Source organism: Capnocytophaga leadbetteri, from assembly GCF_003054025.1.
GTDB classification, from domain to species: domain Bacteria; phylum Bacteroidota; class Bacteroidia; order Flavobacteriales; family Flavobacteriaceae; genus Capnocytophaga; species Capnocytophaga leadbetteri.
Map to the genome: position 1 here is coordinate 459637 of NZ_QBKG01000001.1, position 57671 is coordinate 517307.

The following is a 57671-nucleotide window of genomic DNA, read 5'->3' on the forward strand; positions in this document are numbered from 1 at the left end:
GTTTTGAGCAGTTTCACATCAAAAGGTTTGGTGAGGTAGGCATCAGCACCTAACTCAATTCCTTCTATTTGCGACTCTATTTGCGATTTTGCGGTGAGCAATATCACAGGGATAAAGCAGGTTTGCAGGTTCTTTTTCAAGATAGCACAGAGCTCAAATCCGTCAACTTTAGGCATCATCACATCCGATATAACCAAATTAGGAAAATGCTGGTTGCACTTCTCAATCGCTTGTTCGCCGTCAGAGGCAAGAATGATGTTGTACTCTTTGATAAAGATGTTTTTGAGTATCATCAGTACCTCGTGATTGTCGTCTACTAAAAGCAAGGTAGGTTTATCTTCTTGGGGCAAATTTAACATTTCGTCCTCTTCTTCGCCTATGTGTTCATACTCAACCGCATAGTCCGATAAGTATTCTTTTAGATGAAAAGTACTGTCTTGCAATTTCTGTTCGGGCAATAAGTAACTATCGTTCATAGAAAAAGTGATGATGACTTCGGTACCTACATTGGGCTTACTGCTAATGATAATCCCGCCGCGATGTGCTTCAACTAATGATTTTACCAAAGAAAGTCCGATGCCCGAACCTACTCTTTTTTGTCCTAATCCCTCTACACGATGGAAGCGTTCAAAGATTTTGGGCAAAGCTTCTTTTTCAAGTCCTACCCCCTCATCTTGTACTTTCACGATGAGTTGTTTGCCCGCTAAGGTGCGTGTAGTGTTCTCAAAAACATTTCTGTATAGCGGAGAGACTTCGTTTAAGTTCCCTACTGATACTGATAGCCTTATAGTGCTTCCTGCATTGGAATACCTAATGGCGTTAGAGAGAATATTAGAAAGTATTTTGCTAAAATACTTCTCGTCTAACCACAACTTCACTTCTTGTTCAGGCAGTGTTAATTGCAGTCTTATAGTCACTTGCTTTGCCCACTCTTTAAACTCGTTGTAGATGGATTGTACGTAGCTATTTACTGAAATGTAATTAGCTCTTAATTGAGGGGTGTACACATCCATACGGTGCATTTCAAGGAGTTCGTTCACCATATTGCTGAGCTTGCCCGTATTGCGTTTAAGAGTATGCACATACTTATTGGTAGGCATTTCCTCTTCAATTTCAGTCACTGCGTGGCTCATTAGGGTAAGAGGTGTTCGGAACTCGTGAGAGACATCTGTAAAAAACTGCATTTTCATTTGCATAAGCTCTTCTTTATGGCGTTCTTTTTCCTCTTGTACAGCAATGGTATGCTTCATTTGCGTCCATCGCATAAAGTAACGAAACCCTATAAATAGCAGCAAGACTAAAATGATTGCATACAACAAATATGCCCACCACGTGAGCCAAAAAGGAGGTTTAGAAACTACTATAAGCTCGGTTTGCTCTCCGCTCCACTGTTGCCAATCGCCTACCTCTACTAACAGTTTATAGGTGCCATAAGGTAGTTTTTGATAGGTAGCGTGGGGTACTTCGGTATTCGCAGCGATATAGTGCCAATCGGTGTCGTAATCTTCAAGTTTATAACGATAGCGCAGGTGCTGAGGTGCTTTGTAAGAAAGCGTTGTGAAATAAACTGAAAAGTTGTTGTTAGGATAGCCTATAGTAAGAGTGTTAGTAAACTCTATAGCCGAATTGACAACCTTCCCATTATTCTCAAACCTACTAAAATGTGCTTTCAGTTTTGCCGATACAGGTATTTGCGCTTGAGGTTTGAAATAGTTAAAGCCGTGAGAGCCTCCAAAGTACAAATTCCCTTCAGCATCTTTGCAAGAGGAAGCTGTACCGAAACTATGTCCTTGCAATCCATCACTATTGTTGAAAGCTGCAAAACGCTTTAGCTTTGCGTCAAAGAAACTCAAATAGAAACCTCCACACCATACATTGCCAAAAGCATCTACCTCTACACTTTCGATATCATTAGAGGTAGCACCTTCATCTATGCCGTAATGTTCGGAAGTATAGGTGGGGGTTCCGTTAGCGTTATCAGTGAAGATAACCTTGTTAAGCCCGCTGCCCATAGTGCCTATCCAATAAGTATCTTTGTCTTTATCAATTGCCCAAAGATAATTGCTACTCAAGCTGTGAGGGGTTTGAGTATCGGCAGTGTATTTGAGCACGCGCACTACTTCACCTTTAGCATTAAGTTGCAATCGGTTTAAGCCCATTACCGAGGTTATCACCAATTCATTTTTAGCTTTATCCACATATATTTTGTGGAGCTTGTTAGTAGATAACCTACGAGGTTCGGGAGTTGCTTCGGTAAAGGCATAGATATTTTGCCATTGCCCGTTCCGCTCCTCAAAGCATTCCAAACCAGAATAGGTAGTAATCCACAAACGTTGAAAGGTATCAAACTTGATATCAAAAATATAATCTTTACACTGCGCTTGAAACGAACTGATGATGCGTCTATTCTGTTTATCAATTACAAACACACGTTCGCGAACCGATACGTACAAGAGTGCCTTATCGCTCTGAATACTCGTAACGTTAGGTGAAAGTTCGGGAGCATTGCAATAAGGTTCTTCTAATTGCTGTTTGCGGGCATCAAAACGAATAACTCCTCCAAACTTATTGCCTATATACACATAACCATCGGGGTCATAGTGCATTGTACTCACAAATTCCGACCCCACTTTACTTTGGGGTTTTATCCATACTGTTTTGAAGAACGCATCGCGCGTGCTGCTGTAGGATACGCCATTAGACCAAGCCGATACCCACAAATTACTGTCCTTGTCTAAGAACACACTATTGATATGATTGCTTGCTGAATACGGATTGGAAGGTGAATGGCTATGTGTTTTTAGCAAGTTGAGCGTGTTTTTATCTAACTGAAAGATACTCTCTTCATTCACAACCCATACGTATTGGTTACCTACATCCAGTGAAAGCAGATGTTCATTTAAAGCAAATTCTTTTTTAGCAACTATAGTATAGGTGTTGTTAGAATTACAAGCGTATTTCACCAAACTATCACGGTAAATCACCCATAAATAACCATCGGTATAGAGCATCTTTACGATACCCGAACCTATGTTGTTCACCTTTTCGGGTAGGGCTTTTAGTGTGCCTTTTTCAAGAACGTAAGCCGATAACCAAGGAAAACCTGAAAGCCAAACTTTTCCTTTCTCGCTCACCGCTATTTGCGGATTGAGTTGCAAAGTAGAGAGTTGTGAGGCAGTACCAATAGGCAATGTTTTCAGCGTAAGTGTCTTCTCGTGTTGATTCCACACTATCTTAGCACGCCTAATTTGGTTTTCACTCAAAAGCCAAAGTTCATTGTTTGTACCTTTTTGTAAGAGTTTTACTTTGGTATAGAAAGCCAAATCAAGAGGGTCGTCTATTTTGAAATTGACAAACTGTTTGAGGTGTATATCAAAGCAAGCTACTCCTGCTTCGGTAGCTACCCAAAGGTAACGCCCCATAGGTTGCAAACTGTACACACGGTTGTAGTACACCGAGTTGATAGGGTCTTTCTCATACTTATAAGCATCAAGCGAATAGCCATCAAAACGGTTCAGACCGCGATGCGTGCCCAGCCAAATAAAGCCCAACGAATCCTGAGCAATGCAAGTAACGTTGTCGTGCAACAAGCCTTCATTACGAGTAAGATGGTGGAAAAGGAAAGTTTCTTGCGCTTGTAGTCTCACCATCAAACTTTCTGTGAAAGAGAGAGAAAAGAAAAAATGCCACAATAGCAGGATTCGCAAGAGCTTTATCAATCTATTCATTTGTCAGTTTCATTTTTTATTTAGAGTGCAAAAATATTAAACAATTGACAATTAACGAAAATCATCATTCGCAACCCGTCATTTGTAATTATTACGGTGTTACAGTAATTTTAATAGTGCGATATTCGTTGTTGTATTTGTACTCGTTTGCACTTACAGCACCTACATCGGTTTTGTATCCATCGCCTTTATAGCTTTTGAAACCACTGCTGTTGCCTATTACTACCACTTCGTAAGTACCTGCTTGTGTATAGGTATGAGTGTAGTGGGCTATACCTGAATTATCGGTGATGGTGATGCCTTTTCCTGTATCAAACGGAAAGTAGTCTATGGCTCCAAAAGATGCTGATTGCACGTAGTAATCACCTATGTAGCCGATGCCTGCTCCTACAGTAGTAAAGAGTACTTGTATGTAAGATAGGGTAGCCATCTTCTTATTCACGGCGCTTTCCCACGCTTCTATGGTGCGACCGATGTCGAAAGTGTAGTCGGTATACTCGGTTTTAGGGGTAATGGTCAAATCCCAAACAGTATCGTCTTTAAAGGTAACAGCTGTTTCGCCTTGTGCTATACCTGCTACACGTATCACGATGGGGAATTTACTTTCCTCGGGGTGCTCGCTTTGGTCGTTAGCACTCTTTAGGATAGTGGTAGCATACTTCATACGTAGGGTCATCTTTTTATTGCTTCCTACTTTTGTATTGACGTTTAGGCGTAAGGCTTCGTACCACCAATTAGGGTGCTGGGCGTTTACCTTTAGCACTTTTTTGCCTATAGTAGCATCGGTTACTACTTCTGCTTGGCTACCTACTAAGTTGTCGCCGCTATTGGCGTTGCGCATTTCAAAAGTGCCGTTTGCTAAGGTGGTGCTTCCTATTTCGGTGGTGCTAAAGTCTACCTGATAGTGTTTCACTTCAGGGTCGGTAGGGCGATAGTTGTGCTCTTGTAGTTCGGCTGAGCTTTTTCCGCGTAGCACGTAGTCTATGCTCTTTTGGTAGTTGTGCCCTGCCTCGCCTGTGTAGATGCTAAGAGCGTTTACATTGTGCTGTATGCTAAAAGTAACTGGTTCGCCTATTCTTACTTGGGTTTTATTGGCACTAACTGATAGGTTTACCGTTTCGGGTTCGTCTTTAGAGCAAGCTATGAGTAGCAAGCTACTAATTAATAATATTTGTGTTTTCATTTTTACTAATATCCTGGGTTTTGTGTTAAGTTTTTATTAGCGTCTATTTCGCTAAGCGGTATGGGCAATAGCTGATGGTAAGGACGTATATTTTCGGGGGCAGCAGGGGCTGGTATGCGGCGTTCTTCGCTGCTGATAAAGGGGTTGTTGATACGCCAGTTTTGTAGAGCTTGTACTAAGATGCCTCGCCTTACTAAGTCGCACCAACGGTCGGTGGTTTCTCCTACTAATTCGCGTGCGCGCTCGTTGAGTATCTCGGTGCGGAAGGCTGTATAGTCGTTAGTGTAATGTTTGGCAGTATAAAGGTCGCTGCCAGCGTAATCATAACCATACGAAGCGGTTTTCCAATCGGGTACTACGTTGTCTATAGCGTTTATATGGCTTCTGTCTAAGTCGCGAGGAAGGGCATCGCGGTGCACTACACGTCCGCCTGCTTTGTTAGAAATTCGCGCCCGTTTGCGCACTAAGTTTACAGCATCGTAAGCACTTTGTACATTGGTGCCATTGAGTGTAAGGTTAGACGATGGTGTGTAGGCACCTGGTGAGTGGTTTACTTCGTTATAGGCTTCAGCATAGATAAGTAGTACATCGGCAAAGCGCAATAACGGTTCGTCCATACCAAAGTTTTTGTAGTTGTAAGATGAGGTATCGGCTAAGGGGAAGCGGCGGAATTTGCCAATGCTCCACATTACCCAGTTATTATTTTCGGTGGCTTCACTGAGTTTTTGGTCGGCACGTGTATCCCAATAGATACGGTAATCCCAGCCCCATATCTTGCCGTTGTCAAGCACTTGTGCACGGGGACAGTTCCACAGACGGCGTATAGAGTCAGAAGGTTCGTATATCATACGGTGATAGTCGGAGCTTGAGATGTTATCCCAAGAACCACCTAAGTTTTCATTACCTCTCATACCGTAGACCATACCTGTTAGGGTTCCTGTGTCGTCTCCGGTTAGTCCTTGCACACACCAGATGACTTCTTTTGGGGCTTCGCTTACTTTGGTTTTAGCGTTGAATACATCAGGATAGTATTCTACTAATTGATAGCGGCCGCTTTGTATTACTTCTTTAGCATAGTTCATTGCCTTGGTGTAGTTTTCGGCGGCACTGCCTACTATTTCTCTGCCATCGCGTGTGGCTACTGAGGCAAGCCAGAGATGTACTTTGGCTAAAAAACCGCGACAAGCGTCTTTGCTAATGCGCCCGTATTGGTAGCCGTTGTTAGTATCGCCTTTTTCGGCTACGTGTGCCATTGCATAGTTAAAGTCGGCTATGATTTGCTCGAACACTTGCTTCTGAGGGCTACGGGCTACCTTTAGGTCGTTGAGCGATTTGGTTTCTTTTAGTACTAAAGGTACATCGCCAAACCAACGTACCAAGTCGAAGTATAGGTAAGCACGCACACCACGAGCTTCAGCTACATAGCGTTCCCAGTTGTTTATGCGATCTTGGTGCTCGGTTACATTATCAATTACTGAATTACAGTTTTTGATAGCGGTATAGTGGTGTTGCCACATCTGAGTGATGTAGTCGTTATCTGCGCCAAACTTATAGTTTCGCAAGCCACCACCTTCGTCCCAGTCGGCACGTTTGGTTAGGTCGGTGCTAATCTGTTTGGTGCCGTGCCCTGTAACGTACTCGTCGGTTAGGTATCTATAGGTGCCGTTCATCGCTTGACGGGCATCTAATTCGTTTTCATAGAAATTCTGAGTGCTCAGAATGTCTTTAGGGTCTTCTTCTAAGAACTTGGCACAACTGCTAAGCCCTATACTTATCCCTATTGCTATAATAATGCTGATATGTGATTTCATAGTTTGTATTTTTGTTAAAAGCCAAGTTCTACAGAGAATAATACTGAGGTAGGGCGAGGATATGGGCTCATATCAAGGCCTGGTGCTAAGCGTGCTATAGTGCCGTAGCCTGTGTTAGCTTCGGGGTCAAACCCAGAGTAGCGCGTCCATATAGCCAAGTTAGTGCCTGTTACCCCTACGCGTAGTTTGCTTAGTTTGTAGGGGTCTATAACTGTTTTGGGTAGGTTGTAGCTAAGGGTTAGGGTTTGCAGACGCAAGAACGAGCTGTCTTCTACCAAATCGCTACGGAAGGCGTTCTCAGCCCAGAATCCACCTCCAAATAAAGGGAAGTTGCGCTCAGGGTGTTGTGCTGACCATACGTTGTTGTACACGCTTTGGGTAATGTTGTCAATATTCTTAGTACCGGTTAGGTAGTAGGCGTTACCGTTTACTACATCGTTGCCGTATGACCAACGCAGGAAGGCATAAAGCTCAAACCCTTTGTAAGAGAAGGTGTTGCCTATACCACCTGTGTGTAGCGGATTGACGTTAGCTACAGGTACGCGGTCGTTGGTGTCAATCACCCCATCAGCATTGATATCTTTTACACGCAAACCTCCTAACGTTACGTTAGGGCCTGGTTGTGCGTTATCAACTTCGTTTTGGTTGTGAAATACCCCATCGGCTACATAACCGTAGTAGATACCCACGGGCATACCCACACGCAAGAGTACATCGCTCTTTATCTTAGAGTTGATACCACGGTCGTAAAACTGCTGATATTGACCTTCGTCAAGCGAAAGGATTTTGTTTCGGTAGAAAGAAATGTTGAAGTCGGTAGTCCATTTGAAGTCGCCTTCGCGTAACCATTGTGCGTTGAGACTTACTTCTAAACCTTTGTTTTCCATTGAGCCAGCGTTTTTCCACGCTTTCTGGAAACCAGAAGTAGAAGGGATATTCACTTCCAAAAGCATATCGTCTATGCGTTTATAGTACAACTCAGTAGAAAGAGAATAACGGTTTTTAAACAAAGATAGGTCTACCCCTATATTGTATTGTTTTTGGCTTTCCCATTTTAGGTTATCATTGGCAATGTTGCTGGTATAACGCCCTATTTCTACTTTATTGCCGTCTAATACTACCTTATTTTTAGCTAATTGAGCTAATGATTGGTAAGATGGGATTTGGTTGTTACCTGTCATACCAAAACTACCGCGAAAACGCAAGTTGGAAATAGATTCTATTTTCTTGATAAAGGCTTCTTCGTGGGCATTCCAAGCCAAAGAAAGAGCAGGGAAGTAGCCATATTTGTTGTTTTTGCCGAATTTTGAAGAACCATCAGTACGGAGCGAGGCATTGGCTACATACTTGTTATTATAACTATAGGTAGCCCTGCTGATGTAGGATACTAATTGGTTGCCATCGTAGGTATACAGAGGGGCGTAGGTTACTAAACCTTGATTGATGCCCCAGATACCTTGTTTGGTGTCTTCAAAGTTGGTAGACTTGTTGTAAGTGTAGTCTGTACTATATTTGTTAGCCTCAAAAGCTCCCATAACCGAGAAGTAGTGCTTGTCGATACTCTTAGAGTACTGTAGGCGGGCTTCGTATACCCAGCTATTTTCGTTGCGGTTAGAAAGCTCCATACGTCCGCGCTCTGACTGTCCAAACCAAGTGTCAGGTCCCCAAAAACGATCTTGACCAATGGTGTGCAAACGGTAAGAAGCGCTAGTGTTAAAACTCAAATCTTTGAGTAGTTGATAGCTGAGGTATACATTGGCGTTGAGCTCGTTGTATTTGGTATTGATATCCACTTGGTCTACTGCTACCTTAGGGCTCATTGTGCGAATGTTAGGATAACTCATCAGGGTACCAAAGCCGGGGTAGTCTAAGAAAGGAGAAGTTTGCAAAGCCTTGAGAACTACTCCATTTTGAGACCAATCACTCACAGGATTTTTATCCTTAGAAACAGCATACGAAACATTTATACCTGCATCCATCTTGTCGTTAATCTTTTGTGAGAGATTGAGGCGTGAAGTGAAGCGGTTGAAAGCAGAACGTTTGATAAGTCCTTCTTGGTTGAGATATCCTACTGAAAGCATATAGCGGGTTTGCTGGGTGCCTCCCATAATACTACCATTAGCTTCGTTTTTAGTGCCTGTTTGTGTAACTTCTTTAAGCCAATCTTTCACTGCAGGATTCTGCCATTCTTTTTGGGCAATTATACGTTGCCAGAATTGGGTTACAGGTACATTGTCCCACGTAGCGTAGTTGAGCATCTTGTGGGCGTAGTCTTCAGCACTGAGTACTTTTAGCGGTATGCTGGGCATCATCTCTATAGAGCTGGCATAGCTGAAGTTAAACTTAGGTTTAGCGAGCTCTTTACCTTTCTTAGTAGTGATGAGCACTACCCCGTTAGAGCCGTTAGAACCGTAGATGGCAGCGGCGGCGGCATCTTTGAGTATCTCCATCGATTCAATATCGCTGGGGTTAAGCCCTAATAGAGGGTTCGTAGCTACATCCTGATTGGTGTTGGTTACCCTTTGGGTAGGCATTGGCACTCCGTCTATTACAAATAGAGGCTGTGTACCACCTGTGATAGAGTTTACCCCACGTATTCTGAAGGTAAGCCCACTAGTAGCCGACCCGTCAGACGAGATGATTTGCACCCCACTTACTTTGCCTTGTAGGGCTTGCAATACCTGCGAGGGACTACTCTGTGCAATGTCTGCCATTTTTACAGAAGCTACAGCGGTAGAAATGTCGCTCTTGCGCTGAGTACCGTAGCCCACCACTACAACTTCTTCCATTTGTGTTACCTCTGGATCGAGAGATACTTTAAAGGTACGGGTTTTGCCTACAGCTATGGTCTTGGCTTGGTATCCTATGTAGCTCACTACTATTTTATCAGTAGGAGTAACCTCTAAGGAGAAGCGTCCGTCCAAATCAGTAGCGGTACCTTTCTGAGCGTGCTCTATTGTTACACTCGCTCCTGGTAGGGGCTGTTGGTTTTCGTCTACCACTACCCCGCTGATGTTCACTTTTTGCGCCAGCATCGGTATGCTGAATAGCAAAATCAAAATGCTAATGATACTTTTCATTATGTTTCAGTTAAAGTTCTTTTTCGGCTCAAAATTAGTAACTCTTAACATTTCAAGCTTTACCTATTGTACATTTTTCTTTACTAATAGCGTGTGTTTGTAACGAAAATGCAATAAATCAATAAGTTACATAATAGTCTCTCATCTTTCGTCTTTTATCTTTCGTCTTTCGTCTTCACAAAAAAACTTTGCCAAAGCTTTATACTTTAGCAAAGTTTTAAAAATAACAATATTATCCCTTATTAAAAATCAAAATCTATGCCTGTTGGGTCGTCCTCTTTTTCTTTGCTACAGTCTATCTGTATTTGTTCGTTTTGAGGAGCTGCAAAAGGTTCTTTTGATATGGCTAAATCTTTATTAGCATAGCATTTTTTCATATAATACCCCCATACCGGAAGTGCCATTGTAGCTCCTTGTCCATAGGCGGTAGTGCGGAAGTGTATAGCACGATTTTCTCCTCCTACCCATACGCCTGTTACAAGGTTGGGTACCATACCTATAAACCACCCATCGCTGTTGTTTTGGGTAGTACCTGTCTTGCCTGCTATAGGGTTGGTGAATTGGTAAGGGTAGCCGGTCATTACATTCTTATAAATTGCGTTATAACTATCAGCCCCTTTGGTACGTAGGCGGGCACCAGACCCATAGCGGGTTACCCCTTCTAATAGATTTACTACCGCACGAGCTACTTCAGCATTTACTACATCGTGTGTTTCAGGAGTGTTCTCGAAGAGTACGGTACCATTTTTATCTTCAATGCGAGTTACCAATACCGGTTTTACATATATCCCTTCGTTAGCAAAAGTGCCATAGGCAGCTACCATTTGCAGTACTGTAGCATCGGCAGTACCTAAGGCTATAGAAGGCATTTCGGGCATCTCGGAGGTGATACCTAACTTCTTCACTAAGTTGATTACGGGTACAGGCCCTACCTTATCCATTAGATTTACCGTAATAGAGTTTATTGAGTTTGCCAAGGCAGCCTTTAGTGTCATCATCTTGCCGGAGAAGTTGCCGGTAGAGTTGCGCGGACACCACGCTTGTACATTGCCATATTTGCCAGCTTCTATACAAGTCTGAATGTCAGGAAGCTCTAAGCAAGGTGAGTAGTGTAATTGGTCTATAGCAGTAGCATATACGAAAGGCTTGAAAGAAGAGCCCGTTTGTCGTGCCCCTTGTGCTACTTGGTCGTATTGAAAATGCTTGTAGTTGATGCCGCCTACCCACGCTTTTATATGCCCTGTTTGAGGCTCCATTGACATCATACCGGTGCGCAAAAAGGCTTTGTAGTACAATATTGAGTCGCGCGGAGTCATTACAGTATCGCGCTCGCCTTTCCAGCTAAATACGCGCATTTCTACTTTCTTGTCAAAACTCTCGCGTATTTCTTTTTCTGAATAGCCTAAGTATTTTAGGTGTATCCAACGATTAGAGCTCTTCATTGCGCGCTCTATCAGGTTATTGTATTCGTCTTTGGTAACTTTTACAAAAGGATAAGTTGCATTTTTCTTTCGGTTGTTTTCAGTATCAAAAGCCTTTTGGAGCTGTTTCATATGTGCTTTTACTGCTGCTTCAGCATAAATCTGCATTTTAGAGTCTATAGTAGTATAAACCTTTAGTCCATCTAAGTAGAGATTGTACTTACTGCCATCGGGCTTGGGGTTTTCGTTTACCCATGTTTTCATATAGCTGCGGAGGTATTCTCTGAAGTAAGTAGCTATACCGTCATTATGGCTTTCGGGAGTGTATTTTATCTTCAGAGGTAATTGCTGTAGTGAGTCTTTTTGCTCTTGGGTTAAGTAGTTATTCTTTGCCATTTGAGCAAGCACTACATTGCGGCGATTGGTTACCCCTTCTTTGTTTTTCACAGGGTTGTAAAGAGCAGAGTTTTTGAACATTCCGACCAGCATCGCTCCTTCTTCTATCTTTAGTTGTTTAGGCTCTTTGTCGAAATATATCTTAGCTGCTGAACGTATTCCGTCGGCATTGTTGTTGAAGTCGTAGATGTTGAAATACATCGTTAGTATTTCCTCTTTGGTGTACTGCTTTTCTAAGCGGGTAGCAATAATCCACTCTTTTATCTTCTGGGTATAGCGGGCTATCCCTCTGGTTTTTTCTTTGTGGAAGAGCTGTTTGGCCAACTGTTGTGAAATGGTAGAAGCACCACCTTTGCTACCTAAGTATACCATAGCGCGTATTGTACCTCGTATATCAATACCAGAATGCTCGTAGAAACGCTCATCTTCGGTAGCGATAAGCGCATCAACTAAATGCTTGGGTAAATCTTTGAATTTTATAGGGGTACGGTTTTCGTCTAAGTAGAATTTACCTAACGATTTGCCATCGGCTGTTACTATTTCGGTAGCTAAGTTTGTTTCGGGATTTTCTAAGTGTTGAAAGTCGGGCATCTCACCCAACAAACCAACTGATGCTGCTACAAAAAGCAGTAAAACACCTACTATTGCAGCAGCAAATAAACCCCAAAACCATTTTATGACTGGATTGATTTTCTTTTTCATTGTTTTTCGCTTTTTTCTACTCGCAAGCCTACTTCTGTAATGCCTTTGAGCTGTTGTATGCCGTTGTTTTCACCTATTTTGCGCATTGCTTGTTCTATTTTGATGCTGTAGTTGCCCTTAGCAGGAAAAGTAAATTGCTCTTTATACCATAATTTACTTTCTTTTACCGCTGAATAGCCATCGCCTAACCATTTCCCCTCTGGAGTAGCCATTTCATACTCTAAGGTATCAACGATGACCTTATCGCTATGAGGAATTTCCATCTTAGTGATAATGAATAGGTTGCTGAATTCGTAATGAGCATCATTGCGAATCATAATAAAGAGATTTTTCTTAGTTACGGTGTCTTGCGTTTCTAAATGAAAAGCAATGGGCTGATGGGCTTGCCAGCCATCAGGTAGCGATACATATTCGCTGTATTCTACCCCGTTGCTACAGCCTAATAGCAAGCCTATAAATAACAAACTTATTAGTATTCTCATTCTGATTTCTCATTATTAGATTGTTTGGGCTTATTGACCTTATTAGCAAAAGGGTCGAGGTTGCGTCGCACATTAGGGTTTTGCTGTTTTTTTCCTGCCATCTTTTGCTTTTGTTGCATTCTCTTATTATTGTTACTTGCCTCAGGAGCAGGTATTTTTTTAGTCTGCTGAGGGGTAGCATTAGCCTGTGGTTGTGGTGGCTCTATAGGTAGTTTTACTTCTTTAGTAGCAGCATTAAGTACCCCTTCGCCCGTGCGTTTTAGCTCTGCTGCTTTATTCACATTTTTGGGCATTTTTTTAGGTTTTTTATTGCTGCGTTCTGCTTCAGCCTCAGCTTTTGGCTCATTTTTAGCTGTCTCTTCCTTAGGGAGAGCCTCTTTTTCTTTATTTCCTTTTTTGTTATTGCGTTTTTTCTTACGTTTAGGTGTGTCAAAACGAGTGATACTATCTTCTTCTATAGGAGTTAGCTCCATATCAGTGTAGCCTGAAGCGTTTTTGCGTGAAGAAAGGTCGCTTACTATTGCGTATTCTTCTAATTCCTCAATTTCTTCACCCTTTTTGTTGAGGTCAATAATTTCTTTTACACTATCTACTGATAATTTATGCCACGTAATAGGGTTTTCATCGTAGGTAAACCACATTAATCGTTTAAAGATGTCTATCTTCTGACAGCTGGCAGTACCGCGCTGGGTGCTTAGCTTGGTGTCGGTACGTGGGAAATCTTGTAGCGCATCGAGGTAGGTGTCTAACTCGAAGTTTAAACAACACTTCAGTTTGCCGCATTGTCCTGCTAATTTTTGAGGATTTAGCGATAATTGTTGATAACGTGCCGCTGAAGTAGATACGCTTCTAAAATCGGTTAGCCAAGTAGCACAACATAACTCGCGCCCGCAAGAACCTATCCCCCCTAAACGGGCAGCCTCTTGTCGGAAACCAATTTGTCGCATCTCTATACGCACAGAGAAAGCCCGTGCCATATCTTTGATAAGCTGGCGAAAGTCTACCCGCCCTTCGGCAGTGTAGTAAAAAGTAGCTTTAGAGCCATCGCCTTGAAACTCAACATCTGATATTTTCATCTCCAGACCTAAAGCGATAGCTAGTTCGCGCGATTGCTTTTGTACTTCTATCTCTTTATCTCGCGATTGCTGCCACACGTCTATATCGTGCTGATTAGCTTTGCGATACACTCTCGGAAGACCTTCGTTTTCCCAACTGATGCGCCTCTTTTTCATCTGCGAGCGCACCAACTCTCCGGTAAGGCTTACAACCCCTATGTCGTGCCCTGATGAGGCTTCAGTAGCTACTACATCGCCCATTTGCAGGGGAAGCTTTTCGGTGTTTCTGAAATACTCTTTTCGGCTATTCTTAAAACGGACTTCAACACAATCAAAAAACTCCTGACCACCAGGAAGTTGTGTGTTAGCCAGCCAGTCGAATACCGATAGCTTTACGCTCCCAAAACTCCTTGCCCCACAGTTGGTGCTACAGTTGTTATGAGAGTCTTTTGTATGATTAAAAGTGCAAGTATTGCAACTCATTGTTCGTTAGTATTAAAAAGTGATATAATCTCAATCGGCAAAGGTACAAAATAATTATTGATTAACCATTAACTATTGTCAAAAAAATAATTCAACTACCGATAAACTTATATTCTAAAACTTTCTATAATAGAAGATGTATTTTAATAATTTTATGTTTTATCCTTAAATTATTACCTAAATTGTTAAAATTATAATAAATAATATAGGTGAGACTAAAAAAAATAGCTAAATATGTTGTATTATTCGTAGAAAATAAAGAATTTTGTCCTCGAATAATTTAATACACGTACGAACAATGGAAGAAAAAGATTTTTTAGACAACGAGGAGATTTTCTCGAAAGTCTTAAGAGCTGGTAGGCGTACCTATTTTTTTGATGTAAGAGCTACGCGTGCCAATGATTACTATCTTACTATCACAGAAAGTAAGAAGTTCACACACGATGACGGCTCTTTTCATTACAAGAAACACAAAATCTATCTTTACAAAGAGGATTTTGAACTGTTTAAAGATATTTTGAATGAAATGACCAATTATGTGTTTGATGAACGAGGCGAAGAAGTTATTTCTGAGCGCCATCAACCCGACTTCAAAAGAGAATATTATGCTGAGGGATTGAATGAAGTAGAGGCTACACCTAACAGAAGCTATCGTTCTCTTGATTTTGAAGACCTTTAACCCAACTATTACCTCTACACTTGCGCAAAGATGAGGCTTCACTCAACAAATATAGATACTTTTTAGAGTGATGACGAAGCGGCTTATTGGGTAAGACTCATCTTTTGGCGAGGGTGAAATTTCTCTAACACTTCTCTTAAATAACTTTTTTCTACGTGTACATAAATTTCAGTAGTGGTAATATTCTCGTGACCTAACATCATTTGTATGGCTCTTAGGTTCGCACCATTTTCCAATAAATGTGTGGCAAACGAATGCCGAAACGTATGCGGGCTTATTTTCTTCTTCAGCCCTACATTCTCTGCCACCTGCCGTACTATCGTAAATATCATAGCTCGTGTGAGCTGTTTTCCCCTTCGATTTAAGAATACATAATCTTCATTCCCTTTAGCTATTTTTAGTGACTTTCGCTGATTGTCAATATAATGACTTATTTGCTTTTGGGTATAATGCTCTATAGGGATAAGTCGCTGTTTGCTGCCTTTACCCATCACCCTTATAAAATCTTCTTCAAAGAAAAGGTCTGACAGGCGTAGTGATACCAATTCCGACACACGCAGTCCGCAGGCGTACAGGGTTTCAATAATAGCTTTGTTTCTATGTCCCTCTTCGGTACTAAGGTCTATAGAAGCGAGCATGGCATCTATCTCTTGCAGGGAAAGCGTGTCGGGTAGCTTCATTCCTATCTTAGGACTCTCGATAATCTCCATAGGGAAATCTTCGCGGTTTTTCTCATACATCATATACTTGAAAAAGCCTTTTAAAGACGAGATAAGTCGCGCTTGCGACCGTGCATTGAGTCCTTTTCCTACTTCGTATACAAACTGTCGCAAGGTGTCTTCGCCTATATTGTTAGGCGTTTCGGTAATATTGTACTTTTCTAAATACTGAATCAGTTTCTCGATGTCTAACCCATAGGATACCGCCGTGTTTTCGGATAATCCACGTTGTAACCGCAAATAATGCTGAAAATCTTCGTTCGTTTTCTTCCAAATCATCTGCCCATCTACTAATTTCCTACTTTACTAAGTCTATATCAGTTGCATCGTTATAATGCTTCTTGTCTTTGATGACTCCTTTTGAAACCTTTACCAACCCAGGGTTTGAACGTATTATTGTTTTGAGCGTAGTGCCATCATTGTAGTAGAAATCAAAATTGAGTTCATACTTCTTAACTATATAAGGGGCTTTATCTAACTGCGAAGTTAACCCTATAACTGTATATCCCCCTTTGAGTGCCTCATCGGTCACGCGTTTTATTGTCTTAAAAGCTTCTTCGTTAGCACGATCTAAACGATAAGATACTACCAAAAGCAACTTGTCTTTCCAAATGTAATCGTCAAAATAGTTTTCACCTTCTTTATCCCAAATATAGAAATCGTGTATAGGCGCTTCGGGCACTTCTGTTTTTACATTCACCACTTCGGCATAGTTGCCATTCTTATCTTTAGGCACCTGTCCGTTATTAATTATTTTCTGCTCTTTGCCGTCTATTTTTACTGTCCAATAGTAAGTGATTTTTCCGCTTGGTATTTTCATTCCTTCTGGAATACTTGTGCCTATTTTATAAGGGCGAAAATCTTTGATAGGCAGGTGGTTATATACATAATATACAAAAATACTGCAGAAAATTACCGATAGTAGGGTGATATATAGAGGTAGTTTGCCTTTGCTGATGGGCTTTATATAGTCCTGTCCCCATAAAAAGATGATGAGGGCAGCTACTAATAACACTATGTCTTTGGCAAACGACTGCCAAGGGGTGAATTTGATAGCATCGCCGAAGCAACCGCAATCTGTTACTTTGTTGAAATAAGCTGAATAGAAAGTTAGGAAACCAAAGAAAATGAGCATAGCCAGCAGCGACCACAGCGTTAGTTTCTTTTGGTAGCCCACTAATAGCATTACCCCCAATACTACTTCTACTATGCAGACGAAGATAGCAAAGCTAAGTGCAAAGGGTATTAGGAATGGTAGCCCCAGCACGTTGGGCGCGAAATAATCTTCTAATTTGAAAGAGAACCCCATAGGGTCGTTTAGCTTTATCATACCACTGATGATAAAGGTAATGCCTAAAAATAGGCGTAAAAGGTGTGTTAAGTATTTCATATACAAGTATTAAGTCTTACTATTTTATTTTCTTTTTATAGGTCAATTCTCTGCAAATGTACGAAATAATTGTAAATTAGCAAATATCTGCTTTGTGATATTTTATAAAATTAAATAGGCAGACTGAAAAAAATCAGTCTGCCTATTTATATGGTATTATCAATAATTAGTTGCTAACTATTAATAATTAGTTATTCTTATGCTTGGAATGGAATAACAGAAACGAATGATTTGTCATTCTTTTTCTTTTCAAACTTCACGATACCGTCAATTTTAGCGTGTAGGGTATGGTCTTTACCGATATACACATTTTCTCCGGCATTGTGCTGAGTACCACGCTGACGAACGATGATGTTGCCTGCGATAGCTACTTGTCCACCATAAATTTTAACGCCTAAGCGTTTAGAGTGTGATTCTCTACCGTTCTTTGAACTACCGACACCTTTCTTGTGAGCCATTTTCTTACATTTTTAAGTTTAACAATTATTTTGCAACGATGTTTTCGATTACTATTTGAGTGAAAAGTTGGCGGTGACCATTTTTCACTTTGTAACCTTTACGTCTTTTCTTTTTAAACACGATTACTTTGTCTCCTTTCACGTGTTTTAAAACTTTTGCTTCAACTGAAGCTCCGTTTATAGCTGGGGCGCCTACGGTTATAGCTCCGTTATTGTCTATTAGAAGAACGCGGTCGAAACTTACGTTTGCACCTTCTTCATTAGCCAAGCGGTGTACATATACCTTTTGGTCTTTGCTTACTTTGAATTGTTGCCCTGCTATCTCTACAATTGCATACATAGCTTACTGTTTTTAAATTATGTTTTAAATCGGCGGCAAAGATACAACTATTTTTTTACTCAGCAAAATATTTGCTTAAAAAAGTTTTTGAGATTTATATAGATAAAGTGTTTGAACTTTCTTTTCTAAAGTCTTCTATAATTTCTTTTATAATGTTTATATCTACACTGTCGTATTCTGATTTGTCATAGATGCATACAAAAAGAATTGATTTAGCATCTTCCTCCTCAATAATAATATCCAATTCTTGGATTATTACTCTTGCTCCACCACTTTTTCCACTGCCTTTTGAAGTAATTTTTAAGCGAATTTTCTTTATTCCTTCTGCAATAGTAACCCCTATATTAGGGTCGTTTTCTATTTCAGTTCTTAGGTTTTGTATGTCCTTATCTAAACTTTTATACTTTTTAAAAAGAGCTTTAAATTCTTTTTTAAATGGCAATGATACTTCAAATTTGTAAATCATAATTCACTTAAAAAATCATCAAAACTTTGAAATTTTTTGGTACCTTCTCTGTGTTCTTTGGCTTCTTGTAGCCCTTCAATAAGCATTTTTTTAAATCTTTTTTGTTGTGCATTATAGATTGTTTCTGATTGCTTTATTTGAGTAGCTGAAGTCGCTTTTTTTTCTCTCTTTTTATGGGTTTTTACAGTGTTGAAATTAGAAGCAAATTCTACAAATGATAGAGGTTGCACATTGTTATCGGTAAGGGTATTGGTATAAGGCATAACTTTTCTTGTTTTAGAATTTCTGCAAAAGTACAAAATAAATTTCAATTAACCATAAGCAAAAACCGAGTCCTAAGCAAAAGGACTCGGCTTTTTATCAATTTTAGAATTCACATTAGAATTAGTAACTGTGTTCATCAATCGTTACTTTGCCCCAGAATACTTTGTAAGCAAAATAAGTGTAGATAAGTAGTAAAGGCGCTCCAATAGCTGCTATAGTAAGCATAATCTCTAATGATTTGGTGCTCGCTGCTGCGTTGTATACAGTTATATCGTGGCCTATAATCTCGGTATTGCGCAAGAAAACAGGGTGTAACTGTAGCGCTACTATCAACATAAAGAATACTATGGTGAGGATAGTGCCTACAAAAGCTTTTTTGTAATCGCCTTTTTTGATGAAAATAGCGATGCTTAAAATACTAATCAATAAAAGTACAGCAATAACGATGAGTGCAGGACTCTGTGCTGTATTAGCTGCTAAATGTGGGGTGAGCAAGCTGTAAACCGCTACCGCTACGAATAACACTAAAAAGCCTACATATGCCTTGTTGATGCGGCGAGCAATGCGCTCGTGTAGGCTGCCGTGCGTTTTTAGCAATAAGTAAAGTCCACCGTGTACCGCCATAAGCAATACCGTCATCAGTCCTACCAATAGAGCGTAAGGTGTTAGGAAAGTAAAGAGGGCGCCACCTGTGTATTCAAAATCGTTGTCCAAAGGTAGTCCTTGTAGCAGGTTGCCTATTACTACCCCTAATAAGAGAGGAAGCACGATGCTACAGATGCTGTAGACTAAATCCCAATTATCGCGCCATCTTTGGCTATCTTCTTTGCCGCGAAACTCTATAGATACGGCTCTAAAGATGATAAAGGTAAGAAAGAGCATAAAAGGGGTGTTCATAGCCGAAAAGAGCGATGCGTACATCAGCGGAAATCCGGCGAAGATAGAAGCCCCACCGATTACTAACCACGCCTCGTTACCGTCCCACACAGGACCGATAGCGTTTAGGGCTACACGGCGTTCTTGTTTTTTATCTAAGAATAGATGCCAAGCACCAGCTCCGAAATCAAAGCCGTCTAAAATGGCATAGCCTGTAATTAAAAAGCCTACTATGATAAACCACCACGTAGGGTAGTCGATACCTAAAAATGTTTCCATATCAGTATAATTTATGCAGTTATTGTAGCTTGTTCTTCGTGCTCATCGATGCCGTGAACAATCTTTTTCTTTAATAAGTAAATGAATAAGATGAAAAGGATGGTGTATACTATCGTGAAGAGAATGATAGCAAAGAGTATCTGATGCGCTGTTACTGCTTTGGAGAGCGCGTCGCTGGTGCGCAAAAGTTTATACACAATCCAAGGTTGGCGACCCATTTCGGCAGCGAACCAACCTACTTGGTTGCCTATTTGTGGCAAGATTACTGCCCACACGAATATACGTAGGAGCCAGCGTTTGTCGTACAACTTGCCGCGCCATAGCAAGAAAGAGGCAAAGACGGTTAGCGCAATGAGGAACATACCGATAGCCACCATTATATGATAGAATTGGAATACGGCATTCACCTGACCAGGACGGTCTTCCATAGGGTATTGGTCGAGCCCTATCACAGGGGTTTCGGTGTCGTAATGGAGCATATAGGTTAGTCCGTTAGGTATTTTTACCCCGTGAGTTACTTCGTTTTTCTTATCTACCCAACCAAAAAGGTAAAGGTCAGCAGGCTCGGTGCGGAAATGCCCTTCCATAGCTGCTAATTTTTCAGGTTGATTTTTAGCTACGCCTTCAGCAGAACTGTGACCAGAAGCTAACTGTAGTAATGAAAAAATAGTACCTACGATAAGTGTTACTTTGAAGGCTTTTTTAGATATTTCGACGTGTCGGCCTTTGAGTAGATACCAAGCGTGTACGCTGAGTACTAAGAAGATACCAGCCAAGAAAGCGCCTTGCCATACGTGCCAAATGCGGTCTACGCTTGAAGGGTTGAATACCATTGCCCAGAAGTCGGTGATAACGGCTTTAGCTTGCATACCTTCGCCTGCGACTACATAACCCGCAGGAGTTTGTTGCCAGCTGTTGGCAATAACAATCCATACGGCTGAACACATAGAGCCCAAAAATACCCCAAGGGTAGCCAAGAAGTGCCATACGGGTTTGATTTTGTTCCAGCCAAAGAGTACGATACCTAAGCAGGTACTTTCGAGAGCGAAAGCGAAAACACCTTCGGCAGCTAAGGCACTACCAAAAATGTCGCCCACATAGCGAGAATAGGTTGCCCAGTTGGTACCAAATTCGAATTCCATTACGATACCTGTAGCCACCCCAATACCGAAGGTAAGAGAGAAGATGCGCGTCCAGAAGCGGGCTAAGGTGTTGTACTCTACCTTTCCGGTGCGTAGGTAAATGCCTTTGAAAATGACCATCAGCAGTCCGAGACCGATGCTCAAAGGGGGATAAATGTAATGGAAAGCAATCGTAAGTGCGAACTGAATACGTGCTAAAATTTCTGTTTCCATACGTTGAGTAAATTAAAAATTAGTGATTATAATATGGCACAAAGTTATAAACTATTGTGAAAACACCCAAATAAAAAGTTAAAAACCTTTTGAATTTATATTGGTTCTAAATTGAGGAATGAGAGGGCTGGGAGGATTGGGAAGGCTGGGAGGATTGGGAAGGCTGGGAGGATTGGGAAGGCTGGGACAGGTGGGACTGGTGGGACAGGTGGGACTGGTGGGACAGGTGGGACTGGTGGGACAGGTGGGACGGGTGAGACAGGTGGGACAAGTGGGACGAGTGGGAGTAGTATGTTTTTCTGTGTTTGGGGCGGTTATTAGATGTTTATACTTCGCTAATTTTTCGTAGATTCTTCGCTCTTCCTGTATCCTTCCTATATCCAATGTAAAGAGTAGGTGTAGGGAGAAAAAATTTCTGCAATTTTCTCTTATTTTTGTTTGGAAAATTATCGAAACTTTTTATATCTTTGCGGTGTAATCCAAATAAAAAAAATGCCTTATGAGAAAAAATTTTCTTTTAGCAATGATGTTAGTAACATTAACATATTGCGATAAAAAAGTAGATTGTCAGATTCCACCGCCTGAATTTGCAATATTTATCAACAAAGCATCAGAAGTGCATAAAGAATTTGTTAATCAAGCCGGTGAGGTTGATAAAGCTAATATCAGCTTATACAAACAAAAAAACGGTATAAAAGAATCATATAGAATAATGTTTGGGTTTAATAGAACTCAAGAGGGAAAGGAATATTTGCATATAGGAACCCAACTTTGGTTTGAGAATGATGTTTACACTGGAAAAACAGAGACACTCTACCTTCAAAACGCTACTAAAACCCATAAAATAGAGGTGGATGGTTATATGGAGGATGGAGAATGTGGAAAGTATGCTGTTATTAATGAAATTCGTGTAGACGGTACAAAAATAGAAGTGCCCTATTTAGTAAAATGATTTTTGTTCATTTTCTCAATCCTCTAAAATCTAAATTTTGCTAATTGATAAATTATTTGTATCTTTGTGCCCTTGATTTGATTACTTATAAACTTACCTAAATAAAAAATGGCAGAAGAAGTATATAACGAACAAAATACCGCTGACTATTCAGCTGATAATATCCAATCTCTCGAAGGTATGGAGCACGTGCGTATGCGCCCTTCTATGTATATAGGCGACGTGGGCGTGCGCGGTTTGCATCACCTTGTGTATGAAGTACTTGACAACTCGATAGACGAGGCGCTGGCAGGCTATTGCGATATGATAGCCGTTACTATTAACGAGGATAACTCTATCACCGTAGAGGATAACGGGCGTGGTATCCCTGTGGATATTCACAAGAAAGAAGGCGTTTCGGCATTGCAAGTGGTAATGACCAAAATTGGTGCCGGTGGTAAGTTCGACAAAGGCTCTTATAAAGTGTCTGGTGGTTTGCACGGGGTAGGGGTATCGTGCGTGAATGCCCTTTCTAATCACTTGACTGCTACCGTATATCGCGATGGTAAGATATGGCAACAAGAGTACGAACGCGGGGTGGCTCTCTACCCAGTAAAACAATTGGGCGACACTGATAAGCGCGGTACTAAGGTTACTTTCTTGCCTGATGATACTATTTTTGAGCAAACTACTGAGTTTAAATACGATACTCTTGCGGCACGTATTCGCGAGTTGGCTTATTTGAACAAGGGCATCACGGTGACGCTTACTGATCTAAGAAATAAAGACGAAAAGGGTAACTATATACACGAGAAATTTCATTCGGAAAAAGGACTTACTGAGTTTGTGAAATATCTTGATGGCAACCGTATTCCTATCATTGGGGGCGTGATTGCTATGGAAGGTGAGAAAAACGGCATACCGGTAGAGGTTGCGATGACTTACAACGATTCGTATACTGAAAACTTGCATTCTTACGTTAATAATATTAACACCTCAGAAGGGGGTACTCATTTGCAGGGCTTCCGTATGGGGCTTACTCGTACTCTTAAAGCCTATGCAGATAAGTCCGGATTGCTCGAAAAGATGAGCAAGGATAAGAAAAATCCTGTAGAAATAGAGGGTGATGACTTCCGTGAGGGGCTTACAGCGGTTATCTCGGTGAAAGTGGCTGAACCTCAGTTTGAGGGGCAAACGAAGACTAAGTTGGGTAACCGTGAGGTGACTTCGGCAGTATCGCAAGCGGTAGGTCAGATGCTTGAGGATTACTTAGAAGAGAATCCTAATGATGCTAAGACGATAGTAGAGAAAGTAATACTTGCTGCGCAAGCCCGTCAGGCAGCCCGTAAGGCTCGTGAGATGGTACAGCGCAAAAGTGTGATGAGTGGCGGTGGCTTGCCAGGGAAATTGGCTGACTGCTCGGAAGAAGACCCTAAGAAGTGTGAGCTTTTCCTTGTAGAGGGGGACTCTGCGGGGGGTACTGCTAAGCAAGGGCGCAATAAGGATATACAAGCTGTATTACCCCTACGTGGTAAGATATTAAACGTAGAAAAAGCGATGCAGCACAAGGTATTCGAAAGCGATGAGATTAGGAATATCTATACAGCCCTTGGGGTAACAGTAGGTACTGAAGATGATGCTAAGGCGTTGAACCTTAGTAAGCTGCGTTACCATAAAGTGATTATTATGTGCGATGCCGATGTCGATGGTTCCCATATTACTACGCTGATACTTACGTTCTTCTTCCGCTATATGCGCGAACTGATAGAAAACGAGCACGTATATATTGCTACGCCACCGCTTTACTTGGTGAAGAGCAAGACTAGCAAGCGACAAGAGTATGCGTGGACTGATAAGCAACGCGATGCGCTTTCAGCAGAAATGGGCAACGTAACTATTCAGCGTTATAAAGGTTTGGGTGAGATGAACGACCACCAGTTGTGGGATACCACTATGGATCCTGCACACCGTACTTTGCGTAAGGTTACTATTGAGAATGCCTCTGAGGCAGACCACGTATTCTCGATGCTAATGGGTGATGAGGTACCACCACGCCGTGAGTTTATCGAGAAAAACGCTAAATACGCTAAGATTGATGCGTAGGTGATTTGCCGATTTGCCGATTTGCCGATTAACAATTTAGTGAATAATAACAAAATAAATAAATAAACGTATGAAAAAAGGACTTTTTTTGATAACAACCGCTATGCTCTTGGCATCGTGCAGTTTCTTTGTTGACCAAGCTAAAGATACTGTTAAGAAAGTGAGCGAAATTAGTGAAGAGGCTGCTAATAAGGCGGCTACTAAAGCGGGTGAGATAGTAGGCGGCTCGGCACGCTCTTTCGGTGATGGAGTAGGCGAGGGGATTGACAAATCGGGTACTATGGCGCTACAGCTTTCAGAAGAATTGGCTAATGCAGGTGTAAAACTCGGTGCGCATACTATTAGCAGCACTGACGAGGGCAACGATAATAAACTCTCTATTTACTTCATTTTTGAGAAAGATTTTCAGAAAACTGTAGTAATAAAGGTGCTTAACAAACAACAAGTAGAGGTAGGAAGGATAAAACAAGAGGTAAAAGGTAAGAAAGATGAAGCTACTTACATAGACTTTGTGTTTGACCCTCGTACTAATATTGACCCTAAATATACTATATTAGTCAATTAATAATTGGCAAGATAAACATATATGAAACCCATACGCATAGGCACTCGCGATAGCCAATTGGCTCTTTGGCAGGCAGAAACAGTGCAATATCAATTAGAATTATTAGGCTATCCTACTGAAATAGTGGGTATTAAATCGGAAGGAGACCTTGAGCTCACTACCCCTCTCTATGAAATGGGGGTTACCGGTATTTTTACTAAAGCCTTAGATATAGCCTTGCTAAAAGGTGAAATTGACATAGCCGTACACAGTATGAAAGATGTACCTACTCTGTTGCCCGACGGCATAGCGGTAGGGGCAGTGCTTGAGCGTGGTAATCCGCACGATATATTGGTCTACAAAGGCGATGTGTCGGACTTAGACAGCCGAGTGGCTACTATAGCTACGAGCAGTTTGCGCCGTAAAGCCCAATGGTTGCATCGTTACCCTCATCACATTATTGAGAACTTACGCGGCAATGTGAATACCCGCCTACAAAAGTTAGCTGATAATCCTTGGGATGGAGCTATCTTTGCTGCGGCGGGCTTGGAGCGCATAGATAAGTTGCCAGAGGACTACCTAGTACTCGACTGGATGTTGCCTGCTCCTGCGCAAGGGGCTATTATGGTATTGGCACACGAGGATAATGTAGACTTGCAAGGTATATTGCTGAAAATACACGATGGGAAAACGTATATAGAAACACAAGTAGAACGCGCTTTCTTACGCGCTTTAGAAGGAGGGTGTACGGCTCCTATAGGGGCGTATGCTGAGTTTGACGGTGAACAAGTACACTTCAAAGGAGGTTTGTGGAGCGAAGATGGGAAGCAAGAGGCTTTAGTAAACGAGACTTTTGACCATATAGATGAGTTTACTGGCGAATGGTTGGCCTCGAAGATTAGAGATAATTATTAGAATATGCTGAAATTACGAGTTACAAATGAAACGGATAGGCTAAAGGCTGTGATTCTTGGTACAGCGGTTAGCAACGGAGCAACCCCAACTTTAGAGGAGGCTTACGACCCTAAATCGGCTGAGCATATCAAGGCGGGCACTTACCCTATAGAAAAGGATATGGTAGCCGAGATGGACGCTTTCGCAGCGGTACTGCAAAAGTATGGCGTGCAGGTCTATCGTCCTGAAATTATCAGAGATTGCAATCAAATCTTTACCCGCGATATTGGCTTCGTGATTGATGATGTGTTTATCAAAGCGAATATTTTGCCTGATAGACAAGCTGAATTTCAGGCAATTGAATACATAGTAAAACAGATGAACCCAGATAAGGTGGTTGCTCCCCCTGAAGAGGTACATATAGAGGGGGGTGATGTGATGCCTTGGAATGAGCATATTTTTATAGGCACTTATAAAGGAGATGATTATAAGGAGCAGGTTACGGCGCGCACTAATATGGCAGGGGTAGCGTTTATTCAGAAGCTCTTCCCACATAAGAAAGTAAAAGAATTTGACCTTGTAAAATCGAAGACAGAGGCGCGCGATAATGCCTTGCACTTAGATTGTTGTTTTCAGCCTGTAGGCAAGAATAAGGCTATTATTTACAAGGGGGGCTTTCGTTCTGAAGCTGATTATCAGTATTTAGTAGATATCTTTGGCACAGAAAACCTGTTTCACATAGAACGTGAAGAGATGTATGAGATGAATAGTAATGTCTTCTCTATCAGTCCGGAGGTAGTAGTTTCAGAAAAGCATTTTACGCGCCTTAATGCGTGGCTTAGGGCACAAGGTTTTACGGTAGAAGAAATACCTTATAGCGAAATCTCAAAACAAGAGGGGTTGCTTAGGTGCTCTACCTTACCTCTTTTAAGAGATAATTAATTAGCAAATCAGCTTATTGGCAAATTGACTAATTATTTAGATTGTTTACATATTTTTAGTTTCCTCAATAAAAGTTCGCAGCATCCTATGTTATTTGTTGCGAACTTATTATTTTTGCAGTCACAAACATAACTATTCATATTTCAATCACTAAAGAGATTATGATACCCACTATATCTAAAAATAAGAACTTTTATTGTATAGGACTTAGCTACCTAAAAGCTGATGCTACTATGCGCGGAATGTTTAGTCTTACCCCTGAAAACAAAGAAGCACTGCTTACACAAGCCCGCAGTGAAGGCTTTGAGGAGTTGCTGGTTATCTCTACTTGTAATCGTACAGAACTCTATGGCTATGCTGACCATCCTTTTCAGCTTATTCAGTTGTTGTGTGAGTACTCTAAGGGTTCTGTAGATGATTTTCAGAAGGTAGGATATGTTAATAAAGGTAAAGAGGCGGTACAACATCTTTTTGAGGTAGGTACAGGTTTAAATAGCCAGATATTGGGTGATTTTGAGATTATAGGGCAGATGAAGCAAGCCTTTGCACTCTCTCGCGATAAGGGGCTCGCTAATGCTTTCTTAGAGCGTTTAATGAATAGCGTGATTAATGCTAGTAAACGTATTAAGAACGAGACAGTCCTCTCTTCAGGTGCAGCTTCGGTGTCTTTTACTGCAGTGCAGTATATTATGCAGAATGTAGCAGAAGTATCGCAAAAGAATATTCTTCTCTTTGGGGTAGGCAAGATAGGTAGGAATACTTGCGAAAACCTTATCAAACACACACAAAATAAACATATTACTCTTATCAATCGCACACGCGAGAAAGCAGAACAAGTAGCAGGCAAGTTCAATGTGATAGTGAAAGATTTTGCTGACTTATCTGCTGAAATAGCCCAAACTGATGTGTTAGTGGTTGCAACAGGCGCAAGTGCCCCTACAGTATATAAAGACTCTATTCCTACTGATAGACCTATCCTCATATTAGATTTGTCAATCCCTAAGAATGTGGATGAACAAGTGAAAACACTTCCTAACGTTACGCTTATTCATATGGACGAACTTTCTAAGCGCAAAGATGAGGCTTTAGAGCGCCGCAAAGAAGCTATCCCACAGGCTTTACAGATTATTGAGGAGGTAAAAGAAGAGTTCTTACATTGGCTTGATAATAGAAAGTTTGCACCTACAATTAAGGCTCTAAAAGCTAAGTTAGAGGCACTCAAAGAAGCAGAGTTAGACTTTCATCGCAAGAAGATAGATAACTTCAACGAACAACAAGCCGAAATGCTAGCTAACCGTATTATACAGAAGATTACTACGCAGTTTGTTAATCATCTCAAAGATACCTCTTCTTTAGAAGAAAGTATCAGTTGGCTACAAGAAGTATTTCAATTAGAAGAAGATTAAGCAGATTAGCTACTAATTAAGCAAATCAAAAAAGAGCTATCCTATTTTATTAGGATAGCTCTTTTTGTTTAGGAATAGTAATCAATAAGTATTTTAGATTAGAATACAGACTCTACTGGTTCGTCTTCTATTAGCTTCAATACATTCAAGTATTTAGATGTTTTTAAATACTTTGCATCATTGTAGTAAGCGAAAATCATCGTTTTTTCTTTGATGGTTTCAATTACTTGTTTGTAGATGTTTTCAGGTAGTGCAGGGCAACCCAAACTTCTTCCCATACGCCCGTTGCGCGCTATGTAATCTTCATTAGCATAGTCAGCTGCGTGTACTACTACCGAGCGTTTAGCCAAGTTGCTGTTATACCCCTTTTCATCACCGTGAAGTATAAGGCTATAGCCATTTCCTCCGTTATAAGTGTTGCCAGTGATATAAAACCCTATACTACTCTTGTTAGACTCTACCGCGTCAGAAAAAGAAGTAGCCATACGTTCGCCACTCTTTTTGCCGTGTGCCACATACGTGTAATACACTATCTTCATCTTCTCTAAGTCGATAGTGTAAAAACGTTTGCTGTTACAATCTTTAGTGAAATCAATAATAGAAAACAGCTCTTTGTTGTTTAAGCGGTGCTGTTTCTTCATTGTCTGATACCCAATATACGCATACCGAAAAGCAGTAAAGCTAAGGGCATATTGGGCTGCATTTAGCTCATTGTACAGCTCTTTGATGTTCAATTCTGCCTTTTTTAGGGCTAACTGTCTCTCTTTGCTCAACCCTGTTTGGGCATTGCTAAAATACAAAAATGTACTTAAGATAAAAATGAGGACTAAAAAAAGGTACCTTTTGTTCATAGTGTTGTTCAAGATGTTTGTGTTAAGAAATCATTGCTGGTGCAAATGTAGTGTATTTTTCTTATACAATATATATTTCTGTCCAAGTTTAACAATAAATTAACAGTTTTAGGGCAATTGGTTCAGTATTTCATCGCTTCTATCTTTGCCTATACTGATAAACCAACCAAGCATATACGAGCGTTTGTAGGGTAGGGTTACCGGCAGTCGGTAGCTACCATCGCGCGAGTACCGATAGTTAAAAATAGGAGTTTCTCCCGTCAGATTGTTTACTGAAAATACCATAGTGTGAAACACCCCTTTCCCTTTGCGCAAAAGGGCGATGTTAGCATTCACGTTTTGTTGTACAGGTGTGATGTCCGATAAGAAAACAGGGTTATTAGGGTTTTCATATGGGCGACCGCTACTCACTGAGTACGACCCTCCTACAAATAGCCCTAATTCTTCAAAAAAGTACTTCAACACCACATTACCTGTATGAGGCGTAGCAAAGGTAGGCTGAGCCGCTACAGGATAGTGCAAAAACTGTCGCTCGGTATTTAGATAACTGTATGAAAACCAGTATTCTAAGCCCTTCACACTCTTAGCATCGCGCCAGAACAAATCTATCCCACTCGCATACCCCTTGCCAGTGCTGTTAGGTAGGGTAGGGGTGCGATAAGCCAATAAGTGACTATAAGGCTTGTGGTATCCTTCTATCCGAAATACACGTCGGTCTCTATTGTACTGAAAGTTAGCGATGTAGTGAGTGGCTTTGCTAAAGGTTAAGTGCTGATAATAAGCCAAATAACTCTCCATAGGTCGTTGGCTGTACTCACCTACTGAAAAGTTTAGCTGGTGGTACTTCCCACTTTTGTAGGCAACTGAGGCTCGTGGCAATACCACAGCTTTATTGAGCTGTTGGTCGTATTCAGTGCGCAAACCCGTTTGTAGCATTAGTTTTTTCGTGAGTCCTATCGCAGCGCTTCCCCATATAGCCGTATTATAGTCGTTTCCATAGCTACTTTGGTAGGCAAATCCTTCCATACCCATTTCAGCATTGATATTATTAGTCAAAGCGCCCGAGGCCATTGCCCTAAATTGGTGTTGCAGAGCATAATTATCGCTATATAGCAGTCCATTGGTTATTTTATCGCGGTTGTAATTCAGTCCGTAGCCGGTATACAGCTTCCAGTCGCTCGCAATGTCGCGCGTGTACGTTAGTATCGAAACAGCATTAGCATTCTTAGACTCGTACGGTTGTTTGCTGCCGGGCACCTCTACGCTCAGCTGATTGATAGCCTGCCGCATTATATTGCCATAACCATACCATTTCAGAAAGCCATTCCCCGAAGTGTTCTGCCTAAAAGTACCCGAAAGTAGCATACTCTCAGGAGCTTTCAGCCATTCTACTGACTGTTTTACTATTTGATGATAAGGTCTGAAATTGAAATAACCCACGTCAAAACCACCCGAACGTGTTTCTGTTTTACTCAAAAAGTCGTGACCTACTTGCGCACCGTACGGCAATAGGGCTATCACTGTCGAGGGTTTGCTGGGGTGGTCGTTGGTCTCTAACGATAGCACAGACGACAGGGCGTTGCCATACTGAGCCGAATAACCGCCTGTATTAAAGATAATCCCTTTGAAAATATGCGGCGAAAACCGGTTCCGCTGTGCCACCTCCGGCACCCCTGCATAAAAAGGATTTAGTATATCAAGCCCGTCAATGGTCACCTTGCTTTCCTCGCTGCTCCCTCCACGCACGAATAGCAAACCACTTTCGCCTACCTGCTGCGTGCCAGGCAGAGTGATAAGCGTACTGATAATATCGTCATTCCCCCCAGGGGTCGTACTCACATCCATAGTGTTCAGCACTACAGCGCGCTTGCGGTCATCTACGCCAAAAACTCCCCCTGTCAGCACTACCTCGTCCAAAGCAGCCTCTTTCTCCGTCATCGTGATAAGCAGGTCAGGCATATGAGTCTGCAAGGTTAGCGAGAGGGTCGCATCGTTCATACCTAAGTATTTACACATCAACACCACATTCCCTTTTTGTTGAGTAACGAACTGAAAGCGTCCTTCTTCATCACTACTTGTCCCTTCTATAGTGCCCTGCAAGAAAACGTTCACGCCCATTATAGGAGTGCGTTTTTCATCAACAATCTTCCCCCGTAAGGTGATTTGCGTATAGCCAGAGGCAGATAAAAAGAGTAAAAAGAAGAATGTTAAATATTTCATAAGTATTATTGTGTGATAATAGCCGCAAAGGTAAAAAATATTTATCAAACAACAATGAATAAATACTGATTATTTCTTTTTATCGCCACCCTATACAAAGGATATAGGAAGGATATAGGATGAGCGAACGATGAGCGAAGGATAAGCGAACAAAAGTCGGCGAGCTGGCGCAGCCGAGTATGTGACGAAAAATAAGCGAAGTGCAAAACAACTTTTTGTCATTTATAATTATCTTAGTATCTTTGCCGCCGTAATTTACTAAAAAGACAAGCGTATGGCTAAGAATGTAGTGATTGTAGAGTCGCCTGCTAAGGCTAAAACCATTGAAAAGTTCTTAGGTAAGGACTACAAAGTAGTGTCGAGTTATGGGCATATAGCCGATCTGCCTTCTAACGAGCTGGGGGTAGACATCGAGCACGGTTTTAAACCCCACTACCTGATTTCTAACGACAAGAAAAAGTTAGTAAAAGACCTCAAAGCACTAACCACTGCTGCCGAAACGGTATGGTTAGCATCCGATGAAGACCGCGAAGGGGAAGCCATTGCATGGCACTTGTCAGAATCACTCAAACTTAAGCCCGAAAATACCAAACGCATCGTTTTCAACTCCATTACTAAGTCTGCTATCGAGCACGCTATCAAGCACCCGCGCGGTATAGATTATAACTTGGTAAACGCCCAACAAGCACGCCGTGTCTTAGACCGCTTAGTGGGCTACGAACTATCGCCTGTACTGTGGAAAAAGATAAAAAGCGGACTCTCAGCAGGGCGCGTACAGTCAGTAGCTGTACGTTTGATAGTAGAGCGCGAACGCGAAATTCAAGACTTCAAAAGTCATTCTACTTATAAAATTACAGCCGAATTTATCACTTCTGAAGGAAAAGTAGTCAAAGCCTCGCTACCCAAAACCTTTGATAGCCAAGCCGAAGCCGAAGCTTTTCTTCAGCAAAATGTAGGCGCACAGTTCAAGGTAGCTTCACTCGAAAAGAAGCCTGCTAAAAAATCGCCTGCCCCTCCTTTCACTACATCTACCTTACAGCAAGAGGCAGCGCGCAAACTGCATTTCTCGGTTAGCAAAACGATGACCGTAGCCCAACGCTTGTACGAGTCAGGGTTTATTACTTATATGCGTACCGATAGTGTAAATCTATCAGCCGAAGCCCTAAACACTGCCAAAAACGCTATTGTGCAACTCTTTGGCGAGAGCTACAGCCAAACGCGCAATTTTGCTACCAAAAGCAAAGGGGCACAAGAGGCGCACGAAGCCATTCGCCCTACCGATATGAGTCGCCCTACCATAGCAGCTGAGCCTGACCAGAACAAGCTGTACGAACTGATATGGAAGCGTACCCTCGCCTCGCAAATGGCTGATGCTCAGTTAGAGCGCACTACCGTTAAGATAGCAGCCGACAAGCACGACGAACAGTTTGTGGCTACCGGCGAGATGATACAATTCGACGGATTTCTCAAAGTATATTTAGAGAGCAGCGATGATGAAGACGAAGAGCAAGAAGGAATGCTGCCTAACCTTAAGAAAGGTGAGCCGCTAACCGACCGTAATATTACCGCTACCCAACGTTTTAGCCGTCCTCAACCGCGTTATACCGAGGCGTCGTTAGTTAAGAAGTTAGAAGAATTAGGTATCGGTAGGCCGTCTACTTATGCGCCTACCATTTCTACTATACAAAACCGAGGCTATGTAGAGCGCAGTGCCTTAGAGGGCGAAGTGCGCTATTACGAGCAACTTATCTTGCAGAAAGGCATCATAAAGGCGCAAACACTTAACGAGAAAGTGGGGGCTGACAAGGGGAAACTCATTCCTACTGATATAGGAAGTGTAGTAAATGATTTCTTAGTATCGCACTTTGAAACGGTGATGAACTACAATTTCACGGCGCAAGTAGAAAATAGCTTCGACCAGATAGCCGAAGGGGCTGAAAACTGGACGGAGATGCTCGCTGATTTTTACTCTCGTTTTCACCCTATTGTCGAAAATGTAGAGAAAAACACAGGCCGCGAGACTGGCGAGCGTGTGCTGGGTACCGACCCTAAGAGTGGTCGCCCTTTAAGCGTGCGTTTAGGTAGATATGGGGCAATGGCGCAAATTGGTAATCCCGATGATGCCGAAAAGCCTATTTATGCCAGCCTACTAAGTGGTATGTCTATCGAGACAATCACTTTTGAAGAAGCACTCAAACTCTTCGAATTGCCTCGCCAACTGGGTACTATCGACGGCAAGAATGTCGAAGTGAATGTCGGCAAATTTGGCCCTTATGTACATTACGGCGATGCTTTTATATCACTTGCTAAAGGCGAAGATGTGTTTAGCGTAACTTTTGAGCGCGCCCAAGAGCTTATCAACGAAAAGAAAAAAGCCGATGCGCCTATAGCCACTTACGACGGATTGGAAGTTGTTAAAGGTGTCGGACGTTTTGGACCATTTATTAAGTGGAACAATATGTACATCAATGTCACTAAGAAGTACAATTTCGACCGTCTAACGGCGGAAGAGGTAGCCGAACTGATAGAGAGCAAGCTCCAAAAAGAGTCAGAAAAGGTAGTAAAACAGTGGGACGAAGGCGAGATACGCATCGAGAAAGCTCGTTGGGGGCGTTTTACTCTCATTAAAGGCAAAACCAAAGTAGAGTTAGGCAAAGACACTAACATAGAAACCTTTACTAAAGAGCAAGCCCTTGCCCTATTAGCCGAAAAAGAACCTAAAAAGAAAAAGAAATAAAAAATGAGGCAAGCAGCAGTGTTGTATAATAAAGAACGGGCAGGTGTCCTTACACAACACGATGACGCATCGTTTACCTTTACGTATGATGATGCGTGGTATGCCGATGCCTCTAAGCCTGCCATAAGTCTTAGCTTTCCTAAAAGCCAACAAAACTACCACGCCGATTATTTCTTTCCATTTTTCTTTCATCTATTACCCGAAGGCAAAAACAGAGTACGTGCGTGTAAGTATTTTAGGATAGATATAGACGATGATTTTGGACTGCTGATGACCGTAGCCCAAAACGATACCATAGGGGCTATAACCGTAAAACCTATATACTGATGAAAACGCTTAATGTATGTCCGTGCACCCTGTCAGAGGGCTATCACAGCTATTCGCCTGAGGCTTTACAACGCTTATTTGGGGGCGAAAAGGTGTCGCCACAGCTGTCGTTTTCACTCAAAACTCCTAAGGGGAAGGGCATACCGGCATCGCTTTCTATTTCAGGTTATCAAGAAAAGTATGGTTTGCGCTTGCAGGGCAATACTCTAGTGCTAAACGAGCAGGAGGGGCGCAGTACTCATATATTAAAGCCTATTAGCGAAATGCCCAAAAACGAAGCTTTTGCTCCTGCTAATGAGCACCTAACTATGCAGATAGCCCAGCAGGTTTTTGGTATAGAGACAGCCGAGAGTGCTCTTGTTTTCTTTGCTGACGGCACACCTGCTTACCTTACTAAGCGCTTTGATGTAGCCCCTAATGGCCAGAGATATGCAGTTGAAGACTTTGCTTCGCTACTTGGCAAAACGCCTCAAACACACGGCACAGATTATAAGTACACAGGTGCTTATTCAGACCTTTTTGCGGTGCTGAAACAGTATGCCACCGACTGGCAGACCGAAAGTCAGAAACTTTTTGCACTTATCCTTTTCAATTATCTATTCTCTAATGGCGATGCACATCTGAAGAACTTTTCGCTCATAGCGCGCCAACAAGGACAGTTTACGCTATCACCTGCTTACGACTTGCTTAACACCGCACTTCACATAGAAGACCCTCCTTTTGCTCTCAAAGACGGACTTTATCCGGCAGCACAAGGGAAGTTAATACAGCAGTTTTATCAGTTAGGCGAAAAAGTAGGCTTAGCAGCTACTACTGTCAGTGCCCTTATTAGCAAACTTACCTCACAAAGTGAACAAGTGCTTAGCCTTGTAGCCCGCTCATTCTTAAGCGAGCGCCTCAAGCGTAGCTATATACAGTATTACCAGCGCAGGGTTAAGAAATTAGCAAATTGACAAATTGACAAATTAGCAAATTGACAAATTGGCAAATCGACAAATCGACTTTGGCACAGATTTAGATAGGTATTCATAAAATAAGAATTTATTACGATGAAAAAAGCACTTCTTATATTATTAGGCGCATTATCCTCAGCGGCGTGGTCGCAAGAGGTAGGAGCTGCCGGACGCTTGCTGCAAAACGAATATCAACAGCAGCGACAAGCCCGTAGTGTGATAGGGCGTGGCGGCATATCAGTAAACATTGATTGGGATTACGACTATAACCGAGGGTATGCCGAAGTATTTATACGTATCCCTGAGCGTGGTCGCTATACGGTCAGTATAGGCGAACAAGAGATTACCAATGCCAATGGTATGTATCGCTTTTTCGACCTTGCGGCGGTATCTCAACCGTTGAGCATTTGGCAAGGGCGTAATCTTATTTATCGTGTAACTATCAATCCTCGCGACAATACCCGTATGGTGATGGACTTTTTCTCCCGACAAGGGCTTTACCTTTTAGACGAGATAAACCTGTCTAACAACCAGCCCTCTTATCACGGCAGTCAGTGGAATGATGTGTGGAATCGCGCTTATGGGCAAGCACCTGCTTATCCGCACGGAGGCTATCAACCGATGCCCCCAATGCCGGCAAGCGAGTTCGATAAGTTTGCCAAAATGTATAAAAAACAATCTTTTGATGATGATAAGCTCTCTTTTTTCCGTGCGCAGAAAAATATGCTGATGCTCTCAACAGAACAGGTAGCCCAATTAGTGAAACCATTAGCATTTGGCGATAACAAGCTCGCTTTGGCTAAAGAGGCATACAGCCGTGTGGTAGATCCTCAGAACTACTATTTGCTGTTAGATAGTTTCACTTTCTTGTCAGAAAAAGAAGAATTTAAGAACTTCTTATCAGAAGTACAGCGATAGAGTATTTATAGCAGTATAATAAAAAACTATCGTTTTTATAGGCGAAATACAATTAAAGTTTGTAATTTTGCCCCAGAATTTAAATAAAACACAAAAATATATTTTAAAGATGGCATTAGAAATAACAGATGGAAATTTTGAAGAGTTGGTGCTAAAAAGCAGCCAACCAGTATTAGTAGATTTTTGGGCAGTATGGTGCGGACCTTGCCGTATGTTAGGCCCTGTAATAGAAGAAATTGCTAAAGAATACGAAGGTAAAGTAGTAGTAGGTAAGCTAGATGTAGATAATAACCAAGACTTCGCAGGTAAGTATGGTATCCGCAATATCCCTACTGTATTAGTATTCAAAGATGGTGAAGTAGTAGGCAGACAAGTAGGCGTAGCTCCTAAAAAGACCTACACCGATGCATTAGACTCTTTATTGTAGTTAATTGCCTGTCGTACACAACCAAAAAAGGCTATCAACAACTAATTTAATTGTTGATAGCCTTTTTTGTATTCAGCTTAGGCAGTAAGCTATAATGCTTTGCGCACTTTCTCAGAGAGTTCTTTAAACTCTTCATCAGTAAGTTTTACTTTGTGTTGGAAGGTCATTTCCTTCATTTCGCTGATAGGGATAAGGTGTACATGCACATGGGGTACTTCTAAGCCTACTACAGCTACTCCTATGCGCTCGCAGGGTACCACTTTCTCAAGGGCTTTAGCTACCCGTTTAGAGAAAGTCATTAGGCGCAAATAGTGGTCATCGTCCATATCAAAGATATAGCTGATTTCCTGCTTAGGCACACATAGGGTATGCCCTTTAGCATTAGGGTTAATATCAAAGAAGGCGATAAACTCATCGTCTTCAGCTACCTTATAACAAGGTATCTCCCCGTTGATTATTTTGGTAAATACGCTCATATTAGTTAGTTATTTAGTTGTTATTATCTGGTTATTTCTAGTACTTCCATTTTTAGGGTGCCGTTAGGTACTTTTATCTCGGCTATTTCGCCTACTGATTTCCCTAACAGACCTTTACCGATAGGTGAACTTACTGATATTTTGCCCGCCTTAAGGTCAGCTTCACTTTCAGCCACGAGGGTGTAAGTAAGTTGCATATTGTTAGCCAAGTTTTTAAGTTTAACGGTAGAGAGTACTAACACTTTACTTACATCTAACTGCGATTCGTCTATGATACGAGCATTAGCTACAAGCTTTTCAAGTTTAGCTATTTTCATTTCCAACAGACCTTGGGCTTCTTTAGCAGCATCGTACTCAGCATTTTCCGATAGGTCACCTTTATCGCGAGCTTCGGCTATTGCTTGCGAAGCGCGAGGGCGTTCTACATCTTTCAACTGATTAAGCTCATCGCGTAGCTTTTTCATTCCTTCAGCGGTGTAATATGATACTTTTTCCATTTTTCTTACTTGTGTTTTGATTAAAAAAATAAAAAAATCCTCACAAGTCTGTACTGAGGATTTCTGCGGGCAAAGGTAATACTTTTTTTTGAAATAGCAAAATTCTGATAATTAGTAAATTCCTCGTTAGCAATTAATCAATAAAAAATTTGCATATTTCAGTTTTTTTTAGAAAACTTTGCCCCTTAATTAGTCAGATACATTTACTAATATCTATGAAGTTAAAATTTACAATTGTTTTATGCTTTTTATTTGCCTCTATAGGCAATCTTTTCGCCCAAAACCTCGAAGTATCAGGGGTTGTAAAAGATGACAAGGGCGAGCCCTTATTGGGCGTTTTCGTACTCATCAAGGGTACTCAGCGCGGTGCTTCTACTGATTTAGATGGGCATTACACACTACACACTAAGGTAGGCGATGTATTGTTGTTTTCTTTCCTCGGAATGAAATCAGTAGAAAAGAAAGTAACCGCTAATTCTAAGCTGCTTAATGTTACTATGGTAGAGGATGTACAAGAGTTAGAGGGTACCGTAGTAATGGGCTATAGTGGCAAGAAAGTCGCTAGCCGTACGGTGGCATCAGTAGCCACAGTACAAGGTAAAGAAATAGCTGATATACCAGGAGGTAATGTCATAGATGCCTTGCAAGGTAAGGTAGCGGGTATGGTGGTAACTACTGATTCGGGTACTCCAGGTAGTGCTTCATCAGTACTTATTCACGGTTTCAACTCTTTTGCCTCGATGTTAGAAAGTAAAGATCAACAACTTAAAGCTAATAGCCCTCTTTATATAGTAGATGGGGTGCCTGTGGATAGCAGTGTAATGACCATACTTAATCCTGCAGATTTTGAGAGCGTAAGCATACTAAAAGATGCAGCTTCAACCTCTATTTATGGGGCGCGTGCTGCCAATGGGGTTATACTTATCACTACCAAAAGAGGAAAACGCAATGAGCGTACTAATATTACTATCAATCACCAATTAGGGGTAACAGCCCTTACTAACGTAACGCGTAAATATTTAGATAAATTAGCTACTCCTCGCGAGTATATGGACTTTTGGTTGCTTAAATCGCCTAGCGAAATAGTAGCAGCAGGTAACCGACTTGGTTATACCGAAACTGACCCCGCTGCAGTAGCTAACCGTATATTGGCAGATTACCCCTATAATACTCGTTGGGATAAGGTATTCTTACGCGATTTCGTGCCTACCTCTCGTACTGATATAGCAGCTTCAGGGGGCAATGAACATACTACTTATTATGTGTCTTTAGGCTATCTAAACCAAGAGGGAATGCGCAAAAGTTCTAAGTTTAACAGATATAATGCTTCGTTAAATGTAGACACTCAAGTAGCCGATTGGCTAAAAGGGGGCTTATCATTTTCTTATGCACATAGCGATAACGATATATATACTAACCCGTTTGAGTCTGAAGCTGAAATATTAGCTTTACCTTTCTATAGTCCTACTGATAAAAATGGTAAAACAAAAGATTTTATAAATGCTATTAACGGGGCGCGCAATGGTTTTTACCACCCCGACTATATAGCTAAAAACTATTTAAACAAAGGCTTTGTAGATGATATTATGCCTATAGGTTACCTAACCTTAGAGCCTATTAAAAATTTAACCCTAAAAACACAAGCTGGTATACAATATACCATTAGTGAAGGTGAGATAAAGGGGCCTATGCCTTCGTTTATCAACTACAAAACGGGAGCTTCACAAGCTGTTGGGCGCGTAGAAAGAGATATGCAGAAATCTATTCAGAAAACCTATACGAATCTCTTGCAATATAAATTCGACCTTGCGCAGAAACATCTTTTTGATGTTTTATTGGGGCAAGAATCAATAGAAAATACAGGCTATGGATTTTCAGCATCATCTCAAGGGCAGCCTTCGGAAGCTCTAATGATGCTCGCTCACGGTAATCAGGAAAAAAATGTAAGAGACAACAAGAGTGTAAGTACTTTTAACTCGTTTTTCTCTCGTTTAGAGTACTCTTATAATAATCGTTATTTCTTAGACCTTTCAGCCAGACGCGATGGTTCTTCAGCCTTTATAAAAAATCACCGTTATCAAAACTTTTGGGCTGTAGGGGCTATGTGGAAAGCTAAAGAAGAGAAATTTTTGCAAAAAGTAGATTGGCTAACTGACCTTAATTTCCGTTTCAGTACAGGTATAGCGGGTAGTGCTCGTATCGGTGATTATAGAAATATGATACTTGCTGAAGCTGATAACAGCGTTACCTATAATGGGCAATTGAGTTTCAGATTAGCACAAGTATTAGGTAATCCTAATTTAGTGTGGGAAGAGCAACGCAAAAGTACCTTTGGAGTGAATTTTGTGTTAGCAGCAGGCAATACCTCGTTTAACATAGAATATTACGACCGTCATACCTATAACACACTTTCTACACGCGAGCTTAATTCTATATTTGGCTATACGCGTATTCCTGACAATATAGGTGATATGCAAAACAGAGGTATTGACTTCTCTTTTGCTACTACTGCCTATCGCGATAGAGATAAGAGAATATCAGTGCGCCCTTACTTGAATATGAATTATAATAGTCAGAAAATCACTAACATATCTTATGGTAAGCCTTATGCGCTTAACAGAGAGTCTTATATGGGCTATAAAGTAGGGAAAGCAGCAGAATGGGTGTTGCCTATTTTTAAGGGTATTGACAATAATGGCGATGCCCAGTGGTATGAAGCAGGTGATGATAAGTTAGAAACACAAATGGACGATAGCAAGGTAACTAAAACTTATAACCCAGTTGCTTTAGCTCAAAGTACAGGCAAGAAAAGATATGCACCTATCAACGGAGGTTTTGGTTGTGATGCTACTTATAAAGATTTTTCGTTAAGTGTAACTTTTGCTTATTCAATAGGTAAATATAATGTTAACGAAGATAAGGCTACGCTGCTAAACCCAGGTTATTTTGGCGTTAAAAATATTAGTAAAGATTTGTTTAACTATTGGAAACAACCAGGTGATGATACTGAAATACCTCGTTTAGATAGTGATGTGCTAATGTGGAAAGATAGCCGTATCCTCGAAAAAGCAGACTATCTGCGAATGAAGAATATTAACTTGAGCTACAACCTGCCACAAACAACTATCGACCAGCTGAAAATAGTAAAAGCTATCAGACTATCTGTTTCAGCTCAAAATATCTTTACCCTTACCAAGTTTAGTGGTGTAGACCCTGACTATACAAGAGGTATTATAGGAGGGTATCCTCCTACCAGACAATATACCTTTGGTGTTGAACTTAAATTTTAATAGAATATGAAGAAATACAATATTATATTTTTATTATCAATAATAGCTTTATTATTAAACAGTTGCTTTAGTTTAGATCAAGAACCTTACGACAACGCAAGGGCAGGCAATACTTTTAATAACGCTAAAGAAGTACGCAATTGGTTAAACGGTATATATAATACTATTCGCGATAATACACAAGGAGAGACAATGTACCTAACCGATCTACAAGCTGATTATCTGAACCTTACAATACAGTCCAGAAAGCCAGTACTCAGAGATTTTCAACGTTATGGTGAACTTAACTCATCAAATTTAAATATTGCAAGAATCTGGAATACGTATTATAATATTATTGCTAATACTAATATAGCAATAGAAAGTACCTCTAATAAAGAACAACAGGAAGATATAAGACCGCTACGAGGCGAACTTTATTTGAGTCGTGCTTATTGCTACAGCTATTTGGCAACTCATTTCTGCAAACCTTATAATGCTAATACTGCCAATACAGATTTAGGCTTGCCTTTAGTAGATGAAAATAGCAACTACCAGCAAACGCCTCCGCGCAGTAGTTTAGCTGTTACTTATAAGTTTATATTAGATGATATAGATAAAGCTATATCCTTGCTCTCAAACCAAGCAGGAAGAATGGGGGCTAATACTTTTACGGTAGATGCAGCTAAAGCGCTCAAGGCACGTATGTTATTGTACAAAACTGATTGGGCACAAGCCCTTCAAGTAGCAGAAGAGCTTATAAATACACATACCTACCCCTTAGCTAATAGCCAAAGTGAATTAGAGGCTATTTGGAAGGATGATAATCCTAAAGAAACTATTACCCAGCTATTTGCAGGTATCAGTAGTAGTGGAAACTTAGAAAGACCTGTAGGTGAGAACGACCTTTATTTATTTGAAGATAAAAACAACGTTTTCCCTTTCCCTTCTTTTCCTCCACTACCTGAGTGTGGGGGTAATCGTCAGTATTTAGCAGTACCTAATGTTGTGCCTACAGGGGCTTTTGTTAATTTATTTGATAGTGCTGATTGGCGTAAGTCTGTATATATTAAGCAAGAAGATTTAGCTACAGATATGCCCGATCCTTTTGATTTTATCAATCCTTGTCCGCCAGAGAAGTTAGCCTATTTAGTAAATAAATATCCGCGCAGCGAGCATCTTAGCTTAGAGAATGATTTCTTTTTGTACTACGGACATAAACCGGTACTTTTTCGCATAGCCGAAATATATCTTATAGCAGCCGAAGCAGCCTATAAAGCTAATAATGAAACAAAGGCAAAAAACTATTTAAACGAATTGCGACACGCACGCGGACTTACAACAACTAATGATATTGCCACTAGTGGAGCTGCTCTTTTTACTGACATTCAGAACGAGCGTAATCGTGAACTTTGTTTTGAAGGTTTCCGCTTGTTTGACCTTAATCGTTGGGGGTTAGGAGTGCAAAGAGGTACCCCTCAAAACCTAACTTTTAACCTGTTAGTTACTTCGCCTGCTAACGAACTTACCGAGCTTAATCTGCCTGCAGGTTATTACAAAATGGTATGGCCTATTCCTCAAACACTTATAGACTTTGAAAATGGGCGTTGGCAACAAAATCCTAATTGGTAATCCTATAATTAGCAAATTAGCAAATTTTCACATTTGCTAATTTGCTAATTTTCTAATTTTCTAATTTATAAAAATATGGAATACTATCAATTACACAACCGACTAAAAGAAGCGTTTGATACGCATACTGATATTGCTATACCCGAATTAGGGGTACGCATCACGCACGCTCCTTTCTTCTCCGAGGGGGCTAAGTATTATCTGCCTGGTAGCGAACACTTATTCTGCAAAGAGCATAACCTTGCATTTACCTCACAGAGTAGTCATACCCAAGACGACCTCGACTGGGTGGACTATGAGGTAGAATGTAATATTCATTTCACTTACCATATAGTACAACCTTTAGATGAGCGAAAGACCGATGGGGTGATTATTATCTTTCACGGGCTGAATGAAAAGAAATGGGATAAGTATTTGCCTTAGGCATACGCCCTTAGTAAGCGTACAGGCAAGGCAGTGATTCTCTTTCCGATAGCTTTTCATATGAATCGTGCTCCTGAACGTTGGAGTTCGCGCCAAGAGATGTACCCTATTGCCCAAAAGCGTATGGCAGAATATCCTGACAACTCTGATACTTCTTATGTAAATGCGGCTATTTCTACGCGTTTAGACGCTTTTCCTCAACGACTTTTCTGGTCAGGCTTGCAAACGTATAACGACATAGTGCAGCTCATAACCGACCTAAGAGCAGGTGCACTGCCAAATATCACTTCAACAGCTACGGTCGACCTTTTTGGTTACTCTATAGGTTCTTTTCTCTCCGTAATACTGATGATGGCTAACCCTAAGGGCTATTTCACAAATGCTAAGCTTTTTTGCTTTTGTGGAGGTATGACCATCGACCGAATGTTCCCTATTTCTAAATACATAATGGACGGACGGGCAGCTATCACTATGCAGAAAACCTTTGCTGAATTGCTTAGTACTGATTTCAGAAATGACTCGCGATTGAAGCACTATCAGGATAGTAATTTACACTTTGAAGAAGGTTGGTTTAAAACAATGCTTAGGTATAACTATTATCAAAAAGAAAGAGAGAATCGTTTTTCAGAACTTGAAAATCAAATTAAGGCATTGGTGTTAGAGAAAGATGAGGTAACGCCTCCTGCAGAGGCTCTCAATACCCTAAAAGGAGGCTATCGCAATATTGATATAGAGGTACAGATAGACGATTACGATTACCCTTATACCCATATGAACCCCTTTGCCCTCACCACCAAAAACGCTCCACAAGTAACCGAAGCCTTTAATCGTTTCATAACAACTGCTACCAAGTTTTATAATGGATGATATTATTAATACTACCGATTACAAAGATTGGCTACAATCTTTAAAGAGAAGAATACAGCAAAGCCAAATAAAAGCAGCTATACAAGTAAATAGTGAGTTGCTAAGTCTTTATTGGCAAATGGGAAAAGACATTGTTGAAAAACAAGCGCAAGCTAAGTGGGGCGATGGTTTTTTGCAGACACTTAGCGCTGATTTGAGTAAGATGTTCCCTAAAATGAAAGGTTTTTCAGAAAGGAATCTTAGGTATTGTAAGAAGTTCTATCTATTTTATAATCAGAAGAATATATTTCTGCACCAACTTGGTGCAGAAATGCCTGATGATTTCTTTTTGTTTCAAATACCTTGGAGACATCAAGTAGAAATTATCACAAAGTGTAGAACTGTTGAAGAAGCAACTTTCTACGTTTATAAAACAATAGAAAACCACTGGAGTCGGTCGGTATTGGAACATCAAATAGAGCTGAATTTATATGAGCGACAAGGGAAAGCTATTACCAATTTTCAGCAACAGTTACCTATTGCTACTTCTGATTTAGCTCAGGAACTTACTAAAGACCCTTATGTATTTGATTTTCTTTCAATAACTGGAAGCTATACTGAAAAAGAACTTCAACAATATTTGGAAGATCAAATGACGAAGTTTCTATTAGAACTTGGTAAAGGTTTTTGTTTTTATGGGAAACAAGTGCATATAAATGTAGGAGGAGATGATTTTTATATTGATTTGCTTTTTTATAATGTACAACTGCACTGTTATGTAGTGGTTGAACTTAAAACAATCAAGTTTAAGCCAGAACACATAGGACAATTAAAATTTTATGTAACAGCAATAAATAGACAGTTGCGCACTGAAGCTGACAATCCTACTATTGGGTTGTTAATCTGCAAAAATAAAAATGATGTAGTAGCTGAATATACCTTAGATGATATACATAATCCGATAGGTATTTCATCTTATAAATTATTTGATGAGTTATCAAAAGATTATAAATCATCTTTGCCAAGTATTGAAGAAATAGAAAAACAACTAAATATAAACTAATTAATAATGAACACAGAAAGCATTATCAAAGAAATTCTACCAGGGGTAGCTGCTACCTTTGACCGATTAGACCTCCCTAAAAAGCCTTATGGCAGAGATGAACTCTGGGAAGGCATCACCGATTATTTAAAAATCAAGCAACGAAAGGACAAAATAGAGTTTCATAATACACCTGAAGAATATTCGGGTAGTCCTTCTGTTACCATCAAAGACTTTGACCAGCTTCCTGATGATTTTATAGACAATGAGTTGCTTCCTGCTTTGGAAGAACAACTTACTCAAATGTTCTTCAACCCTGAGTTTTATTATCGCTTTGAGTACAAACTTACCTTAGTGTTTGATTTTCTTTCAGCCACTGGGCATCACGCCCGCAAACAAGTGCGATTGGAACACCCCGAGCGCAAGGCAGAACTCAAAGAGCGTTTGGATACCTATGTACAAAAGGTAATCTATGAAGCTACCGAGAAAATGAAAGAGAAGGAAGTGCATACTTTCTTTGATAAGTTCTTTGATTTTGAACTTACAGGCTATAGTGAGGATAAGGTGGTTGAAATCCTCAATAAAGGCATAACCCTCATAGATCCTAAGTGGAAAAAGACTTTAAAAGAATATCAATGGTGCTTGCTCTACCATACACGAGAGTGGAAAGAAAAGGTTTTTATGAAACTATATTACAAGATAAAAGGAGAAGATTGGTCAAAAAAATATACACTCAAGGAAGGTTTGCAAGCAAAAGATATAGATAACGCCAAACTAAACCTATTTGTGGCACAAGCCCTTTGGCGTATCAAATACAAAGAATATAGCTGGGATGTAAAGTTTGCTTGTGAGGATTTAGAGCGAGCCGCTAAGGAATTAGGTTCTAAAAAAGCAGCGATGTACCTCAAAGAGGGGACAGGCATCTTGCCTAATGAGCTTATCCATTATAAGGATAGTGAAGTGGAATGTGATGCGAATGATGTTTTTGCTGAAATCAGTGTGAAAATCAAACAAGAGTCGGCTACGGCTTATGACAAAGCATTAGATTTTATCATCGCCCTGCTCAAAGCCGATTTCCCTGCCAGCTACTATATCAAGTTCAGCAGTAAAGCCTCTAAACAGTTTTTAGACATCAAAGGCATTGCAAAATCGCCTACTCATCGCTTTTTTGCTCAAGCACTGCAATACGAGGAGTTGCGCCCTAAATTGGTAGCTTATGCTGAGGCGGCTATGAAAGAATTTCAGTGGTATAATGATGTAGAAGAAGGCGATAAAAGCTGTATGCCGGGTAGTTATGCAGTCTTTGGTTTAGGCTTGATAGGAGAGGAGTATTTCCCATTAGTTAGCAAATACTTTGAACTGTTGGACGACGAGCACCAAATGGTACATAAATACTTTGTGAGTGCCCTTATCGACCGTTATGGGGTGAATGAAAAATCCTTACCACTTATTTGCCAAGGAATCACTTCTGCACAGTTTGATATGGTGTTTAAGAATTTGGAAAAAGAAATGGAAAAGCCAGAGAACAAGCAGTTACTCACGAACTTTCTCAAAGAAAAAGAAGCCTTCTTTATTGCTAACAAAGAACCCGGTTTCTACAAATATTACGAAGAAGATATCTATTACGCGATCTATGGCAAGCAATGGAAGAAAAAGATAAACTAAATGATAGACACCCATACACACCTATACTCAGAAGAGTTTGATAATGATCGTGCTGCGGTGATAGCACGAGCAAAAGCAGCAGGCGTAACGCATTGCTTTATTCCTGCTATAGACAGTATTTATACTGACCGAATGTTCGCCCTAAAAAATGATTATCCTGACTATGTGTTCCTAATGAACGGTCTACACCCTTGTAATGTAAAGGAGAATTATAAAGAGGAGCTTGCTCACGTAGAAAACTTGATGCCTACCCATCACTTTTGTGCTATTGGCGAAATAGGTATTGACCTTTATTGGGATAAAACTTTTCTCAAAGAGCAACAAGAAGCTTTTGCTTGGCAGATACAGTTAGCTAAAAAACACAAACTGCCTATTGTCATTCACTGTCGAGAGGCTTTTGAGGAAGTATTTGAGGTGTTAGAAAGTGAGAAGGGAGATGACCTCTTTGGTATCTTTCACTGCTTTACCGGCACTGAGGAGCAAGCCCACCGCGCGATAGGCTACGGACTGCATTTAGGAATAGGAGGGGTAGTAACTTTTAAGAACGGAAAGCTCGACCAATTTTTAAAAAATATAGATTTACAACATCTCGTTTTAGAAACTGATAGCCCTTATTTAGCACCAGTACCTTATCGCGGAAAGCGTAATGAAAGTGCTTATATAGTGCAAGTTATGCAAAAACTATCAGATATATACGCCCTGCCAGAAAGCGAAATAGAACGCATCACCAATGCCAATGCTACAAAAATATTTCATCTTTAAGTTGGTGTTAATTAATATTTTTTATAACTTTGCTCTTCATTATGCAAAAACAAGAACGCTAAAATGACCGATTATTTTAAGTCCATACGCCCTTTTTACGATAATGAGGTGCCAGAAGCCCTTAGCCAAATCAAGGATCATCACCTAATTAAGGCTATGTTGGCGTATGCTTTCCCCGAACTTTCACCTGATGAGCGTACGGCTAAACTATTGGCTTGCCAAACAGTAGCTGACTTTCAGGTGCATATTATGCTAAGAGTGGTGGTGAAGGCTATGGAAAAGACGATTTCGGAATTTACATACGACGGATTTGACCAACTCAACTCAGAGCAAGCATACGTATTTATTTCCAACCACCGCGATATTATTCTTGATACCTCGCTGCTAAATGTAGCTTTAGATCGCCATCACCTACCGATGACAGCCTCGGCTATGGGCGATAATCTCATCAAAAAGAAGCATCTAAAAATATTAGCGATGCTCAATCGGAATATTATCATCTACCGCAGTCTGCCTCCGCGAGAAGCCTTAGAGCATTCGCGCTTAGTGTCAGAATACATACACCACTGTATTAGCGATGAGAAACGAAATGTATGGCTTGCCCAACGAGAGGGGCGTACTAAAAATGGTGATGACCGCACTCAGCAGGGCGTACTAAAAATGCTTACACTTAGTGCTCCCGACCATATATCGCCTTTGCAATATCTAAAAACTCTAAATGTAGTGCCTATGTCAATCTCATACGAGTTTGACCCTACTGATGCGCTAAAAATACCAGCCCTAATGGCTCAGCACTACGGACAAGAATACGTAAAATCGCCTCAAGAAGATTTTGAAAATATCTTACAAGGCTTAATAGGGCAAAAAGGCCGCGTACATATATCGGTAGGAAAACCTCTATCGGCTGAGTTAGATGCTATAGAGGCTGAGCACCAACATATTAATAAGCAGTTGCAAGCCTTAGCGGAATGTTTAGATACCGCTATACATAAGCAGTACAAACTTTTTCCGGCTAACTATATAGCCTACGACCTACTGCACCACACCCAGCAGTACAAAGAACAATACAACGAAAAAGAATACAGACAATTTGAACGCCGGATGAACAACCGAAGCAAATCAGACGATATATCTCAAGAAAAATTCTTAGAGATGTACGCCAATCCTGTAAAGAACAAAATCAATGGAAACCAATAATTCAAAAGTACTGCTTATCTACACCGGAGGAACTATCGGTATGATAAAGGATTACCAAACGGGAGTGCTACGCGCCTTTGAGTTTGACAATCTTTATAGCAGGATACCAGAACTCTCGCATTTAGATTGTGAGATTTCAGTACATTCGTTTGAAAAAGTAATCGACTCATCAGATATGAACCCTCAGCATTGGGTGAGCATAGCCGAAGTGATAGAAAAAGAATACCAGCATTATGATGGATTTGTAGTATTACACGGCAGTGATACGATGAGTTACTCTGCTTCAGCATTGAGTTTTATGCTGCAAGGGCTTGCTAAACCTGTGATATTTACTGGTTCGCAGCTTCCCATAGGCGACTTGCGTACAGATGCTAAAGAAAATCTTATCACCTCTATACAGTTGGCAGCTCTAAAAGAAAATGGTGTGTCGGTAATACAAGAGGTTGGACTCTATTTTGAATACAAACTCTATCGCGGCAACCGTACTACTAAGGTAAATGCTGAGCACTTTCAAGCTTTCACTTCGATGAACTACCCAATATTAGTAGAAAGTGGGGTACATCTAAAAATAATGAAAGACAATCTGCTAAAAGGAAAAGCTAAAGACCAATTGGAAGTGTGGAAAGAATTTGAGCAGAACGTAGCTATTATTAAGATATTTCCAGGTATTACCTCTGAGTTATTAAATGCTTTTTTCAATATACCCCACTTAAAAGGAGTAGTGTTAGAAACGTATGGCTCTGGTAATGCTCCTACATACGACTGGTTTTTAGAAGCACTAAGGACAACTATACAGAGAGGAATACCTATAATAAATGTGACGCAATGCTCAGGAGGAAGCGTAATAATGGGCAAATACGAGGCGAGTGAAGCCCTCAGACAGATGGGTATTATAGATGGAAAAGACATTACAACCGAGTCTGCCATAACAAAATTAATGATTTTATTAAAGAAAAATATTTCTCCTAATTTGTTCAAAATCAAGTTTGAAGAGAGTTTAGCAGGTGAAATTTAGTAAAAAATTAAGAAAAAAATTTGTGGGATAAAAAAATATTTTGTTACTTTGGCATTCGGAAATAGAGAGGTGTCCGAGTGGTTGAAGGAGTACGCCTGGAAAGTGTATATGCGCCAAAAGTGTATCGAGGGTTCGAATCCCTTCCTCTCTGCTTCTCGATAGAATACAAATTTATTAAACATTAAATTATTAACTAACAATTTAAAAAATCAAACAAATGAAAAAAATGTCATCTAAGCTACTTCTTGTAGCAATGTTAATTTTAAACGTGGCAATGGTTAGTGCTCAAGAAGTGGAAGAAGGAGTACAACAGTCTAAAGGCTTCCACCAAGTGTTTAAAGAGCGTTTCATCGAGGGGGGGCCTGCCTACATGGCGCCAATCCTTCTTTGCTTAATTATCGGTTTGGCAGTAGCTATCGAAAGGATTATCTACCTTAATATGGCAACTACCAATTCTAAGAAACTTATTGCCGATATAGAAAGTGCCTTAGACAGCAAAGGTATAGAAGCAGCTAAAGAAGTATGCCGCGATACTAAAGGGCCTGTTGCCTCTATTTTCTATCAAGGTCTTGACCGCTCATCAGAAGGTATTGATATGGTTGAAAAATCAGTAGTATCTTACGGAGGTGTACAAATGGGTCAGTTAGAAAAGAACGTATCTTGGATTTCTCTCTTTATCTCTATTGCTCCGATGTTAGGGTTTATGGGTACCGTAATTGGTATGATTGAGGCGTTCGACAAAATTAGTACTGCTGGTGGTCTTGATGCTTCTCTAATTGCTGGTGATATCAAAGTGGCCTTGCTTACTACTGTATTCGGTTTGATAGTAGCGATGATTCTACAAGTGTTCTACAACTACATTATCGCTAAAATTGATGCTATCGTAAACGATATGGAAGATGCTTCTATCTCATTGATAGACCTATTAGTAGCAAGAAAAATAAAATAATTCACCCATTTAAAGAACTTTGAAGTATGTATAAAATAGCTAAATATGCAGCAATTGGGTTAGGAGTCATTGGTGTAATTCTCTGGATAGCACTTTCACTTTCAGATAATTCAAATGATCCTAACAACGGCACTATGCAAGCATTATTTGTGCTTACCTATGTACTGTTAGCCATTGCCTTGGCAGCAGTAATTTTCTCGGCAGCGCAAAATATCTTAGCATCGCCTAAGGCACTTAAGAAAACGCTTATCTATACTGGAGCTTTCGTAGTAGTTCTCATCCTCGCTTACGTATTATCTTCAGGAGATGTAGAAGCTAACGCAAGCGAAGAGGTGAAAAAAGCGAGTGACTCAGTAAGAAAATGGACAAGCACAGGTTTAATCGCTTTGTATATATTAGTAGCAGGAGCTATTGCAGCTCTAGTAGCCTCTAATGTAAAAAAAGCACTAATGAGATAAAAAATTATGGCAAGACGTTCAATACCTGAGGTAAATGCAGGTTCAATGGCAGATATTGCCTTCCTGCTCTTGATTTTCTTCTTGGTAACAACTACCATTGAAAGCAACTCAGGAATCACTGTAAAATTACCTCCTAAACAACCAGTAGATGCACCAAAACCACCACCAGTAAAGGAGAAAAACGTATTGGTAGTGATAGTGAACAAGAATAACCAGTTGCTTATCAATAACCAAATTAAGGAGCTTAAGGACGTAAAAACCACAGCTCTTGAGTTTTTGGATAATAATGGCGACGGTACTTGTGCACACTGTAAGGGGAAAAGAGATCCACTATCATCAGATAATCCTGATAAAGCAGTTATCTCATTGCGCAATGACCGCGAAACATCGTATAAAACGTATATAGCGGTACAAAATGAGCTCATCAAGGCTTATAATGAGTTGAGAGAGCGTGAACGTTTGCGCTTGTTCCCTAACGAGGTGCCATACGAACAAATAGAAGAGGAATTTAACGCAGCTCGTACTTCTAAAGCGCGTAAAGAAGCGTTAGAACCTAAAATATTAAAATTGCAGGAGCTTTTCCCAAGGAAATTGCTTGAAACTGCACCTAAGAAACACTAAAATATAGAAGTATGTCAAAATTTACAAAAAAGAAAAGTGGTGAAGTACCCGCCGTATCTACAGCATCTTTACCTGACATCATCTTTATGCTTTTGTTTTTCTTTATGACAGTAACAGAATCAAAAGATAGTGATTTGATGGTACAGAATAAGCTGCCTGTAGCAGACCAAGTACAAAAGTTAGACAAAAAAGACCCAGTGGTATATATATATGCTGGTAAACCACTGCCTAAATATCAGTCTAAATTTGGTGCTAATGCAAAAATACAAGTAAATGATAAATTTATTGACGTATCTGAAGTAAGCCATTACATTCTTAACTATAGAGAAGGTTTGCGTGAAGGACTACGCGATGTGTTTATCACAGCTCTAAAAGTAGATGGTGATACTAATATGGGGCTTGTAAGTGATATACGTGAGAAATTGCAAGACATCAATGCCTTGAAACTCAATTATATCGTACACGAAGGTTCGCCTTTGAAACAAAAATAAAAGACTTAAGTTAAACGAAAAAAGAGATACATATCAAATATGTGTCTCTTTTTTTGGTTGTTATTTTTTTTAGTATTACCTTTGCCCAAATTAATAATATAATAAATATAAAAAATGAAGAAAATTTTACTTCTAGCAGGATTGCTTCTTACTGTAGCAACTGCTTCAGCACAAGCTACATTAGATAATGGTGCGTTGCAATTAAACGCTAAATTAGGTTTTTCAGGTTGGGGAGTACCTATAACGGTAGGAGCTGACTATGGTATCGCTGATGATATTACCGTAGGAGGTGAGCTTTCATTCCGTTCTTATAGTACTACTTATTTTAATCATTCTATTTTTGGTATCTTTGCTAATGGGAACTATCACTTCAACCGTTTATTTGAATTACCTTCTCAAGTAGGTGTATATGCAGGTTTGAGTTTAGGTTATTTTGTAGCTTCAAGTTCAAGTGACTATGTAGGGACGAGCTATTCTCAACCAGGTTGTAACTTACAAACAGGAGCACGATACTTTTTTAATAATAAATTCGGTGTGAATGCAGAAGTAGTTCTTGGTGCTATAGGCTTAACAGGAGGTGAGTTTAAAGCTGGTATTACCTATAAATTATAATGTATAATCACAAGTTACTATATAAGACTTTGCTAAGGTTTTACTTTAGCAAAGTTTTTTTATTGCTGATAGTAGGATATTTAGTATCTTTGCCAAAATAAGATTAATAATGATGAGAATTGTATTTATGGGAACGCCCGATTTTGCATTGGCATCCCTTAAAAGTTTAGTAGAAAATAACTATAATGTGGTAGGAGTAGTAACTGTAGCCGATAAGCCAGCAGGTCGCGGACAGAAATTGCACGCTTCTCCTGTAAAACAATATGCAGAAGGCAAAGGAATACCCGTGCTACAGCCTGTAAAACTGAAAGATGAAGAGTTCTTACATCAGTTGAGGGCACTTAAGCCTGACCTGCAAATAGTAGTAGCTTTTCGTATGCTGCCAGAAGTTGTATGGCGTTTGCCTAAGTATGGTACTTTTAATCTGCACGCTTCATTACTGCCTAATTATCGTGGGGCTGCTCCTATTAATTGGGCCATTATTAATGGTGAAAAGCAGACGGGTGTTACTACTTTCTTTATTGATGAAAAAATCGATACGGGGGCTATTATACAGCAGGCAGTTACTCCTATTGAAGCACACGAAACAGCAGGTAGCCTCCACGATAAGCTAATGGAGCAAGGTGCTGCCCTCGTACTCCAAACAGTAGATAGTATAGCTGCAGGTACTTACAGCATACAAGCTCAAAATAAAGAGGTAACCTACGCTGAAGCCCCTAAGATATATAAGGAGACTTGCTTAGTAAATTGGCAAGCTGAGGGTATCGCTATTGAACGGTTGATACGCGGTATGAGTCCGTATCCTACTGCGTGGGCAAATCTGCAGCAGCAAGGGGAAACTATTGCTATCAAAATATATGATGCACTATACAAACCTGCTGTTCATAATGAAGCTATAGGGAAAGTAATTGTAGAGAAAAAACAGCTACTTGTAGCTGTGAAAGACGGCTTTATTGAATTGCTTGAACTGCAATTGCCTGCTAAAAAAAGAATGAAGACAGCTGACCTACTTAACGGCTTCTCTTTTGACCAAGAGGCTAAAATGATATAAAATAATAGGAATAACTACAAAGTAAAAAAGACAGCTTTTTAGGCTGTCTTTTTGCTTTTTAGTTGTTTTATTTTGTCTTCTACAAACCGTAATATTTTATTGGTAAATGGGAAGTGGAATACCTCTTTGTCGGTAGTAACCCGAGTGGTTAGATATACCCCAAAAGGTAAAAGTATTAGGGCAGGTATCCAAGGGGCTAAAGCAGGATTGATAGTATTGTTTTCGGCTATATTCTTCATAAACATTCCTATAAAATAATAGGCTAAAAATACTATCATCGCTACAACTAAAGGTAAGCCAATACCCCCCTTGCGTATAAAAGCTCCTAATGGTGCCGCTACAAAGAAAAGTACAAAACAAGCTACCGTAAGGGCAAACTTATCACTGAGGTTTAGTATGTGTAGGTTCATCAGTTTGTAGCGGAACTCTAAATCGCTTTGACGGTACTCTACATTGTCGAGTTGTGTTTGATTATTGTTCATCGCCATTTCGAGAAGCATTAGCTTTTTGTCGTTAGGAAAAGCATTAAACAACTGCGAAATGGAAGTGACCTCTTGTGTTTTCGTCTTAGGTTTGGTAGTCTTTGCCTCTTCAGCAGATGATGGAGCTATATAAAAACCTGTACGGCGAAACATATTGTTGCCATAATCGGTGATGTTTTGTTTGAAATCAGTGCGGAGAGAGTCGATGGCATAGCCTAACTGACCTACATTCATCATTCTGTAGGTGGTAGCATCGGTCTTCTCGTTGAAATCTACATTATTGAGGTGCGAAAGGTCGAGGTTGATGACGTACTTCTGAAAATGTACCTTTGCAAAAGGTAATCGCTGTTGGGCTTCGTAGCTATTGGTCTTAATATCTTCATAATAAGTGCCGTCTTCTAAGATAAGTTGTAAGAAGTTGCTGTTAGTTTTAGCAGTCTTAAGTTCCCCCTTTTTGGCAAAAATAACCGTGCGATTCACTCTGTCAGGGGTCTTCTTGTGGATGAGGACATTATGTAGAAACTGATCGTTATCTCCGCTCTTCTTAGCTACTTTGATGCTTATATCTTCACCTATGTTAGAAAATACGCCTTCTGAAATAGCCATTGCTGGCTTCACCTTAGCTATATTAGACCTAAGCGTATATACTTCGCGATAAGCAACTGGAATCACATTGTTTGCTAAGAAAAAAGTGCCTATACTCAGCAGCGCCATTAGGACAATCAGTGGAAGCATCACACGCATTAGTGAGATGCCAGAGGCTTTCATCGCGGCAAACTCGTAGTTTTCGGCAAAAGCACCAAAGGTCATAATAGACGAGATAACCACCGCCAAAGGCATAATAATAGGTATAAGCTGCGGAATAAAGTAAATGAGGAATTTACCGATAATCCACAACTCTAATCCACGTCCTGCTAGTTCATCAATATAAGTGAAAATGGTGTGAAATACGAATATGAGAACTAGAATGGAGAGCGCCCCCAGAAAGTTAGTGAGAAACTGCGTGAGTATATAGCGGTCTAATATTTTCATTTGCGTGGGTAAACATTAGAGTTCAGAGATAGTATAGCCGTCTTTTTTGTATTTTTCGCGGTCGAATTTGAAAATATTGTCAGAAAGAGGCTGGTTAGTCTTGAAAGTATTGACTGTAATGGTGGTTCTTGTACCATTTTTGCCTATTTCGATAAGATTATAGATGTGTTTGGTCTGTATATCAATGCCAAGCAGTATTTGTTTCACCTCAGTATTTGCTTTTTGAGGCTTAAGTTCTACATATTGTATTTTTCGACCGCGTACGTTTTGCTGTATATCCCATTTGTACTTATAGCCTTTTTTGTAGAAGGTAAGCATTTTAGAGGGGGTAATGGCACTGTCGTCAGTAGCGTTTTTTTCGATAGTAACTTCTTCGTTTTCAGGAACTACGGTGTAAGTTTTGTTTCCATCATACATTTTAGTAGCCCCGAGATAATTCAGTACGTACTTATCTTTGGCAATAGTGACATTCCCTTTGGTTTCCTGATTGATGTTTTCGACTAAATTATCGAGATTGTACTTAAAATCAATGTAGATGTTATTATAAGCAGACATTTTGGCATATACTTCATCGAGGAGTTTTTTAGCCTTATCTACTTGATTTTGAGCTTGTAATCCGCCTGTAATAAGGGCGATTAGTATTAATAAAATTCTTTTCATTTTCTGTAGTGTTTTTAATGATTTTGTTGTTACCTTTTTGATAGTTAGCAATTTCCGTTCCAAAATTGGGGCAAAAGTAATGTTTTTTTGGAGATTGTGCAAGTTTTGAAGGGTTATTGTTCGCTCATCGTTCGCTTATCCTTCGCTCATCATATACTCATAGTATACACATTGTTCGGAGAGAGAGGAAGAAGAGAAAAGTCTTAAATTTTTCTTAATGCCTAACATTCAACTGTTAATACAATCTTCTTTTTTAAACAGAGTATAAATTACATAAGAAGTAGCTTTTTTTGTTGCATATAATTGTAAATAGCTGTACTTTTGTAGCGAATTTTTAACGTAATATATTATTAAAAACTATAAAACGAATGGCAGGATTATTTAAAACATCTGTGGCACGAAAGGTGGCGATGGCGCTCTCGGCACTCTTTCTCATTCTCTTTCTAATCATACACTTGGCGGTAAACCTTACCTCAGTGATTAGTGAGAGTACTTTCAACGAGCTATCCCACTTTATGGGTACCAATCCGCTGATACAATTTGCTATGCAGCCGGTACTACTCGCTGGGGTTATTTTCCACTTTGTGATGGGATTTGTGCTCGAAATACAAAACAAAAGGGCTCGCGGTAGCGAAAAGTATTACGCCTACAACGGGGGAGCTAACTCTTCTTGGATGTCGCGCAATATGATTATTACCGGAGTGATGATTCTTCTGTTTTTAGGTCTTCACTTATGGGATTTTTGGGTAGGTGAAATGAACTACAAATACATACAGTTCAACGAGCCCAACCCTACACGTTACTATCACGAGTTAATAGAGAAATTTCACGACCCTTTACGTGTGGGGATGTATGTGCTTTGCTTTGTATTTTTGTGCTTACACTTGCTACACGGCTTTCAGTCAGCTTTTCAATCAATGGGTTGGAAGGACGATGCGCGCAAAAAACTGATTAGCCAAGTAGGTAATTGGTATTCTTACATTATCTGTGGGGGCTTTATTTTTATAGCTCTCTTCCATTACATTAAATTTTTAACAGCTTAATTTTATGAGTACATTAGATTCTAAAATTCCTGAAGGTCCTATAGCGGACAAATGGACGAAATATAAAGACCATATCAACCTAGTGAACCCCGCTAATAAGCGTAATATAGATGTGATAGTGGTAGGTACTGGTTTGGCTGGAGGTTCGGCAGCTGCTACCCTCGCAGAATTGGGTTATAACGTAAAGGCTTTTGCTTATCAAGATTCTCCACGCCGTGCGCACTCTATCGCTGCTCAGGGGGGTATCAACGCCGCTAAAAACTATATGGGTGATGGTGACTCGAACTACCGTTTGTTTTACGATACAGTAAAAGGTGGTGACTACCGCGCTCGTGAGGCTAACGTGTATCGCCTTGCTGAAGTATCTGGCAACATCATTGACCAGTGTGTGGCTCAAGGGGTGCCTTTTGCACGTGACTACGGCGGGCTACTTGATAACCGCTCTTTTGGTGGGGTGTTGGTATCGCGTACTTTCTACGCTAAAGGTCAGACAGGACAACAGCTTTTGCTTGGTTGCTACTCGGCTATGAACCGCCAAATTGCTCGTGGTAAGATTGATATGTACAACCGCCACGAAATGCTAGATGTGGTAATCGTAGATGGTAAAGCGCGTGGTATCATCGCTCGTAACTTGGTAACAGGTGAGATTGAGCGTCACTCAGCTCACGCAGTGGTTATCGCCTCTGGTGGTTATGGTAACGTGTACTTCCTTTCGACCAATGCAATGGGTTCTAACGCAACTGCTGCTTGGAAAATACACAAGAAAGGGGCTTACTTTGCAAACCCTTGCTTTACTCAAATTCACCCTACTTGTATTCCTCGTTCAGGTGACTATCAGTCTAAATTGACCTTGATGTCGGAGTCACTACGTAATGACGGACGTATTTGGGTGCCTAAGAAAATGGAAGATGCAGTAGCGATACGCGAAAAACGCAAGAAACCTACTGATATACCTGAAGAAGACCGCGACTACTACTTAGAGCGTCGTTATCCTGCGTTTGGTAACCTTGTGCCTCGTGACGTGGCTT

48 protein-coding genes, 1 tRNA gene and 2 pseudogenes (2 of these 51 only partly in view) are annotated in these 57671 nt (G+C 40.5%); 30 read left to right on the top strand and 21 right to left on the bottom strand.

The window, feature by feature from the left end; genetic code table 11:
- From C8P65_RS02265 to C8P65_RS02295, 7 genes are all read right to left on the bottom strand, one after another.
- On the bottom strand, positions 1-3728 hold the 5' portion of the coding sequence (locus tag C8P65_RS02265) for a response regulator (protein WP_107780941.1). It extends 403 nt beyond the left edge of the window; 3728 of the gene's 4131 nt are visible here — the first part of the coding sequence; it begins with the start codon at positions 3726-3728; the stop codon falls past the left edge of the window.
- Between the two features lie 91 nt (positions 3729-3819).
- Positions 3820-4911, bottom strand: coding sequence for a DUF5017 domain-containing protein (locus tag C8P65_RS02270; protein WP_107780943.1), 1092 nt, complete (start codon positions 4909-4911; stop codon positions 3820-3822).
- Between the two features lie 5 nt (positions 4912-4916).
- Positions 4917-6722, bottom strand: a complete 1806-nt coding sequence (locus tag C8P65_RS02275; RefSeq protein WP_107780945.1) for a RagB/SusD family nutrient uptake outer membrane protein — start codon at positions 6720-6722, stop codon at positions 4917-4919.
- Between the two features lie 14 nt (positions 6723-6736).
- Positions 6737-9802 (bottom strand): SusC/RagA family TonB-linked outer membrane protein, encoded by a 3066-nt coding sequence (locus C8P65_RS02280; protein WP_107780947.1) that lies wholly within the window; start codon positions 9800-9802, stop codon positions 6737-6739.
- Positions 9803-10044: 242 nt separating this feature from the next.
- Entirely contained in the window at positions 10045-12321 is a 2277-nt protein-coding gene (locus C8P65_RS02285; RefSeq protein ID WP_107780949.1) for a penicillin-binding protein 1A, read from the bottom strand.
- The gene (locus C8P65_RS02290; protein WP_107780951.1) at positions 12318-12803 is read right to left on the bottom strand and encodes a gliding motility lipoprotein GldH; all 486 of its coding nucleotides are present in this window, start codon (positions 12801-12803) and stop codon (positions 12318-12320) included. Before C8P65_RS02290 ends, C8P65_RS02285 begins: the two co-directional genes overlap by 4 nt.
- Positions 12800-14341 carry a PSP1 domain-containing protein gene (locus C8P65_RS02295; RefSeq protein ID WP_107780953.1) on the bottom strand — a complete coding sequence of 514 codons (1542 nt, stop codon included), beginning with the start codon at positions 14339-14341 and terminating at the stop codon, positions 12800-12802. The genes C8P65_RS02290 and C8P65_RS02295 overlap by 4 nt, the downstream gene beginning before the upstream one ends.
- A gap of 298 nt (positions 14342-14639) precedes the next feature.
- Here C8P65_RS02295 and C8P65_RS02300 point away from each other — a divergent pair, with 298 nt between their 5' ends.
- On the top strand, positions 14640-15020 hold the full coding sequence (locus C8P65_RS02300; RefSeq protein WP_107780955.1) for a PUR family DNA/RNA-binding protein: 381 nt from the start codon (positions 14640-14642) through the stop codon (positions 15018-15020).
- Between the two features lie 83 nt (positions 15021-15103).
- On the opposite strand, the gene xerD is transcribed toward C8P65_RS02300, so the two are convergent.
- From xerD to C8P65_RS02340, 8 genes and pseudogenes are all read right to left on the bottom strand, one after another.
- The gene (gene xerD, locus C8P65_RS02305; RefSeq protein WP_107781162.1) at positions 15104-16015 is read right to left on the bottom strand and encodes a site-specific tyrosine recombinase XerD; all 912 of its coding nucleotides are present in this window, start codon (positions 16013-16015) and stop codon (positions 15104-15106) included.
- Between the two features lie 22 nt (positions 16016-16037).
- Positions 16038-17129 (bottom strand): BT_3928 family protein, encoded by a 1092-nt coding sequence (locus tag C8P65_RS02310; RefSeq protein ID WP_107780957.1) that lies wholly within the window; start codon positions 17127-17129, stop codon positions 16038-16040.
- Positions 17130-17326: 197 nt separating this feature from the next.
- Positions 17327-17587, bottom strand: a complete 261-nt coding sequence (gene rpmA / locus C8P65_RS02315) for a 50S ribosomal protein L27 (protein WP_009388778.1) — start codon at positions 17585-17587, stop codon at positions 17327-17329.
- A gap of 31 nt (positions 17588-17618) precedes the next feature.
- Positions 17619-17927, bottom strand: a pseudogene (gene rplU, locus C8P65_RS02320) (50S ribosomal protein L21); the annotation flags it as partial.
- 94 nt (positions 17928-18021) lie between these two features.
- A complete protein-coding gene (locus C8P65_RS02325; protein ID WP_107780959.1) occupies positions 18022-18393 on the bottom strand; it encodes a toxin in 372 nt (123 codons plus the stop codon).
- On the bottom strand, positions 18390-18656 hold the full coding sequence (locus C8P65_RS02330) for a hypothetical protein (protein WP_107780961.1): 267 nt from the start codon (positions 18654-18656) through the stop codon (positions 18390-18392). The genes C8P65_RS02325 and C8P65_RS02330 overlap by 4 nt, the downstream gene beginning before the upstream one ends.
- A gap of 121 nt (positions 18657-18777) precedes the next feature.
- Positions 18778-19812 carry a cytochrome d ubiquinol oxidase subunit II gene (gene cydB / locus C8P65_RS02335; RefSeq protein WP_107780963.1) on the bottom strand — a complete coding sequence of 345 codons (1035 nt, stop codon included), beginning with the start codon at positions 19810-19812 and terminating at the stop codon, positions 18778-18780.
- Positions 19813-19823: 11 nt separating this feature from the next.
- Positions 19824-21167 carry a cytochrome ubiquinol oxidase subunit I gene (locus tag C8P65_RS02340; RefSeq protein ID WP_009388768.1) on the bottom strand — a complete coding sequence of 448 codons (1344 nt, stop codon included), beginning with the start codon at positions 21165-21167 and terminating at the stop codon, positions 19824-19826.
- 118 nt (positions 21168-21285) lie between these two features.
- On the opposite strand from C8P65_RS02340, the gene C8P65_RS02345 reads away from it, so the two are divergent.
- The 7 genes from C8P65_RS02345 to hemA all read left to right on the top strand — a co-directional run bounded on the left by C8P65_RS02345 (position 21286) and on the right by hemA (position 27987).
- Positions 21286-21516, top strand: coding sequence for a hypothetical protein (locus tag C8P65_RS02345; RefSeq protein WP_170069067.1), 231 nt, complete (start codon positions 21286-21288; stop codon positions 21514-21516).
- 150 nt (positions 21517-21666) lie between these two features.
- Positions 21667-22119, top strand: coding sequence for a hypothetical protein (locus C8P65_RS02350; protein WP_107780967.1), 453 nt, complete (start codon positions 21667-21669; stop codon positions 22117-22119).
- A gap of 108 nt (positions 22120-22227) precedes the next feature.
- The gene (gene gyrB, locus C8P65_RS02355; protein ID WP_107780969.1) at positions 22228-24201 is read left to right on the top strand and encodes a DNA topoisomerase (ATP-hydrolyzing) subunit B; all 1974 of its coding nucleotides are present in this window, start codon (positions 22228-22230) and stop codon (positions 24199-24201) included.
- Positions 24202-24271: 70 nt separating this feature from the next.
- Entirely contained in the window at positions 24272-24766 is a 495-nt protein-coding gene (locus tag C8P65_RS02360; RefSeq protein ID WP_107780971.1) for a hypothetical protein, read from the top strand.
- Positions 24767-24787: 21 nt separating this feature from the next.
- Positions 24788-25660 carry a hydroxymethylbilane synthase gene (hemC, locus tag C8P65_RS02365; protein ID WP_107780973.1) on the top strand — a complete coding sequence of 291 codons (873 nt, stop codon included), beginning with the start codon at positions 24788-24790 and terminating at the stop codon, positions 25658-25660.
- A 3-nt stretch (positions 25661-25663) separates the two neighbouring features.
- Positions 25664-26581 carry a dimethylarginine dimethylaminohydrolase family protein gene (locus tag C8P65_RS02370; RefSeq protein ID WP_107780975.1) on the top strand — a complete coding sequence of 306 codons (918 nt, stop codon included), beginning with the start codon at positions 25664-25666 and terminating at the stop codon, positions 26579-26581.
- 161 nt (positions 26582-26742) lie between these two features.
- A complete protein-coding gene (gene hemA / locus C8P65_RS02375) occupies positions 26743-27987 on the top strand; it encodes a glutamyl-tRNA reductase (RefSeq protein WP_425430552.1) in 1245 nt (414 codons plus the stop codon).
- 98 nt (positions 27988-28085) lie between these two features.
- On the opposite strand, the gene C8P65_RS02380 is transcribed toward hemA, so the two are convergent.
- Positions 28086-28838 carry a murein L,D-transpeptidase catalytic domain family protein gene (locus C8P65_RS02380; RefSeq protein WP_107781164.1) on the bottom strand — a complete coding sequence of 251 codons (753 nt, stop codon included), beginning with the start codon at positions 28836-28838 and terminating at the stop codon, positions 28086-28088.
- Between the two features lie 108 nt (positions 28839-28946).
- Positions 28947-31058 carry a TonB-dependent receptor gene (locus C8P65_RS02385; RefSeq protein WP_107780979.1) on the bottom strand — a complete coding sequence of 704 codons (2112 nt, stop codon included), beginning with the start codon at positions 31056-31058 and terminating at the stop codon, positions 28947-28949.
- Between the two features lie 274 nt (positions 31059-31332).
- Between C8P65_RS02385 and topA the strand changes: the two genes are divergently transcribed.
- From topA to trxA, 5 genes are all read left to right on the top strand, one after another.
- On the top strand, positions 31333-33795 hold the full coding sequence (gene topA, locus C8P65_RS02390) for a type I DNA topoisomerase (RefSeq protein WP_107780981.1): 2463 nt from the start codon (positions 31333-31335) through the stop codon (positions 33793-33795).
- Between the two features lie 3 nt (positions 33796-33798).
- Positions 33799-34122: a HipA N-terminal domain-containing protein gene (locus tag C8P65_RS02395; protein ID WP_107780983.1), complete on the top strand. Its 324-nt coding sequence runs from the start codon at positions 33799-33801 to the stop codon at positions 34120-34122.
- Positions 34122-35075: a type II toxin-antitoxin system HipA family toxin gene (locus C8P65_RS02400; protein ID WP_107780985.1), complete on the top strand. Its 954-nt coding sequence runs from the start codon at positions 34122-34124 to the stop codon at positions 35073-35075. Before C8P65_RS02395 ends, C8P65_RS02400 begins: the two co-directional genes overlap by 1 nt.
- A gap of 96 nt (positions 35076-35171) precedes the next feature.
- Positions 35172-35993 carry a proline and serine-rich protein 1 family protein gene (locus C8P65_RS02405; RefSeq protein WP_107780987.1) on the top strand — a complete coding sequence of 274 codons (822 nt, stop codon included), beginning with the start codon at positions 35172-35174 and terminating at the stop codon, positions 35991-35993.
- A gap of 109 nt (positions 35994-36102) precedes the next feature.
- Positions 36103-36420, top strand: a complete 318-nt coding sequence (gene trxA / locus C8P65_RS02410) for a thioredoxin (protein ID WP_009388751.1) — start codon at positions 36103-36105, stop codon at positions 36418-36420.
- Between the two features lie 89 nt (positions 36421-36509).
- Here trxA and C8P65_RS02415 read toward each other — a convergent pair whose 3' ends face one another.
- Positions 36510-36896, bottom strand: a complete 387-nt coding sequence (locus tag C8P65_RS02415) for an HIT family protein (RefSeq protein WP_095913258.1) — start codon at positions 36894-36896, stop codon at positions 36510-36512.
- A 23-nt stretch (positions 36897-36919) separates the two neighbouring features.
- The gene (gene greA, locus C8P65_RS02420; RefSeq protein ID WP_009388749.1) at positions 36920-37393 is read right to left on the bottom strand and encodes a transcription elongation factor GreA; all 474 of its coding nucleotides are present in this window, start codon (positions 37391-37393) and stop codon (positions 36920-36922) included.
- 215 nt (positions 37394-37608) lie between these two features.
- Between greA and C8P65_RS02425 the strand changes: the two genes are divergently transcribed.
- The 15 genes and pseudogenes from C8P65_RS02425 to fmt all read left to right on the top strand — a co-directional run bounded on the left by C8P65_RS02425 (position 37609) and on the right by fmt (position 53426).
- A complete protein-coding gene (locus C8P65_RS02425; protein ID WP_107780989.1) occupies positions 37609-40683 on the top strand; it encodes a SusC/RagA family TonB-linked outer membrane protein in 3075 nt (1024 codons plus the stop codon).
- A 6-nt stretch (positions 40684-40689) separates the two neighbouring features.
- The gene (locus C8P65_RS02430; RefSeq protein WP_107780991.1) at positions 40690-42294 is read left to right on the top strand and encodes a RagB/SusD family nutrient uptake outer membrane protein; all 1605 of its coding nucleotides are present in this window, start codon (positions 40690-40692) and stop codon (positions 42292-42294) included.
- A 75-nt stretch (positions 42295-42369) separates the two neighbouring features.
- Positions 42370-43584 (top strand): annotated as a pseudogene (locus tag C8P65_RS02435) (DUF6051 family protein).
- Positions 43577-44626 carry a PDDEXK nuclease domain-containing protein gene (locus tag C8P65_RS02440; RefSeq protein WP_107780993.1) on the top strand — a complete coding sequence of 350 codons (1050 nt, stop codon included), beginning with the start codon at positions 43577-43579 and terminating at the stop codon, positions 44624-44626. The pseudogene C8P65_RS02435 and the gene C8P65_RS02440 overlap by 8 nt, the downstream one beginning before the upstream one ends.
- Before the next feature lie 6 nt (positions 44627-44632).
- Positions 44633-46270, top strand: coding sequence for a DUF6138 family protein (locus C8P65_RS02445; RefSeq protein ID WP_107780995.1), 1638 nt, complete (start codon positions 44633-44635; stop codon positions 46268-46270).
- The gene (locus C8P65_RS02450) at positions 46271-47032 is read left to right on the top strand and encodes a TatD family hydrolase (protein ID WP_107780997.1); all 762 of its coding nucleotides are present in this window, start codon (positions 46271-46273) and stop codon (positions 47030-47032) included.
- Between the two features lie 63 nt (positions 47033-47095).
- Positions 47096-48229: a 1-acyl-sn-glycerol-3-phosphate acyltransferase gene (locus C8P65_RS02455; protein ID WP_107780999.1), complete on the top strand. Its 1134-nt coding sequence runs from the start codon at positions 47096-47098 to the stop codon at positions 48227-48229.
- Positions 48216-49244: an asparaginase gene (locus tag C8P65_RS02460; protein ID WP_107781001.1), complete on the top strand. Its 1029-nt coding sequence runs from the start codon at positions 48216-48218 to the stop codon at positions 49242-49244. Before C8P65_RS02455 ends, C8P65_RS02460 begins: the two co-directional genes overlap by 14 nt.
- 63 nt (positions 49245-49307) lie before the next feature.
- Positions 49308-49395: transfer RNA gene (locus tag C8P65_RS02465), tRNA-Ser, on the top strand.
- 66 nt (positions 49396-49461) lie between these two features.
- Positions 49462-50193, top strand: coding sequence for a MotA/TolQ/ExbB proton channel family protein (locus C8P65_RS02470; protein WP_107781003.1), 732 nt, complete (start codon positions 49462-49464; stop codon positions 50191-50193).
- Positions 50194-50219: 26 nt separating this feature from the next.
- Positions 50220-50651 (top strand): hypothetical protein, encoded by a 432-nt coding sequence (locus C8P65_RS02475; protein ID WP_107781005.1) that lies wholly within the window; start codon positions 50220-50222, stop codon positions 50649-50651.
- 6 nt (positions 50652-50657) lie between these two features.
- Positions 50658-51272, top strand: a complete 615-nt coding sequence (locus tag C8P65_RS02480) for an ExbD/TolR family protein (RefSeq protein WP_107781007.1) — start codon at positions 50658-50660, stop codon at positions 51270-51272.
- Between the two features lie 11 nt (positions 51273-51283).
- A complete protein-coding gene (locus tag C8P65_RS02485; RefSeq protein WP_009388740.1) occupies positions 51284-51763 on the top strand; it encodes an ExbD/TolR family protein in 480 nt (159 codons plus the stop codon).
- A 114-nt stretch (positions 51764-51877) separates the two neighbouring features.
- On the top strand, positions 51878-52375 hold the full coding sequence (locus tag C8P65_RS02490) for an outer membrane beta-barrel protein (protein WP_107781009.1): 498 nt from the start codon (positions 51878-51880) through the stop codon (positions 52373-52375).
- A gap of 112 nt (positions 52376-52487) precedes the next feature.
- Positions 52488-53426 carry a methionyl-tRNA formyltransferase gene (gene fmt / locus C8P65_RS02495; RefSeq protein WP_107781011.1) on the top strand — a complete coding sequence of 313 codons (939 nt, stop codon included), beginning with the start codon at positions 52488-52490 and terminating at the stop codon, positions 53424-53426.
- A gap of 38 nt (positions 53427-53464) precedes the next feature.
- On the opposite strand, the gene C8P65_RS02500 is transcribed toward fmt, so the two are convergent.
- Both C8P65_RS02500 and lolA1 read right to left on the bottom strand, forming a co-directional pair.
- Entirely contained in the window at positions 53465-54940 is a 1476-nt protein-coding gene (locus C8P65_RS02500) for an LptF/LptG family permease (RefSeq protein WP_107781013.1), read from the bottom strand.
- Between the two features lie 15 nt (positions 54941-54955).
- A complete protein-coding gene (gene lolA1 / locus C8P65_RS02505; protein ID WP_034539538.1) occupies positions 54956-55600 on the bottom strand; it encodes an outer membrane lipoprotein periplasmic chaperone LolA1 in 645 nt (214 codons plus the stop codon).
- Between the two features lie 368 nt (positions 55601-55968).
- Here lolA1 and C8P65_RS02510 point away from each other — a divergent pair, with 368 nt between their 5' ends.
- Entirely contained in the window at positions 55969-56643 is a 675-nt protein-coding gene (locus C8P65_RS02510; RefSeq protein WP_107781015.1) for a succinate dehydrogenase cytochrome b subunit, read from the top strand.
- Between the two features lie 4 nt (positions 56644-56647).
- On the top strand, positions 56648-57671 hold the 5' portion of the coding sequence (locus tag C8P65_RS02515; protein WP_107781017.1) for a fumarate reductase/succinate dehydrogenase flavoprotein subunit. It continues 1007 nt past the right edge of the window; the window shows 1024 of its 2031 coding nt (coding positions 1-1024); it begins with the start codon at positions 56648-56650; its stop codon lies beyond the right edge, outside the window.

Coding starts and splice junctions, on each gene's coding strand:
- C8P65_RS02270 (WP_107780943.1), bottom strand. CDS start 4,911: ATGAAAACACAAATATTATTAATTAGTAGCTTGCTACTCATAGCTTGC.
- C8P65_RS02275 (WP_107780945.1), bottom strand. CDS start 6,722: ATGAAATCACATATCAGCATTATTATAGCAATAGGGATAAGTATAGGG.
- C8P65_RS02280 (WP_107780947.1), bottom strand. CDS start 9,802: ATGAAAAGTATCATTAGCATTTTGATTTTGCTATTCAGCATACCGATG.
- C8P65_RS02285 (WP_107780949.1), bottom strand. CDS start 12,321: ATGAAAAAGAAAATCAATCCAGTCATAAAATGGTTTTGGGGTTTATTT.
- C8P65_RS02290 (WP_107780951.1), bottom strand. CDS start 12,803: ATGAGAATACTAATAAGTTTGTTATTTATAGGCTTGCTATTAGGCTGT.
- C8P65_RS02295 (WP_107780953.1), bottom strand. CDS start 14,341: ATGAGTTGCAATACTTGCACTTTTAATCATACAAAAGACTCTCATAAC.
- C8P65_RS02300 (WP_107780955.1), top strand. CDS start 14,640: ATGGAAGAAAAAGATTTTTTAGACAACGAGGAGATTTTCTCGAAAGTC.
- C8P65_RS02310 (WP_107780957.1), bottom strand. CDS start 17,129: ATGAAATACTTAACACACCTTTTACGCCTATTTTTAGGCATTACCTTT.
- rpmA (WP_009388778.1), bottom strand. CDS start 17,587: ATGGCTCACAAGAAAGGTGTCGGTAGTTCAAAGAACGGTAGAGAATCA.
- C8P65_RS02325 (WP_107780959.1), bottom strand. CDS start 18,393: ATGATTTACAAATTTGAAGTATCATTGCCATTTAAAAAAGAATTTAAA.
- C8P65_RS02330 (WP_107780961.1), bottom strand. CDS start 18,656: ATGCCTTATACCAATACCCTTACCGATAACAATGTGCAACCTCTATCA.
- cydB (WP_107780963.1), bottom strand. CDS start 19,812: ATGGAAACATTTTTAGGTATCGACTACCCTACGTGGTGGTTTATCATA.
- C8P65_RS02340 (WP_009388768.1), bottom strand. CDS start 21,167: ATGGAAACAGAAATTTTAGCACGTATTCAGTTCGCACTTACGATTGCT.
- C8P65_RS02345 (WP_170069067.1), top strand. CDS start 21,286: ATGAGAGGGCTGGGAGGATTGGGAAGGCTGGGAGGATTGGGAAGGCTG.
- C8P65_RS02350 (WP_107780967.1), top strand. CDS start 21,667: ATGAGAAAAAATTTTCTTTTAGCAATGATGTTAGTAACATTAACATAT.
- gyrB (WP_107780969.1), top strand. CDS start 22,228: ATGGCAGAAGAAGTATATAACGAACAAAATACCGCTGACTATTCAGCT.
- C8P65_RS02360 (WP_107780971.1), top strand. CDS start 24,272: ATGAAAAAAGGACTTTTTTTGATAACAACCGCTATGCTCTTGGCATCG.
- hemC (WP_107780973.1), top strand. CDS start 24,788: ATGAAACCCATACGCATAGGCACTCGCGATAGCCAATTGGCTCTTTGG.
- C8P65_RS02370 (WP_107780975.1), top strand. CDS start 25,664: ATGCTGAAATTACGAGTTACAAATGAAACGGATAGGCTAAAGGCTGTG.
- hemA (WP_425430552.1), top strand. CDS start 26,743: ATGATACCCACTATATCTAAAAATAAGAACTTTTATTGTATAGGACTT.
- C8P65_RS02380 (WP_107781164.1), bottom strand. CDS start 28,838: ATGAACAAAAGGTACCTTTTTTTAGTCCTCATTTTTATCTTAAGTACA.
- C8P65_RS02385 (WP_107780979.1), bottom strand. CDS start 31,058: ATGAAATATTTAACATTCTTCTTTTTACTCTTTTTATCTGCCTCTGGC.
- topA (WP_107780981.1), top strand. CDS start 31,333: ATGGCTAAGAATGTAGTGATTGTAGAGTCGCCTGCTAAGGCTAAAACC.
- C8P65_RS02395 (WP_107780983.1), top strand. CDS start 33,799: ATGAGGCAAGCAGCAGTGTTGTATAATAAAGAACGGGCAGGTGTCCTT.
- C8P65_RS02400 (WP_107780985.1), top strand. CDS start 34,122: ATGAAAACGCTTAATGTATGTCCGTGCACCCTGTCAGAGGGCTATCAC.
- C8P65_RS02405 (WP_107780987.1), top strand. CDS start 35,172: ATGAAAAAAGCACTTCTTATATTATTAGGCGCATTATCCTCAGCGGCG.
- trxA (WP_009388751.1), top strand. CDS start 36,103: ATGGCATTAGAAATAACAGATGGAAATTTTGAAGAGTTGGTGCTAAAA.
- C8P65_RS02415 (WP_095913258.1), bottom strand. CDS start 36,896: ATGAGCGTATTTACCAAAATAATCAACGGGGAGATACCTTGTTATAAG.
- greA (WP_009388749.1), bottom strand. CDS start 37,393: ATGGAAAAAGTATCATATTACACCGCTGAAGGAATGAAAAAGCTACGC.
- C8P65_RS02425 (WP_107780989.1), top strand. CDS start 37,609: ATGAAGTTAAAATTTACAATTGTTTTATGCTTTTTATTTGCCTCTATA.
- C8P65_RS02430 (WP_107780991.1), top strand. CDS start 40,690: ATGAAGAAATACAATATTATATTTTTATTATCAATAATAGCTTTATTA.
- C8P65_RS02440 (WP_107780993.1), top strand. CDS start 43,577: ATGGATGATATTATTAATACTACCGATTACAAAGATTGGCTACAATCT.
- C8P65_RS02445 (WP_107780995.1), top strand. CDS start 44,633: ATGAACACAGAAAGCATTATCAAAGAAATTCTACCAGGGGTAGCTGCT.
- C8P65_RS02450 (WP_107780997.1), top strand. CDS start 46,271: ATGATAGACACCCATACACACCTATACTCAGAAGAGTTTGATAATGAT.
- C8P65_RS02455 (WP_107780999.1), top strand. CDS start 47,096: ATGACCGATTATTTTAAGTCCATACGCCCTTTTTACGATAATGAGGTG.
- C8P65_RS02460 (WP_107781001.1), top strand. CDS start 48,216: ATGGAAACCAATAATTCAAAAGTACTGCTTATCTACACCGGAGGAACT.
- C8P65_RS02470 (WP_107781003.1), top strand. CDS start 49,462: ATGAAAAAAATGTCATCTAAGCTACTTCTTGTAGCAATGTTAATTTTA.
- C8P65_RS02475 (WP_107781005.1), top strand. CDS start 50,220: ATGTATAAAATAGCTAAATATGCAGCAATTGGGTTAGGAGTCATTGGT.
- C8P65_RS02480 (WP_107781007.1), top strand. CDS start 50,658: ATGGCAAGACGTTCAATACCTGAGGTAAATGCAGGTTCAATGGCAGAT.
- C8P65_RS02485 (WP_009388740.1), top strand. CDS start 51,284: ATGTCAAAATTTACAAAAAAGAAAAGTGGTGAAGTACCCGCCGTATCT.
- C8P65_RS02490 (WP_107781009.1), top strand. CDS start 51,878: ATGAAGAAAATTTTACTTCTAGCAGGATTGCTTCTTACTGTAGCAACT.
- fmt (WP_107781011.1), top strand. CDS start 52,488: ATGAGAATTGTATTTATGGGAACGCCCGATTTTGCATTGGCATCCCTT.
- C8P65_RS02500 (WP_107781013.1), bottom strand. CDS start 54,940: ATGAAAATATTAGACCGCTATATACTCACGCAGTTTCTCACTAACTTT.
- lolA1 (WP_034539538.1), bottom strand. CDS start 55,600: ATGAAAAGAATTTTATTAATACTAATCGCCCTTATTACAGGCGGATTA.
- C8P65_RS02510 (WP_107781015.1), top strand. CDS start 55,969: ATGGCAGGATTATTTAAAACATCTGTGGCACGAAAGGTGGCGATGGCG.